Source organism: Sandaracinaceae bacterium, assembly GCA_016706685.1.
Classification (GTDB): domain Bacteria; phylum Myxococcota_A; class Polyangia; order Polyangiales; family Houyiibacteriaceae; genus JADJJE01.
Genome location: JADJJE010000004.1, coordinates 115,011 through 172,681 on the forward strand (window position 1 = coordinate 115,011; position 57,671 = coordinate 172,681).

The window sequence follows — 57,671 nt, forward strand, 5'->3', positions numbered from 1 at the left end:
TGCGGGGGGTGACCGTGATCCTGGTGCTCGCGGTCGTGGCCACCCCGCTCGCCCTGCAGCGCGCCACCCTCGCGCCCAACCTCGCCTTCGTGGTCGCGGACTACACCAGCGTCACCGGCAAGCTGCTGCAGCTCGCGCTGCGCGCACAGTCCGAGGCCCTGCCGGAGGGCCACGCGGCGGGCTCGTCCGACGGCGACGCGGAGCCAGCCACCCAGGGCGGCGTCGAGACCCGCAGCGGCCTGCGGCTCGAGTCGCGCAACGTCCTGCTCATCACGGTGGATGCCCTGCGCGCAGACCGCATCGGCGGTGGCCGCGGGCTGACCCCCAACCTGGACAGGCTGGCCGCGGAGTCGGCCGTGTTCAGCCACGCCTACACGCCCACGCCGCACACCAGCTACGCGCTCTCCAGCATGCTCACGGGCAAGTATCTGCGCCCGGTGCTGGAGCTGCCCAACGCCCCCACCGAGCACGTGGCCCTGCCCGAGCTGTTGCGGCGCTACGGCATGCGCACGGCCGCGTTCTATCCGCCCGCCATCTTCTTCGTGGACGCCCACCGCTTCGAGGCGCTGCGCGCAGGGCGCTTCGGCTTCGAGTACCAGAAGGAGATGTTCGCGTCGGCCCACGCCCGCGTCCCGCAGCTGCGCGAGTACCTCGAGTCCGTCGACGCCGAGCAGGGCCCGCAGCGCGAGGTGTTCGCGTGGGTGCACTTGTTCGAGCCGCACGAGCCCTACGAGCCCAACCCACGCTTCGCCCGCGGGGAGAGCGCCGAGCAGCGGTACGACGGGGAGGTGGCGGCCGTGGACGACGCCATCCAGCAGCTGGTGCGCGTGTTCCGCGAGCATCGGCCCGGCGCCACCGTGGTCATCAGCGCCGACCATGGCGAGGAATTCGGCGACCACGGCGGCCTCTACCACGGCTCCACGCTCTACGAGGAGCAGGTGCGCATCCCGTTGATCTGGTCCACCCCCGGCCTGGTGCCGGCGCGGGCCATCGCCGCCCCGGTGGAGCTGGTGGACATCGCCACCACGCTGCTGGCCGCGTTGGCCATCCCGCGTGATGCCCGCATGCGCGGCGACGACCTGGGGCCGCTGCTGCTGCACGGAGAGGGCGGGCCAGCCTACGCGTTCGCAGAGGTGGGTGACGCGCGCATGGTCACCGACGGCACGCACAAGGCCATCTGCGAGAGCGACACCAACCGTTGCCAGCTCTACGACCTCGGCGCGGACCCGGAAGAGCGTCGCAACCTGGCGGGCGAAGACCCAGTCACGCTCCTGCGCCTGCGCGAGGAGCTGGGGCGCTTCGTGGGCAGCATCCCGCGGGTGGAGGCGCTGGCGCTGGCGGGTCAGCAGGGCTGGCCCGAGGCCCTGGCCCGCGCGGAGCTGGGCGACGCCACGGCTGCCCCCGAGCTGGTGCCCCTGCTGGGTGACCAGCGCTCGGCCGTGCGCGCGGCGGCGGCCCGTCTGCTGGGCCGGCTGCGTCACGCCCCCGCGCTCGGCACGCTCGTGCGCCTGCGTGACCAGGATGCCGACGTGGAGGTCCGGGACGAGGCCGCGCTGGCTTCGCTCGCCCTCGGGGACGCATCCAGCGCAGACGCGGTGCGCGCCATGGCAGCACGCGACGGAGTCACGCTCCCACTCCAACGGCGCGCGGCGCTGGCGCTCGGCGAGCGCGGGGATGCCTCGCTCGCGCGCGTGCTGGACACATGGGCGGCGGACGAAGGCGCTGGGGAAGACGCGCGCAGCCACGTCATCGAGCTGCTGGGCGCGCTGCGCTACACCGGGGCGGTCCCCACGCTGGTCGCGCTGCTCGAGGACGTGCGGCTCGGCCCGGCGGCCGCCCTGGCGCTGGGTGCCATCGGAGACCGCCGTGCCATCGCACCCCTGCGTCAGCGCCTGCGCGGAGAGCGCTACCTGAGCGCTCGCGCGGCGGAGGCTGCTGCGCTGGTACAGCTCGGTGACCGTGCTGTCGCGTCCGAGATCATGCGCTTCCTCGGCATGGAGCAGCCGCTCCCGGGCGGAGTGGAGCTGCTGGTGCGGCTCGGCACACTCGCACGTCCTTCCGGCCGCGGGCTTCGGCTGTCCAGCTCGCCGCAGGCGCTCGAAGGCGCGTGGTCGTGCACGGCCGAGACGTGTGCCGCGCCCAACGGTGGGCGTGTGAACCTGCCCCCCAGCGGTGCACCCCGAGGAGAGGTCCAAGTGGTGTGTGCGGTGGACAGCCCGGCGGGCGGGAGTGTCCAGCTGGGCGGATCGGCGCAGCCCGTGCGCGCAGGGCGAGCGCAGGTGGCCGTGCGGGTCACCGGGCCGCTGCTCGCGTTGGCCATCGAGACCAGCCCGGACGTCACGCTGAGCGCGTGTGTGGTGGTGCCCGCGCGTCCCGAGCTCCCGCCACCGCCTCCCGAGCCCTACGAAGCGGACGAATCTGCTGCGGGGGCCGCTGCCGATGCCGGCGTCGCCCCGACGGCGGAGCGGTAGGCCTCCACCCGCAACAGGGCGCGCGGCACGGCAACGCCCAGCTCGTCCTCCCGGAGCCGCAATGGTGGAGTGCCTCGGCGCGAGATGACCAGCAGCGGGGCACGGCGCGCTCCACGAAGCATGTCCCAGGCCGGCTGCGACTCCGTGCGCACGGCTTGCACCTCGCTCCATGGCGCGCTGCGTGCGCCAACGGCGTCGCGCACGATCAGCTGCGTGGGGGTGAGCAGCAGCGCGACGCCACCCCGGGCGCGGCGCGTGGCCCGGCCCCGCCACCACCAGAGCGCGAGCGGCGCGCAGGCCACGGGCACCAGCAGAAGGGTGAGCGGCGTGCGCAGAAGCGGCACCGCCAGTGCGTGCACCCCCAGCACCAACGCAAAGACCACGCCCGCATAGGGACCGCTCATGAGCCACGCGCGACCAGCGGGCAGCGCGTAGGCGGCGGGGAACGCCGCCGGGTCCGCCAGGTAGAGATCGAAGAGCTCGGCGGGGGAGGACCGCAGCGGGCCATGGGGGTCGCTCTCGGCGGTGGGGCGGGCACCGACGGGCAGCTCGGCTCGCCGAACGCGCCGCCCCGAAGGTTCAGCAGGCGCACCAGCGGAGGCACCAGGCGAAGAGCGGCGAGACCGCCCACCAAGTGGAGCGCCAGCGACACGCCGTCCAGCGGGACCCCTTGGGCCACGCGGCTGGCCGAGAGCCCGAGGGTGCCCAGCAGGGTGAGCAACGGCAGACCGAGCTCACGACCGAGCCCCGGCGCGGCCTCCTCAGGCGTCGGTGCCACAGCGCCCCTCGGTGATCGCCCGCGCCGCATCGCACTGCTGGGCCAGGCGGTTCACGCGCGCGCTCGCGTCCTCATCACGGACGCCTTCGAGGTCTTGCCGCGCGCGCTCCACCTCGGCGTCGCACTCGAGCGCCGCCGAGCGGCGATCCGCACAGGGGCGGGACTCATCGCCAGCCACCTGGGTGAGCTCGCTCACACGTGCCTCGTGCACCTGCAGCACGCGAAAGTCCGGGTGCGCGGCCGGCCGGGACGACGGGCCACAGGCGTGACCGGTGACCGACAGGAGACCCGCGAGGAAGAGGGGACGCAGCGCGCTCATGTTGCGGTCGGTAGTCGACAACGCCGAGGGAATCAAGCGGGGGGTGCGCCCATGGAGCGCGCCAAGGGTTTGCGGCGGGGATCCGCAGCTGCTACCTTCCGCCACCCGCTTACTGGAGCACCCCATGGCACGCGTCACCGTCGAAGATTGCCTCGAGCACGAAGAGAACCGTTTTGCCCTGGTGGTGCTCGCCGCCCGTCGCACGCGTGAGCTCATGAAGGGGGCCCCCGCCCTGGTCGCCAGCAAGAACCGCCCTGCGGTCACCGCCCTGCGCGAGATCGCCAAGCAGAAGGTCCACTTCGCCTCGCCCGTGAAGGACGCCGTGGATCAGTACATCATCGAGACCAAGATCGCCGAAGGGCTCTGAATCGCAGGCGCTTTTGGGCGCCTGTCGTTCGGTTGGGAGCGGCTTCGGGCCGCTCTTTTCGTTGGTGCCCGACGAGGCGCGAGAGGGGGCCGAGAGACGGGGATTGGGTGGCGGCACGAGAATTGGCGGGCGGGTCGCATGCGTCTTTACTTCCGCCCGGTTCGGTCGGTACCATCGCGGCTCTCGCGGATCCCTTTGCGCTTACATGGCCAGAATCACCATCATCGGAGCTGACGGTCAGCAAGACCGGGAACTGCTCCCGCACAACACCCTCGGACGCCACCCGAACAACACCCACCAGGTGTTGGATCGAATCGTGTCGAAGGAGCACTGCCACATCGACGCCGTCGAGGGTGGCTACGTGCTGCACGACCTCGGCTCGCTGAACGGCACCTTCGTCAACGGTGCCCGCGTGGGTGATCACCCCCTGCGCGACGGCGACGAGATCATGATGGGGTCCACCCGCATCATCTTCCGTGCGGATGAAGTGGCCCGCCCCGAGCACAGCTCGTCGCCCCCGCAGCGTTCGGCCACCATCGAGCAGCAGGGCTTCGGGGCCACCAACCCGCAGGGTGTCGCCTCCCCCGAATTCCATCGGCCCGCCACGGCGCCTTCGGGCGGGATCGTGAACGCCGCCGCTGCTGCCGCTGCCCTGGCCGCCGCAGCTGCTGCCCCGCGTCGCCGCCAGGCGTCGGTCACCATGGCGCCCGGCATGGTGGAGAGCCACATCCGCACCAAGCTGGATGCCGTGCTCGAGCAGTCGTTCGTGCCCGCGCACATGGTCACGGACCCGGAGGTGCTGCGCCGTGACTACGAGAAGCTGCGCGTCAGCTACGAGATGATGCGCGCCATCGGCGTGGAGCTCGACGTCGACAAGCTGCTCACCAAGATCCTGGCGGCCGCGTTCCAGATCTTGCCGGCCGACCGCGGCGTCATCCTGCTGTACGACGACAACAAGCAGCTCACCCCACGCTGCGTGCAGACCAAGCGTCAACAGGCCGAAGGCGAGAACGTGGTGCTCTCCACCACCATCATCGACCAGGTGCTGCGCGACAAGGCCGCCGTGCTCTCGAGCGACGCCTCGGTGGACTCGCGCTTCTCGGGAGCCCACTCCATCATCATGCAGGGCATCCGGTCCAGCATGGCCGTGCCCCTGCTGCACGCCAGCGAGGTGTTCGGCATCATGCTGCTGGACTCGCAGATCGCGGCCAACGCCTTCAACGAGAAGGACCTGCAGCTCTTCCAGAACGTGGCCAACCAGGCCGCCATCGCCATCCAGAACAGCCTCTTCGCGCTGCGTCTCGAGGCCGAGGCCGTCACGCGCGAGCGCTTCCAGCGCCTGCTCTCGCCCGCCATCGCCGAGCAGGTGCTGAGCGGCAAGGTGGAGGTCAAGAAGTACGGCGAGGCGCGCCCCACCACGGTGCTCTTCAGCGACATTCGCGGCTTCACGTCCATGAGCGAGTCCATCCCGGCGCGCGAGATGGTGGACATGCTCAACGAGTACTTCGAGCTGATGGTGGACATCATCTTCAAGTACCAGGGCACGCTCGACAAGTTCGTGGGCGACGAGATCATGGCGCTCTACGGCGCGCCCGTGTCCTACGGCGACGACGCCGTGCGCGCGGTGCGGACGGCGCTCGAGATGTACCAGGTGCTGGACCAGCTCAACGAGCGGCGCGCCGTGGAGGGCAAGTCGCCCATCAAGATCGGCATCGGCATCAACACGGGCGAGGTCGTCGCGGGCTACCTCGGCAGCTCCAAGGCGCTCGAGTACACCGTCATCGGCGACTCCGTGAACGTGGGCGCGCGGCTCTGCTCGCACGCCGGCGCGGGTGAGTGCCTGATCAGCGAGTGGACCTACAACGAAGTGAAGGACTACTTCGAGTTCGATCCCCCGCGTGAGATCCAGGCCAAGGGCAAGGCCAAGCCGCTGCAGGTCTACAACGTGCTCCGCGCCAAGCCCCAGCAGGGCTGGGACGACCGCACGGCCAGCAGCTGACCCGTGCTGCTCGTCGCTCCTGACGGGGCGCGGCAGCGTGAGGGAAGGCATGTATTGGGGCTAGCCGTGTGGGCTCATCCGGGCTACCTCTAGGCCGTGGCACACCTCGACTTCGAGAAACCGCTGATGGAGTTGGAGCGTCGCATCGACGAGCTGCGCGCGGCCGCAGGCCCGGGCGATGACGTCGGCGCGGAGGTCAGCGCGCTCCAGGCGCAGGCGGACAGGCTCCAGCGCGAGCTCTACGCGGGCCTCAGCGAGTGGCAGAAGGTGCAGCTCAGCCGCCACCCCGAGCGGCCGTACTTCCTCGACTACCTGACCGCCATCTTCGACGACTTCCTCGAGCTGCACGGCGACCGTGCCTTCGCGGATGATCCGGCCATCGTCAGCGGGTTCGCGCGGCTCGACGGGCGCGCGGTGGCCGTCATCGGTCACCAGAAGGGCCGCACCACCAAGGAGAAGGTGCGGCGCAACTTCGGCATGGCGCACCCCGAGGGGTACCGCAAGGCTGTGCGCATCATGGAGCTGGCGGGCCGCTATGGGCGCCCGGTGCTCACCTTCATCGATACGCCCGGCGCCTATCCAGGCATCGGCGCCGAGGAGCGCGGGCAGGGCGAGGCCATCGGGCAGGCGCTGCTCACCATGTCGCGGCTGCCGGTGCCGGTCATCGCCACCGTCATCGGGGAGGGTGGCTCGGGCGGAGCGCTGGGTCTCGGAGTGGCCAACCGTGTGCTCATGTTCGAGTACGCCACCTACAGCGTCATCACGCCCGAGGGCTGCGCCTCCATCCTCTGGAGGGACGGCAGCGAGGCCCCGAAGGCCGCCGAGCAGCTCAAGCTGCTGGCGTCCCACGCCATGAAGCACGGCATCGTGGACGAGCTCATCGCCGAGCCACCGGGCGGTGCGCACCGCGACGCAGCTGGGTCGGCGCAGGCGCTCGGGCAGGCGCTGCGGCGTCACCTCGGGGAGCTCTCGTCGCTCTCGAAGGCCGAGCTCATCGCCCAGCGCTACGCGCGCTTCCGCAACATCGGCGCCACCACGGGCGGCTGACGCGAGCCGGGAGCAGCGCGTCGCCCTGTTTTTTGACGGGCCTGCGGCGCGCTCCGTACGATGACGAGGTCGCGTGCCGTTCGCGCGCCAGGATTCATCGTGACTCGTCTCCAACTCGCACTCGCGCTCCTCTTGGCGCTCGCATCCGGATGCGCATCGGCCTCGTCCTCGGGGCCCTCCGGTACCACGCCGGCTGCGGCTGAGGTCTCGGACGAGGCGCGCATCGCGGCGCTCGAAGCCGAGCGACTGCGACAGGATGAAGAGATCCGCGCGCTGCGCAACGAGCTCGCCATCGTGCGCGGCGAGGCCGAGACGCTCCGAAACTCGCAGGCGTCGGCGCGCGTGGCCACCATCAGCATTCGCAGCGGCACCCCTGCGGCCACCGACGAGTCGGGGCGCTCCAGCACCGATCTCACGGGCACGAGCCAAGGAGACCCTGGGGCGGGCTGGATCGAGCCGGAAGCCGGTGAAGTGGTCGTGGAAGAGCCGGGCCCCTCCGACTCACGTCCCCGGCCGGTGCTCCGCGTGCGCGGCGTCCCGACGCCTGCAGCGCCGACCATGACCATCCCGAGCGGCGAGTCCCCGCCCAGCTTCGCGAGCGGCTCGGGCCTCCCTCCGCTGCCCACCGCTGGCCCGGTGCCGGTGGCTCCGCTGCCCCTCCCGGCCCAGAGCGCAGCGGGTGCGCCGCCGTCCTTCGCGCCGAGCGCCGGCCCGCTGGCCGCCTCCGTGGCGTCCGGTGGCACCATGATGGTGCCCGTCGCGCCCGAGCCGCTCACGACCGTGGCGCCGGACACCGCCGTCATCGCCTACCGCGCCGCCCTAGGTCACCTGCGTGACCGTCAGTACCCAGAGGCCGTGGACGCGTTCGACTCGTTCCTGGGGACCCACGCGAACCATCCGTATGTGGCCAACGCACACTACTGGCGCGCGGAGGCCATCTACGCACAGCGACGCTACCGCGATGCGCTGCATGCCTTCGAGGTCTTCGTCCAGCGCCACGGCAGCCACACGAAGGTGGCCGATGCCCTCCTAAAGATGGGCCTCTGTCACGCCCGCAGCGGCGACACCGCGCGCGCTCGCGCCATGTTCCGGCGGGTCCAGCAAGAATATCCAGACACCGTCGCGGCGCGCCTCGCGTCGCGGGAGGAAGCGTCATGAAGTCCTATCGACGTATCGCGATCGCGCTCGCCCTGCTGAGCGCTCCGCTCGCGGGCTCCACCCTGCCGTCGCCGTCGCGCGTGCACGCGCAGCGTCAGTCCGTGCGCGTGGTGGGTGGTGGTGGTCCAACGCCCGAGGTCCACGTCGTTCGGACCGGCGACACGCTCTGGGACATCTCGGGGCGGTACTACGGGAACCCGTGGGAGTGGCCGCGCATCTGGTCGTACAACCCGGAGATCACCAACCCGCACTGGATCTATCCCAGCGACCACGTGCGTCTGCGCACGGGTGGGGTGTTGGCCGATGCCTCGTCGCCGACCATCACCCGCCGGCCACGTGCGTCGAGCGGGACTGTCTGGCTGCGCGACCAGGGCTACCTCGCCGAGGAGGAGCGCGAGCGCTCCGGCGTCATCGTGGGCTCGCGCGAGGACCAGATGCTGCTCTCCGAGCACGACGAGGTGTACGTGCGCTTCGGCGAGGACGTGACCCCCACGCCCGGCCGCAGCTACACGGTGTTCCGCAACATCCCGACCAGCGAGCGCTCCGACGAGAACGAGGGCGTGCTGGTGCGGGTGCTGGGGACCGTGCGCCTCATGGACTACGACCAGGAGCGACAGCTCGGTCGCGCCACCATCACGGAGTCGCTCGAGCCCATCGAGCGCGGCTATCTGATCGCCGAGATCGACCGCCAGTTTGCCGTGGTTCCCCCACGCGTGAACGCCGCAAACGTGGACGCGACCATCGTGGCGCTGTTGCAGCCCACCGTGTTCTTGGCCGACCAGCAGATCGGCTTCCTCGACAAGGGCAGCGAAGACGGCGTCCAGCCGGGCAACCGCTTCGTGATCGTGCGGGCGGAAGACGAGTGGCGAGCCAACCAGCCCAGCAACACGTCGGATCTGGGCGAGACCGTGCCCGACACCGAGCGTCCGGACGAATACCCCGACGAGGTCGTCGCCGAGGCCCGCGTGGTGCAGGTGCGTGAGCGCTCGTGCACCGTGATGATGACCACGTCGATTCGTGCGGTCGAGGTGGGCGATCGGGCCCAGATGCGCCAAGGCTTCTGAGCGTCTCGCAGGGGCCTCCCCGAAGCGATTGATTGTGGAGGGCAAGCTGGGCGAGACTGGCTGCGTGTCCGACAAGTCCGACATCGCCGCCCTCGAGGCGTCCGTCAAGCGTGAGCAGCGCAAGCTGAAGGCGCTGCAGGACGTTGGTGCTGCGCTCGGATCCACGCTCGACCTCCAAGAACTGCTCACGCTAGTGGTGGACCGCATCTCGGAGGCCATGGAGGCGGACCGCAGCACGCTCTACGTGCTGGACGAGGAGACCAACGAGCTGTGGTCGAAGGTGGCTCAGGGGGAGCGCTGGCTCGAGATCCGCCTGCGTGTGGGCGACGGCCTCGCGGGGACGGTCGCGCTCACGGGCAAGACCCTCAACATCAAGGACGCCTACCAGGACCCGCGCTTCGACGCCGATTGGGACCGGCGCTCGGGCTACCGCACCACGTCCACGGTGTGCGTCCCCATGAAGAACCACCACGGCCGCATCATCGGTGTGGTGCAGTGCCTCAACAAGAGCGGGGGCACCTACTTCACCGTGGAAGACGAGGCGCTGCTGGGCGCGCTGGCCAGCCAGGCCGCCGTCTCCATCGAGAACTCCAAGCTCTTCCTCTCCATGGTGGGCAAGAACATCGAGCTGCTGGAGGCCCAAGAGAAGCTCCAGCAGAAGGTGCGCGAGCTGGACGTGCTCTTCGAGATCGCCCAGGTGTCGGCCAGCGCCCAGGAGCTGGACGAGCTGCTCGAAGGGGTGCTGGCCCGCACCATGCGCGCGGTGAACGCCGAGGCGGCGTCCATCTTGCTGGCCGACGCCGACACCGGTGACCTGCGCTTCCGTGCCGCGGTGGGTGGCGAGCCGGAGGCCATCAAGCGCCTGCGCATCAAGGCGGGCCAGGGCATCTGTGGCTGGGTGGCGCAGCACCAGCAACACCAAGTGGTCAACGACGTGGACTCCGACCAGCGCCACAGCCGCAACATCTCGGAAGAGGTGGGCTACCACCCGCGCTCCGTGCTGTGCGTGCCGCTGCGCTGGGACGACGGCATCGGCGCGGTGGAGCTGCTCAACAAGGCGGCCGGCAGCGAGTCCTTCACGGACGACGACGTGAAGCTGGCCACGGTCATCGCGGGTCACATCTCCACGGCCATCACCCAGGCGCGCGGGCGTGAGCGGCGGGCGCGCGAGCAGCGGCTCAGCACCATTGGCCAGTTTCTCTCCAGCGTCCTGCACGACTTGAAGACGCCCATGACGGTCATCCAGGGCTACGCCAAGCTCCTCAGCAAGGAGAGCGACCCGGGCCGGCGCGCCGAGTACGCGCAGACCATCCAGCGGCAGGTAGACCTGCTCAACACCATGACCAAGGAGACCCTCGCGTTCGCGCGGGGCGAGCGGACCATCTGGATCCGCAAGGTCTACCTCTACAAGTTCTTCGAGGACGCCGCGGAGCAGCTGCGCCGCGAGCTCGAGCCGCGCGGCATCGAGCTGGTGCTCAACCTCGAGGAGCGCGGCACGGCCTACTTCGACGAGACCAAGGTGCTGCGGGCGCTCCACAACCTGGCCCGCAACGCGGCCGAGGCCATCAGCAGCCGCCCGGGAGACCCCACGGACGGGCGCTGCGAGCTCACCGTCTCGCGCGCGCCCGAGGGAGCGCTGCGCATCGCGTTCTCGGACAACGGGCCCGGCGTGCCGGAGGAGATCCGCTCGCGCCTCTTCGAGTCCTTCACCACGCACGGGAAGCAGGGGGGCACCGGCCTCGGGCTGGCCATCGTGCGGAGCATCGTGAGCGACCACCGCGGGGAGATCACGGTGGAGAGCCGGCCAGGCTGCACCACGTTCCACATCGAGCTGCCGCAAGATGAAGCCCACGAAGCTTCGTCGTCGGGCAGCACGCGCGCGCTGGTTCACTAGAGGCGCCTCGGCACCCGCTGCCTAGGCGGGGACCTGCCCTGGGCGCGGGCCGTGACGGCCTTGCTCCTGCCTCGGCGCGTCGCCAGAAACGAGAAGCCCTCCGCGAGGAGGGCGTCTTCGGTTGGCCTGGCAGGCCTTCAGAGCTAGCTAAGCCGTTGACTCAGGCTCATGGTGTAGGTCGCGCAGGTGGGCGCGGTCCCCAGAGCGGTGGACGCAGATGTAGAGCGTGCGGCTCGGCGACCAGTTGCAGCCCGTTCCGCCCGGGGACCACCTGGTTGCACTGGCCGGTCTGCTCGAGCGGATCGAACGAGTAGCTGGTCAGGTTGCGTGGCTGGCTGGAGGTGCCGGAGCAGAGCGTCCCGGGCCGCCCGCCCGTGTAGGTGGCCAGCGTGGTCCTGGCGGACGCTCGAAGACGACGTCCGAGCCCGAACGCGCAGTGAACGATGAGCCCTGCGGTACCCGGGGCCGCCGCGGTTGTTCAGCGTCACCCGGAACCAGTCACCGTCCATGGTGGTGGCCAGGTTGCCGATCACGGTGTTGCTCTGGCCCTCGGTCAGGGTGTGGATCGACCCCCCGCTACGGCCGTCGCGCACGCGTCCGTGCCGCTGATCTCGGGAAGGCACTCGCAGCCATCGGCGTTCACCAGGTCCGGGTTCACGTAGCTGCCCTTGCAGCTGGCGACCTGGCAGCCGCTCGCCGCCGCCACACGACTCGACCGCGTTGGCCACCATGCAGAGCGCGTTCCCCCCGTTGTCGGTGACCATGTCGCAGTCGTTGTCGAGGCCATCGCAGATCTCTTAGCTCGGGTGGCTCATGGCGCTCGGGCAGGTCTGCGGCACACCCGCCGTGCAGAGCGCGATGGTCTGCTGACAGACGCCGCTGTTGCACGACTGGGTGTTCGGCATGGGGGTGAAGGCGTTGCAGACCGGCGCCACCATGCCGGTGCAGGTGGACAGGTTCTTCACCTGACACGTGTTGTTGCAGTCGAGCGCCACGGCGTTGGCGGGCTGGGCCGGGCAGACCTGGGCCGCCGTCTCACACGAGCCGGCGCCGTTGCAGTCCACGGCAGCCGCTGGCGCGTTCTGCGCGGTGAAGCACTGGTCGCCCGTCCAGCCCGCGTACCAGCCGGCGCAGCTGACCAGGCCGCACTCGCTGGCGGGGTCCGACCCGGCCGGGATGTTGGTGCACGTGCCCACGCTGCCCGCGACGTTGCACGCCTGGCAGAGCGACCCACACGAGCTGTTGCAGCAGACGCCGTCCGTGCAGGCCAGACCGCCGGCGCAGTCGGACGCCGCGGCGCATGTCTGCCCCTGATTGCGGAGCGGCTGGCAGATGCCCGTGCCACAGAATGCGCCGGCATCACTGCAGCTTGGTTCATGGTGCAGTTCTCGGGCAGGTCGGTCTGCGAGACCGGCCGCGCCGCTGCAGGAGAGGTCGTTGTAGAACCCGCAGACGTTGGCGAGAGTGGCTGCCGGTGCACGCGCTGTCATCCGGCGACGTTGGCCGAGGTGCTGCACTGCTTGCTGGCGTTGCAGACCGCGTCGTCGCGGGTGCCCTGACAGCTCGAAGGCGTGTCGCAGGTGGCCGCGTTGCTGTAGCTGGCGGGGCAGTTGGCGGCCACATTGCAGCAGTCGCCGGTGGCGCAGCAGAAGCCGTTCTGGCAGTGGTTGCTGGTGCACTGGTTGTTCGCGCTGCAGGCGTCGCCGTTGGCGCCGTCCGAAACGCACAGGTTGCCCTGGCAGTTGGCGCTGGCGTCACACTGCGCGTTGGTGCTGCACGTGGTGCCACAGGAGGGCGCGCTCTGCGAGACCTGGGTGTTGCAGAAGGCGTCCGAGTAGGTCCCGCACGTGTTGGCGAGGGTGGTCACCGTGCAGGCGCTGTCGTCGTCGATCTCGAGGACGTGCCACAGACGAAGCCAGTTGCACACGGCGTCGTACCGGCGCCCGTCACGAGCCAGGGCTCAGGCACGTGGGTGCCGTGGTGTAGCTGGCGGGGCACTGACTGGCGGCCGAGCAGCAATCGCCGCCGGCGCAGCAGCGCCCGTTCTGGCAGTGGCTGGCCACGCAGTCCGAGTCCTCGTCACACACGTTGCCGTCGGCGAGGTCGGGGGCACACACGCTGGAGTCGCAGTGCGCGTTGCTGTCGCAGTCGCCGTCCGCCGAGCACATGGCTCCGCAGATGGGCGTGGTCTGGTCGAGCGCGCCGTTGCAGGACACGCTCGGGTACGCACCGCAGGTGTTGGCCACGGTGGCAGCGCTGCAGGCGCTGTCGTCGGGCACGTTTGCCTGAGTGCCACAGGAGTTGGACACGCACGTGCGGTCGCTGCGCGTGCCCTGGCAGGTGGCAGCGTTGTTGCACGCCGGAGCCGCCGCAAAGGTGCCGGGGCAGTCGGTGGCCGTGGAGCAGCAGGTGCCGCTGGTGCAGCAGAAGCCGTTGTTGCAGAGGCCGCTCTGACACGCGGCGGCGCCGGTCAGCGCGCAGTTGCCGCCGTTGGGCAAGTCGGGCACGCAGAGCCCGCCGCTGCAGTGGGCGTCGACGTCGCACTGGCCGTTGCTGGAGCAGCTGCCTCCGCATACCGGGGACACCTGAGAGGCGAGGCCGTTGCAGAAGCGGCTGGGGTAGGGGCCGCAGTCGCTGGCCTCGACGCCGGCGTTGCACGCGCTGTCGTCGGCACATTGGCCCGTGGTGGTCCCGCACACGTTGCCGGAGCAGACCGCGTCCGAGCGGGTGCCCTGGCACGTGGCCGGGTCCGCGCAGGTCGCGGGCGAGGCGTAGGACGCCGGGCAGTTGCCGGCCGACGCGCAGCAGTCGCCGCCCGAGCAACAGAAGCCGTTGCCGCAGTGGTTGGAGAGGCAGTCCGAGGCCTCGTCGCACGAGTTGCCGTCCGTCAGGTCCGGAAGGCAGGATCCGCCGTCGCAGTGCGCGTTGCCGTCGCAGTCGGCGTCGCTGAAGCAGCCACGGGAAGAACCCGCAGGTGTTCGCGATCGCCAGCACGCCACAGCCCGTGTCGTCGGGCACGCCGGTCTGAGTGGCGCACTGGAACGAGGCGTTGCACGTGGCATCCGAGCGGGTGCCCTGGCATGTGGCCGCCGTGTTGCAGGTGGACGGGGTGGCGTAGCTGTTGGGACAGTTACCCGCCACCGAGCAGCAGTCACCGCTCGCGCAGCAGAACCCATTCTGGCAGTGGTTGCCAGCGCAGTCGGAGTCCTCGTCGCAGGAGGTTCCGTTGCCCTGGTCTGGCACACAGACGGCGTCGCAGTGGGCGTTGGCCATGCACTGCGAGTCGAGTGTGCAGGCTGCGGCGCACACGGGCGGGGTCTGGGTCTCCTGGCCATCGCAGAAGCGGTCCGGGAAGGCGCCGCAGCTGAGGGCCATCAGGCCAGCCGTACAGCCGCGGTCGTCATTGATGGGGGCGGTGGTCCCGCACTGGTTGCTGGTGCACGTGGCGTCGGTGCGTGACCCCTGGCAGGTGCTGTTGGAGGTGCAGGCCGCCGCCGAGCGGTAGCTCGCTGGGCAGTTGGTGGCCGCAGAGCAGCAGTCGCCGGAGGCGCAGCAGTAGCCGTTCTGACAATGACCTGCGGTGCAGTCCGAGTCCTCGTCACAGACGTCTCCGTTCGGAACGTCCAGGATGCACACGCCGTTGTCGCAGTGAGCGTTGGCGTCGCAGTTGCTGTCCGTCGAGCACGACGACGAACACACCGGTGCCGACTGATCGGCGGTCCCGGCACAGGTGGCGGACGGGTACGCACCGCAGTTGCTCGAGACCGAGCTCACGTTGCAGCCCGAGTCGTCGGGGACACCGGCTTGCGTGCCGCAGATGGACGCGGTGCAGGTGGCGTCCGAGCGAGTGCCCTGGCACGTGGACGTGTCACCGCACGTGCTGTTGGCGCTGTAGCTGGCGGGGCAGTTTGCGGGCGTGGCGCAGCAGTCGCCGCCGGCGCAGCAGCGGCCGTTCTGGCAGTGGTCCGTGAGGCAGTCCGAGTTCTCGTCGCACACGCCACCGTCGGTGATGTCCGGGATACACAGCCCGTCGCAGTGAGAGCCGCTGTCGCACTGGCTGTCCAGCGTGCACGCGGCCTGACACGACGGGCGCGACTGGGTGGACATCCCGTTGCAGAACACGGACGGGAAGGAGGCGCAGGTATCGGCTTCGGTCATGGTGCCGCAGCCGCTGTCGTCCTGGATGGCGGCCTGTGTGCCACAGACGTTGCCGGTGCAGATGGCGTCCGAGCGCGTGCCCTGGCAGGTGGCGGCGTCGGTGCACACCGAGGCCGAGCTGTAGATGGCCGGGCACTGGCTGGCCATGGCGCAGCAGTCACCGCCGGAGCAGCAGAAGTTGTTCTGACAGTGCGAGGAGCCGCAGTCCGAGCCCTCGTCGCAGGCGTTGCCGTCCGGGAGGTCCAGCACACACAAGTTGTTGTCGCAGTGCGCGTTGGCGTCGCACTCGCCGTCCACGTTGCACGAGGTGGCGCAGGTGGGCGCGGACTGGTTGGACGTGCCCGCACAGAAGACCGTAGGATAGGGGCCGCAGTCGTTGGCCTCGACGCTGCTGGTGCAGCCGGCGTCATCGGGCGCGCCGTTGAGCGACTCACACTCGAACGTGGTCAGGTTGCACGTGACCGACCCGATGGTGCCTTGGCACATGGGGGTGTCGGTGCAGAGCAAGCCCGCCCCCGGATAGCCCGGGCAGTCCATGTTGTCGTTGCAGCACTCCACGCCCGAACAGCAGATCCCGCTGTCGCAGTGGTCGTTGGCGCAGTCGCTGTCCGCCGTGCAGACCCCACCGTCGGGGCGGTCCAGCACGCATCCCTGCGCCTCGCAGTGCGCGGACGGGATGCAGAAATTGTCGTTCTCGACGTTCTCGAAGACGCACTCGCCAGCGCACACGTCGCCGTCGGCCATACCGCCCACGCACGAGTAGAGCCCGCACGTGTTGGTGGTCACCTGCTCGCACATGCCGTTCGCGCAGGCCGCCGTGGGCGTCTGCACGTAGTTGGTGCCATTGAACGAGCAGCCCTGCTGCGCGCAATCGATTGGTGCGTTGTCCGCGAGGTTGTCGCAGTTGTCGTCGTCGCCGTTGCAGAGCTCGTCGGCGCCGGGGTAGACCAGCTCGTCGTCGTCATTGCAGTCGGCCCCGTCGCAGAACACGCCTTCGCCGTAGTTGTCATCGTCCTCGTCGATACAGCAGCCCTCGGTGGGCAGACAGTAGAAGCGGTTCGGCTCGGCCGCGAGCGCGGCAGCCTCGAACGTGCGGGGGCAGGTGGCGAACTCGTCGGCCACACGCTGCAGGCAGAGGGTGGCGTCCCCGAATTGCACACACTCAGCGCCATCGGGGCATTGGTCGTCCACCACGCACGCCTGGCACAGACCCGTGTTGGGGCCGGCGTCCCCTGGGCCGGTGTCCGTGCCCACGTCACCGGGGCCAGCGTCGATCACACCCGAGTCGATATCTTCCGGTGCGCCTTGAGCGCAGGCCGACACGAGGCCGCCGAATAGAATGAGGGTGCTGAGTGTTCGGATGAAGTTTAGTGCTGGCCAGCCGCATTGGTGCGCCTCTCGAAGTCGTACGACCCGACCAGTGTACCAGCGTTGCGCGGCTTTGTAACGGGTGCGTTTCACCCACGACTGTCAAATTTCGGTCGGTGCAGCGCCAGGCCAGGCCCGCGCAACTGGCCAAAACTGCGGCAGGGACGGGCGGGAATTACCGCGAAAGGCGGTTGTCGCGGCCCCAGAACGCACGCATCGAGGTGAACCGCCCAGCTGCGTCGAAGCTCATCACGTCGATCACTTCGAGCGCGATCGCGCGGTCCGGCAGCTGCAGTTCCACCCGGAAGGCAATGGCGCCCGGCCCCTCACTGGCCACCACGGGTGGCCCCAGCAAGGTGGTCCCGGTGATGGCGCCAAGGCCGCCTCGATAGAACGCCTCGACGGCCGCCCGGCTCTGGTGGACCGGTGTCCCGACGGGGTCTTCCACGCTGCAGTCGCCTGCGAAGAGCTCGAGGGCGGCCTCGGCGTCTGCACGACCGACGCGCTCCACATAGGCCAACAAGGCTGCGCTGCGGGCCTGAGTCCCTTCCGTGGGACTACCCGTCAGCACGGTGGCCCAGCCACGCACCAGGCCGGCGGCGTCCACATCCACGATGTCGATACGGGCCGCGTCGCCGGTCTCGTTCGAGAACCGGGCGCGCTCGCGGGAAGGCCAGGCGACTTCCGTGCCGCGGGTGACGCGCAGGGGGCCGTCCAGCCGAGGGGCGCTGCCCTTTCGCACGTACTCGCGGAGGCGGTCCGTGATGTCGTCCCGTCCATGGACCGGTGCTTCGCCGGCGATGGTCCATGTGGCGTCCGGCGCCAGCTTCGCTGCGACCGCGGTCCAGTCATCTCGCACCAGCGCGGACGCAAACGACTCTGCGACGCTCCCCGGCGTCGGTGCGCCCGGATCGCTCAAGTGAAGTCCCGCTCCTGGCGCTCCTGGTCTTCCTTGCAGCGGATGCAGAGCTCGGTCTCGGGGCGTGCTTCGAGGCGCTTCACGGAGATCGGCTCCTCGCACTCCACGCACATGCCGTACTCGTCCGTCTCCATCTTCTTGAGCGCCACGTCGATCTTCTGCAGCAGCACACGCTCGCGGCCACGGAGGCGCAGCGTGAACGACTGCATGTACTCGCTGCTGGCGAGATCCATCTCGTCGGGCAGTTCGTTCACGTCGAGCGCCATGTCGTTCTCCATGGTCTCCCGCGCCCGACGGATGACGCTCTCGCGCTTCTCTTCGAGGATCTTTCGCAGGCGGGTGATTTCGCTCTTCTTCATCGTGATCGGGCTCCGAGCAGTGCAGCTTGGGCTGGCCTTGCCCTGGGGCGGGGCCAGCGGGACCAGCGATGGTAACCACACCCCCTACCGAGTCAAGCTCGGTCGTGGGTGTCGCCTTCAGGGTGATCGATCGGAGGGCGAGGGGCATCCTGGTCTGCGGGATCGCTCGCGCTGGCGCTCGCTCTGGTACCCCCCTGGAATCGGCACTCCGCGCTGCGCGCTGCGTTTGATTCCGGGGGCCCCCCAAGTCCCGCTGCCCAGGACGCCCCTCGCCCTCCTCGGTGACGTTTGGAGCCGGCATCCGGGTGAGCTCGACTGGAAGGGGGGCCTGCCGGGGGGGAGGGGGGCGCGACTGGGCGCGACGGAGCGCTAGGCGGTCTGCGCGATCCGCAGATCGTTGACGTGGGCGTTGACGGCGACGGCGACGGCTGTTGTCCGTGTCCGTTTCAGCGGCGCTTGCGGACCGGACGGCGGAAGTCTCGGTCGAAGAGGCGGACGCGGCGGAGGGCCAGGTCTAGGAGGAAGAGGCCTAGGGCCAGGAAGAGGAGCTTGGGCCAGAGCTCTTCGTGGGAGCGGATGGTCTCGTCGCCGGGGTCGAAGAGGGCGCTGATGGCGTCGAGGGCGCCGCCGCCGGTGACGCCAGTGGCGCGCTCGAGGAGGGCGCGGTTGGGCTCGAAGGTGAGGTACTCGCGCGGGTAGGGGTTGGCCAGCTGGGCGGTGCTCTCGGCCACCGGGCGGCCTTGGCGCTCGTGGCTGGCGGTGAGCATGAAGGAGCCGTAGCGCTCGAGTGGGAAGCGCGCTTCGTAGAGGCCCGGCGCGGTCTGGCGCAGGGCGTGGGTCTCGCGCACGCGCGCCTGGGGGTTGTCCACGCCTTCGCGGGCCGCGGGCGCCCCCATGGGGCCTTCCACCGTCAGCGTGGACTCGAGGTCGTTCATGAAGCGGTCCGCGGTGTCGATGGCGTCCACCGTGACGCGCACCTCGCCGTCCAGCACCTCGGCGGTCATGTCCAGCGTCTCGCGGCGGCGCTGGCGCATGTGCTCGCGCACCAGCTGGGTCCAGAAGCGGGAGAACTGCGGCCAGCGCAGCCACTCCACGGCCCAGCGGTTCTTCACGTCGCTGGTCCACGCCATGGACCAGCCGAGGCCCACGCGCCAGCGCGCCAGGATGGGCTCGCCCAGATCGCTCTGCAGGATGACCTGCGCGGGTGTGGGCTTGCGGCGGGTCGCCACGTAACCGTGCAGGAACGGCGCGGACGCGATGTCGATGCCGCGCAGGAAGTCCGCGTTCTGCACCACCATGGGTTGGAAGTACTCTTCCACGGCGGCCGAGCGCGCCACGGTGGTGGTCTCGCGCATGAAGATGCGCGGCACGTTGTGCGGGTCGCTGGTGAAGTAGCTGCGGCCGCCGCCGAGCGACGCCACCTGCTCCAGCAGCACGCGGTTCACGTCAGAGCCCAGGCCCACGCTGGTGACCGTGATGCCCTCGGCGCGCATGACCTGCACCAGCTCGGCGATGCCGCTCTCCGGAGCCTGCCCGTCGGTGAGCACGATGACGTGCTTCACGCGAGCGCGCGTGACCGCGAGGTCTTGGTAGGCCATGTCGAGCGCCGGGAAGATGTTGGTGCCGCCGCGCGCCGTCATGCGGCTGATGTCGCGCACGATGCGCAGTCGGTTGCGGGCGCTCTGCATGCGCACGATGCGCTCGGGCTCGGAGTCGAAGCCCACCACCATGATGTAGTCGTCGGCGCCCAGCATCTCGGCGGTGGCGCGCGCGGCCTCCTTGGCCAGCTCCAGCTTCTGGCCCGCCATGGACCCGCTGCGGTCGATGACCAGGGCCAGCGCGAGCGAGGGCTGGTTGCGGCGCCGCTCGGCGTCCATCCGCACGGGCAGGAGGCGCTCCATGCGCGAGCCCTGCCAGCCGCCGAGGCCGAAGCCGCTCTCGCCGCCGGCCATCATGAAGCCGCCGCCCTGGTCGCGGACGTAGCGCTCGATGGCGTCCATCTGGCTCATGGAGACCTCGTCCGCCGAGACGTCCGAGAGCATGAAGAAGTCGAAGCGCTCGAGCTCGGCGGCGCTCGTCGGGATGGAGCGCGGCGTTCGCACGTCCACGTCGAACTCGCCCGCGGCGAGCGCGCGGCTCAGGTAGTTGGCGCGCCCGGCGGCGCCCTCCACGTACAGCACGCTGGGCTTGCCCGGCACCACCGCGGTGGTCTCGAAGCGGTTGTTCGCCGGGAAGCGGTCCTCGCCGCGCGGCTGCAGCTCGAGGCGATAGGTGACGGGGCCCGCCACGCGCACCACGGACTGGAACTCGATCTCGTTGTCGCCCGGCGTGAGCGTCACGTCGCGCACGGAGTCGAGGCCGTTCAACGTCTCGCCCTGGTAGAGGCGCACGCGGGCCTCGGCGGCGTAGTTGGAGAACACGCGCGCGCGCACCGGGAAGGGGTCGCCGACGCGCAGCTGCTCGGGCACCGTCATGTCGCGCACGGCCACCTCTTCGGGCGCGCCCTGCGTGTAGACGTGGTGGAACAGGCGCACGTCGAACTCGCGCGCGCGGCTGGCCTCGGCCAGGAGGTCGCCCTCGGTCTGGCCACCGTCCGACAGCAGCACCGCGCGGCGCAGGTGCCCCGGCGGGAAGAGGCCATAGGCCAGCTGCAGCGCGGCCGCCATGTTGGACCCCGCGCCGGCGTCCGTGTGCGCCTCGTCGCCGTGCCGCGCCAGCCGCTCCGGCAACTCGGTGGCCTCACGCGCCAGCGGCACCACGCGGGCGTGCCGCGCGAAGGTGATGAGCTGCACGTCGTGCTCGCCACGCGCATCGAGCGCGGCCTGAACCTTGCCGCGTGCCTCCGCGATGGCCTCGTCGGTGACCGAGTCCGACACGTCCACCAGGAACACCGTGCTGATGCGCGCGCTGTCGGTGGTGCGCGAGAGCCGCGCCAGGCCCAGCACCAGCGCCGCCATGAGCACGGCCCGCAGCAGCACGCCGAGCCACTTCTGGAGCGGCGGCAGGTCCGCCAGCGAGAGCGTGGCCACCCAGCCCAAGAGCGGCAAGACCCCCAGCAGCACCAGCGCGCGCGAGGCGAGGAACTCGTAGCGCTCACCGCCGAACTCCCAAGCGAGGTCGTGGTCCCACACCTGCAGCCCGATGGCTACCGCGGCCGCGGCGCCCAGCAGCACCGCCAGCGCGAGCGCGCCCAGGTTCATGGAGCGGGCGCGGCTCATACCGTGTACCTCCGGTGGTACGTGAACCACTCCACGCCCAGGATGAGCAGCACAGCCCCCAGCAGGTACAGCCACAGCTCGCGGCGCACGCCCACGGCGCCGGGGGTGACGCGCCCAGCAGCGGTGGCGCCCACCGCGAGCCGGTCGGTGGGCTTGATCTCGGTCTCGTCTCCGGCACCCAGGTTCACCGCGAAAGAGTCCTCGCTGGAGACGCCGTCGGCGCCCTCGGTGCGGATGGTGTAGATGCCGGCGTGCGTGCCCGCGAAGAGCGCGCGCCCCTCGGCGACGGGGACCACGTACTCACGCTGGTCCGGGCCCATCAAGGTGGCCTGCGTGGCGCCTGCCGGCACGGGGATGTGCCAGGTCTCGCCGGTGTAGTAGCTGGACACGTAGCGGGCGTCTTCCTGGACGAACCAGTCGATGGTGTTGAGCAAGAACAGCGGCCAGGCCACGCGCAGCACCAGGTCGCTGCGGCGCGGGTCGAAGTTGAGGGCCACGAAGCGCTGCCCGTTGCGGCGGCCCTCCACGATGAGCGGCAGGGCGTCGGTGCCGGCCACCACGCGGTCCTCGCGCTCGAGCGTCACCTGCAGCGCCGAGGCAATGTTCACGTCGGCCAGCGCCGTCCAGCGCACCAGCGGGTGCCGCCGCTCCACGCGATCCACCGTGGGGCCCTCCACCTCACCCACGATGGGGAATGGGCCGGTCACGCCTTCGTCCGGGCGCGGATACAGATAGAGCGCCGCGGTGTCCGGCGGCGTGGGCGGCACCCAGGCGTCGAAGAGCACCACGTCGAAGCGCCCCTCGGGCGGATACGCCTCGGGAGTGACCTCGACCACGTCGAGGTACTCGTCCAGCACCAGCGCTGCCTGCAGGTACAGGTTTCCGCGCGAGACCAGCAGCACACGCGCACGGCGCCGCTCGGGCAGGCGCGCGAACGCGTGGTCGTCGGCGTCCAGGTGGTCGAGGCCCTCGCGCGTGACCAGCCGCGCTTCCAGCGTGCGGTCCACGCCCGACACGTTGCGGAAGGTGCGGCGCAGGCGCTCTTCGGGCCCGAGCGAAAGCGTCTGGATGTCCACGGGCTCGCCGTCGCCGATGAGCTGCAGCTCCACCTGGCGCGCCTCGTCGGTGGGGTTCCACAGCTCCACCAGCACCTCGCTCTGGCTCTTGTCGAGCGGGTAGCGGCGCACCGCGAAGGCCGACAACCCCACGTTGGCGTCGGCGCGGCCGATGCGCACCCAGCTGAGCCGGATCTCCGCTTCCGTGAGCTCCGCCGCCATGCTGTCGCTGGCCTCGAGGCCGCCGTCGGTCAGCACCACCACCTCGGCGCGCGGCTGCCCACGCAGCACGTCCAGCGCCAGGTGCAGGCCCGGGCGCAGGTTGGCGCGCAGGTGCGTGGTGCTCAGCGACTCGATGGCGTCGCGCAGCACGCGCGCGTCGCTGGTGAGCGGCGAGAGCGGCGTGGCGGTCTCGTCCAGCTGGGCGATCTGCAGGCGGTCGGCGGGGCCGAGGCCATCGATCAAGCGGCGCAGCTCGGCCTCGGCCGCTTCGAAGCGCGACGGCTCCACATCCGTGGCGGACATGGAGGCGCTCGCGTCCACCAGCACCAGCAGCGAGCGGCCCTGCTCGGTGGCGCCCTGGTAGCGCGGGTCGCCGAGCGCAAACGCCAGGATGGCGATGATGAACAGCGCCAACAGCAACGAGAGCCAGCGCTTGAGCTGCGAGAACAGGCGCGTGGTCTGCTTCTCGGCGAGGATCTCCTCCCACAGCCGAACGAACGGCACCTCCACCTGCCGGCGCCGCAGCTTGAGCAGGTACAGGATGACGGCGCCCACGCCGAAGCCACCCAGCACCATGAGCACCTGGGTGAGCGAGAGCCCTGTGAGCGTGAGTCCGGAGGCGCCCATGGTTCAGCCCAGCAGGCCTCCGCGACGCAGCACCGCGAGCACGGCTTCGTCGAACGGGACGTCGGTCTGCACGGCCTGGTAGGCCACGTGCTTCTTCGTGCAGAAGTCCTCGATGCGCTTGCGGTAGCTGGCGTGCGCCTCGGCGTACTTCTCGAGCAGGCGCGGCGTGATGGTGACCTCGCGGTATTCGCCCGTCTCGTGGTCCACCAGGCGCACGTCGCCGTTGATCTCCGGGCGCACCTCGGCCGGGTCGAACACCTGCAGCACGAAGGGCTCGAACTTGGCGAAGCGCAGCTGGTTGATGCCGGCCTCGAAGCCCGCCGGGTCGTACAGGTCACTGATCAGGATGGCCACGCCGCGGCGCTTGTTCTGTGCGGCGAAGGTGCGCAGCGACTCGCCCATCTGGGTCTCGCCCTCGGGCACCACGTCGCGCAGGAAGTCGAACACCTTGAAGATGCGGTTCTTGCCGCGCGTGGGCGCCAGGCGCGCGTGCATGCCCGAGTCGAACGTGAGCACCGACACGCGGTCCAGGTTGGCGAGCGCCACGTAGGCGAACGCCGCGGCCAGCTGCTTGGCGTAGTCCAGCTTGGGCGGGTCGCCCATGCCCATGGAGCGCGAGGAGTCCACCAGCACGTAGACCGAGAGGTCCTCCTCTTCTTCGAACAAGCGCAGCAGCAGGCGCCCGGTGCGCTGGTAGACGTTCCAGTCCAGGTAGCGGAAGTCGTCGCCCGGCACGTACTCGCGGTGGTCCGCGAACTCGATGCCCGCGCCCGTCTTCTTGGAGCGCCGCTCCGCGCGCATGCGCCCGTTGTAGATGCGCCGCGACACGATGGCGAGGTACTCGAGGCGCCGCTGGAACTCCTCGTCGAAGAGGTCTCCGTTGGCGCTCGGTGCACGTCGCGCACGCGCGGGGGCCGGGCTCGTGCCCGCTCCCGCAGCAGCCTTTCGTCGGAACCAGCTCAGCACGTGCTGGCTACTTCGCCGTCTCGGGCACGGACTTGAGGATGTCGTCCAGCACTTGGTCCGTGCGCACGCCCTCGGCCTCGCCCTCGAAGTTCAGGATCATGCGGTGGCGCAGCGCAGGCTTCGCGGCCCAGCGCACGTCGTCGATGCTGGCGCTGAAGCGGCCGTCGAAGAGGGCCTTGATCTTGGCGGCCAGCAGGGTGGCCTGCACGCCGCGGGGACTGCCGCCGAAGCGCACGAAGCGGGTCACGCTGTCTGGTGCGCCAGGGCGGCCGGGGTGCGTGGCCTCCAGCACGCGGATGGCGTAGTCCTGCACGTGCCGGGCGACGGCCACGTCACGCACCACCTTGCGCATCTGGAGGATGGTCTCCTTGTCCAGCACCGGCTTGACCACGGGGGTGTCGGCGCCCGTGGTGCGGTCCAGGATGGCGTGCAGCTCCTGGCGCGAGGGGAACTCCACCTGCAGCTTGAACAGGAAGCGATCGAGCTGCGCCTCGGGCAGCGGGTAGGTGCCCTCCATCTCGAGCGGGTTCTGCGTGGCGAGCACGAAGTACGGCTGGTCCATCGGGTAGGTCTTGCCGCCGATGGTGACCGAGTGCTCCTGCATGACCTCCAGCAAGGCGCTCTGCGTCTTGGGCGTGGCGCGGTTGACCTCGTCGGCCAGCACGATGTTGGAGAAGATGGGCCCCTTGCGGAACTCGAGCTTCTGCTTGCCGTGCGCGTCCTCGGACAACACCGTGGTGCCCAGGATGTCGGCGGGCATGAGGTCCGGCGTGAACTGGATGCGCGAGAAGTCGAGGCGCATGGACTCGGCCAGCGTGCGCACCAGCATGGTCTTGCCCAGGCCCGGGACGCCCTCGAGCAGTGCTTGGCCGCCCGCCAAGAGACACGTGAGCACGCCGTCCACGATGTCGTCCTGACCGACGATCATCTTGCCGATCTCTTCCTTCACCCGCTTCACGTCGCGGCCGAAGCTCTGCACGACCTCGGCCGGGGTGTCCTTGCTCATGGGTTCGTCTCCTGCGGGGTGCCCGCGGTCTGCGTGTCTGCCGCGTCGCGCGGCCGGATGAGTTGGAAGTAGCGCCGCACGTAGAAGCGGTAGCCGGGCGGGACCTCGTCGCGCTCCAGCACCTCTTCGGCGTGGTTGGAGTAGTCCGTGTGCACGTCGCGGTAGCCACGGCCCACGAAGCCGCGCTCCGCCGCGCCCAGGATGACCTCGCTGCGGGAGGGGCCCTCGCTCTGCTGGCCCTCCACCCGTGAGTCGCGTGTGTTGGCGTTCAGCCGCGTGGGGTCTTCGCCGAGCATCTCGCCGCCGTCGCCGCTGCCCGCGCCGGGGCCCACGCTACCGCTGCCTTCGCCCTGACCCTGACCCTGGCCTTGGCCCTCTCCGGGCATCTCCAGCGTGGCGTTGCCGCCGCCTTGTCCCGAGGGATCGAGCGTGAGCTCCATGTCGCCCTGACCCTGGCCCTGACCCTGACCTTGGCCCTGGCCGCCGGGCTGCCCGCCCTGGCCCTGCTGGCCTTGGCCCTGGCCCTGGCCCTGGCCTTGCTGACCCTGGCCTTGACCCTGTTGCCCCTGGCCCTGGCCCTGCTGGCCTTCGCCCTGACCTTGCTGGCCCTGGCCCTGACCCTGCTGACCTTGTTGGCCCTGCTGGCCCTCGCCCGGCATGCGGATGCGCGCCTGCTGGCCGCCCTCACCCGCGGCACCCAAGCGGAAGCGCTGCATCATGCCCTCGCGGCCCTGACCCTGACCCTGCTGACCTTGTTGGCCCTGCTGACCTTGCTGGCCTTGCTGGCCCTGTTGCCCCTGCTGTTGCTGCTGCTGGGCCCGGCGGATCATCTCGCGCAGCTGCTCCATCTGGCGCTGCATCTCCTGGCGCTGCTCCTCGCTCATCTGCTCGCGCGCCATGCGGTTGAGGTCTTCCGCCATCTGCTCCATGCGCTGCGCGGCTTCCTCGCGCGCGTTCCGGTTGAGGTCTTGCGCGGCCTGGTCCATCTCACGGCGCAGGCGGTCCAGCTGGCGGCGGCGTTCTTCCATGGCGGCCTGGTCGCGCTGCAGCGTCTCGAGTTCGCGCTGCCGGCGACGCAGCAAGCTCTCCTCTTCCTCGTCGAGCCCGCCCTCTTCACGCTGACGTTGGAGCAGGCTCTCCATTTCCTCCCGGTGCTCTTCGAGGCGCCGGTCCAGCTCCTCGCGGTCGCGCTGGCTGTTGTCCTGCGCCGCGCGCTCCATGGCCTCCCGCAGGCGGTCCAGCTCGGCGCGCGAGACGTCTTCGCTGCGCACACGCTCGGCCATTTGCTCCATGGCTTCGGCGGCCGCCTCGGCCTCGGCGTTGCGCATGGCCTCCGACGCGGCCTCGGTCAGACCTTGGCGCGCCAGCTCGTTGCCCATCTCGCGCAGGGCGTCGTTCAGGGCCTCGGCCTCCATGGGCCGGGACTCGGCCAGGCGGGTCTCCAGCTCGCGCAGCTCACGCAGCGCCTCGGTGCGGTCCAGCTCGCGGTCGGCCAGGCGCTCGAGGATGTCATTGAAGTCGCGCGCGGCTTCGCGCGTGGCCTCGTCGGTCTCCGGGTTCTCCAACATGGGGCGGAGGGCGCTCTCGAAGGCGTCGAGGTCGTCGGGGTGCACCAGCATGGGGTTCAGGTCGCTGATGGGCGGCGCGGGCGCGCGACCCAGCACCTCCAGCTGCGTGACCACCAGCACGATGGTGAGCAGCGCGAGCCCAATGGGCCAGTCACGAGGCACCCGCAGCGGCATGGCGCGCGCGGGTTGGAGCCCGGCGCTGCGTTGGGCGGCGTCGGCGATGGCGGCGTCCATGAAGGCGCTGCGCTCGGCGGCCGGCAGGTTGGTGAACTCCACGGCGCTGGCTACCCGGCTGTCGAGCGAGTGCGCGCGGTCCAGCAGCTGGGCGGCGTGAAGTGGCGACACGCGGCGAAGGGCACCCAGCAGCGCGCCGCGAAGGGCAGGGGCCGCACACACGAGCAGCCACGTGGTCCCCAGCTCGGCACTGAGCACGCGGGTCTTCACGCTGGCCACCACGATGGCCGCCGCGGCGAGGGCGACGATGGCGAAGAGCGTGCCGGCCTCGATGGCGCGACGGGTGCGCACGCGGCGCCGGACGGCTGCGACCGCGTGGGCCAGGGGCGTGGGAAGGGTGGTCATTCAGAGTGGACCGTGCCGGGAGAAGAAAGTTCCCACGACGTGAGGCAGGAGCGGACTATAGCGGACTGGAAGGCGCCTGATCCGGTGAACGCGCGGACGCGCGGGATCTTCCCCGAGCGCCCGCTTCAGCCCGCCGTTCCGAACGGCGAAGTGCCGCGCCCCGGCCCATCGAAGAGCGGCAGGCAATCCACGCTGGTGCCTGCGGGGACGTCCCCGGTGCCCGCCGGAATGAGGGCCAGCACGTCTACCCCCGCGAGCGCCGGCAGGGCCCCCGAGCCCCGCCGCGGAACCGGCACGAACGCCACCCCGGGCGCGCAGCTCGCGTCGTGGACCAGGCGGCCGCGCAGCAGCTCGTCGCGCCCGCGCGTCTGCTTCACGGTGGACGCCAGGGTGGCCCGCAACAGGCCGCGATGCGGAGTGGCGTCTCCCAGAAGCGCGCGCAGCAGCGGCCGCACCAGCACCTCGAACGTGACGAACGCGCTGACCGGGTTCCCCGGCAGGCCCAGCACCCGCTTCCCGTCGGGGCGCCGCCCGAAAGCGAAGGGCTTTCCGGGCTTGATGGCCACCTTCCAAAACGCCATCTCGACGCCGGCGGCCTCAAAGGCGGGGCGCATCAGATCGTGGTCACCCACGGACACACCACCGCTGGTGATGACCAGGTCGTTGTCCCGCAGCGCTGCCGTGAGCGCCACGGTCAGCGCCCCCAGGTCGTCGCGCACGATGGGCAACACCTCCGGGATGGCACCCACGTCCCGCAACATGGCCTCCAGCATGTAGGCGTTGGAGTTGATGATGCTGCCCGGGCGCTCGGGGTCGTCGATGCGCCGCAGCTCGTCCCCGCTGGACAGCACCGCGACGCGCGGCCGCCGCACCACGGCCACCTCGGCGATTCCCTGGCTGGCCAGCAGTCCAATCTCCCCGGCGGTCACGCGCCCGCCTCGCCGCAGCAGGGGGTCCCCCACGCGAGCGTCTTCGCCTTGCTGGCGAACGTTCTCGCCGGGCTTGGCAGCCTCCGTGAAGCACGCCAGGTCGCCTTCGCGGGTGACGTCCTCCTGGAGCACCACCGCGTCGGCGCCGTGGGGCAGGGCGGCGCCCGTGAAGATGCGCACGGCCGCCCCGGCCGGGCAGACAGGCCGCTGCGTGCCACCCGCGCTCGACTCGCCCATCACGGGCAGCCTCACGGGCGCTTCCGTAAGTGCTTCCGTAAGGTCCTCCGCGCGGACCGCGTAGCCATCCATGGCGCTGTTGGCGAAGGGCGGGCTGTCCATGCGGGCGGCGACGTCCTCGGCCAGCACCCGGCCGAACGCGACCGGGAGGGGCACCGTCTCGGCTTCCAGTGGGGCGACGTCGCGCAGGACGCCCGCGATGGCCTCGCCGATGGTCAGCATCTCACGGTTCCTGCGGGCCTCTGCCGGCGGCATCGCCCTGGTCGTCTTCGTCGTCCTGGTCGTCCTGCTCGTCTTCGGTGCCTCGCTCGCCGTCGTCGCGGCGCTCGGTCCGCTCCGGTTCGTCGTCGAGTTCGTCCTCCGCGTCCAGCGCGCCCTCGCGGGCTTCGCCGTCGTCGTCACTCGCGTCGTCGTCCGCCAGCGCTTCCTCGTCTTCGCTCGCCCCATCGCGCGCGGCCACGACCACGGCTTCCTGCTCGCGTCGCGCGGCAGCGGTGGCAGCGGCCAGGCGGGTGGGGTCGGCGTAGATCACCAGCTCTTGGCCGGGCACGATGTCGCTGCGCCGCGAGAAGCGGTTGATGCGCGCCAGGTCGGCCACCCGCCTGCCGTAGCGGTCTGCCAGGCTGCGCAGTGTGTCGCCGGGCTGCACCACGTAGCGCAGCCGCACCCGGCCCGCTTGGGTCTCGTGGTACTCGAAGAACTCCTCGGTGCCCACCACCAGCACGCGCACCTCGTCCGGGGTGAGCACGATGGTCTGCGCCAGGTCTCGGCGCGGGTCCACGAAGAGCTGCAGCACCATGTCCGAGACCAGGCGTGCCTGCGGGTCGAGCGCGTTCCAGCCCCGCACCTCGTCCACGCTCACGCCGAAGAAGCGGGCCACGTCGGCCAGCGACTCACCGCCCCGCACCGGGTAGAACACACGCCGCCGGCCGGGCAGCTCCACCACGCTTCCCGTCACGCTGACGATCTCGCGGCGTGTGGCCGAGGCGCGCTGACGAGGCGTGCCTGCCGGCACCACCAACGCCAACCCAGCGCTGACCCGGCTGTCGTCTTCGAGCTCGTTGAGCTCGCGCAACACCTCCACGCTGGTGCGGAACGACCACGCCACCTCGTCGAGGCTCTCGCCGAAGCGCACCACGTGCGTGCCATAGGTGCGGTCGCGTGGACGGACGCGCGCCCAGGCCCGGCCGAACGTCTCGAGGCGCTCGCGCGGGATGCGCACGGCATACTCCCCACCAGGCGGCGTGCGTCCGCGCAGCAGCTCGGGGTTGAGCGCCAAGAGCTCGCGCGGGGGCATCCCCGCGGCGCGCGCCACAGTGGACAGCTGCACGCCCCCGGACACCAGCACCTCTTCGATCTCGATGGGCGTGTCGCGCGTGAGCTCCGCGAACCCGAAGCGCTCGGGGTTCCGCATCACGATGGCACACGCCAGAATCTTGGAGACGTAGACCGTAGTCTCGAAGGGCAGCCCGGACTCGAGCCGCGCCAGGGCCCAGAAGTCGTTGGTGTTGTATTTTCGGATGGACCGCACCATCGCGCCATAGCCCATGTTGTAGGCCGCGAGCGCCAGCTCCCATGCTCCAAGCCGCTGGTGCAGGTCGCGCAGGTAGGCCGCCGCGGCGCGGGTGGACCGAATCGGGTCGTTGCGCTGGTCCACCCAGTGCGTGCGGGTGAGCCCGTACTCCTCGCCCGTGACGGGCACGAACTGCCACATCCCGGCAGCCCCCGCGTGGCTCCGCACCGTGGGGTCGAAGCCGCTCTCGGCCATGGCCACGCAGCGCAGATCGCGCGGCAGGCCGGCGGTGGCCAGCTCCCGGTCGATCATGGCGCCGTAGCGCGTGGAGCGCTGAATCCAGCCCGACATCAGCTGACGCCCGCGTGGGTCACTCCGGAAGTACTCGAGGAAGCGCACCACGCGCTCGTCCCAACGCACCGGAAGGTCGGGCAGGGCGATGCCCCGCAGCCAGCTCAAGTCGGCCTCGCCGCGGGCGGTCTCGGGCCGGCGAGGCGGACCGTCCGACGTCAGCGCGCTCGGGATGCGGTCCAAGACGCGCGGGCTGTCACCCCCCTCGGTCCGCGCCCCCACAGGGCGAAACAGCGCGCGCTCGGCTTCGTGCAGCGCCCGCAACGAAGCGGCTTCGTCGCCCTCCACCGGCTGTCCCAGGGCGAGGGCAGGCGCGAACGTCAGCGCCGCGCCCAGCGTCACCCCATGCACGACGCGGCCCGCCCAGGGGGAGCGAACGAGCGCGCGAGCTGCCGTGAGGAGGGACACCACCCTGCATGCTAGCCGCACCCGTCCACCATGACCAGAAGGCCCTCCTGCGTCGCGCGCTAGCCCACCGAAACGGTCGTTTACGTGGCCGGCGAAGCGCGGTAGACATCCGGGGCGGGTCACCCGCAGCTCACCCCGCGGCGTGCCTGCGGGGCCAACCAGGAGTGCTCGTGCATCGTGGTGTTCGCCAGTTTCTGAAGTGGGTTGGTGCCAACCGCGCCACGCTGACGCTGAACCCTCCGGCGTCCAACGCGGAGCTCCGGGCGCTGGAGCAGACCCTGGGCGGCCCGCTCCCGTCGGACCTGCGGCTCATCCTCACGCGCTTCAACGGCGGCGAGCTGCCCGTGGGCAAGATGCTGCCAGTGGGTCTCGAGCCCGGCACCATCGGCGCAGCGGTGCGTGACTACGCGCAGGCCGTGAAGAAAGACTTCCTGGATCCGGAGCTCTTGCTGCCCTTCTGCCAGACCGCCGAGGGCAGCTTGCTGGCCTTCGACCGCAGCGCGGGGCCCGTGTCGGACACCTGGCCCATCGTGGACTACTACCCGGACACCGGCGAAGAGCGGATGATCCACCGCACCATGGACGGCTGGTGCCAGACGTGCGTGAACGAGTGGGAGAGCGGCGACTTCGGCGCGGAATTCACGTTGGACGTCTACCTGCGCAAGGGTGAGCGGCACGTGAACGTGGAGCCGGACGTGGCCACGGCGTATGCGAGCGTGGCCCATGCCCGCAAGCGCGCCGGCATGCCGGAAGAGTCCATGAAGGCGTACTTGGCTGCCGCCCGCTGCGTGCCGCCGCTGCCCTGGTGCGACTGGGAGGCCCTCAAGATCGCGGTGCTCATCGACAAGCGCGCCGAGGCCTACGAAGCGTCGTCGCGGCTGGCCGCGCGCGCACCTTCGTCCGCGTGGGAGCAGCGCGAGACCACGCCGTTGTGGGTGGCCCAAGTGGTGGCGCCGTTGGCGCGTCGCACGGGGTCGCCCTCGCGCTGGGTGCGCATGCTCTCCCAGCTGGAAGAAGCCGCCGACGACGACGAGCGCCCGGACGTGCACGCCATCCGCATGGCCATCGAGACGGGTGGGCCGTTTCCCCCGCTCGACCCGCTCCGCGAGGAGCCGCTGGTGCCGCCGCAGCCAGACCTGGACGCGTGGTTCACCGCCGTGAAGCGCAGCTATCACGCGGGCGTGGTGCGCGACGAAGACCTGCTGCTGGAGCCCAGCATGGCGCCGCTGCGCGAGCGCTATCCGCTTGGCGATTGCTTGCGGGCCCGCCGCGACTTCTAATCACGTGACCACCAACGACCACGTCCATCGTTGTCGTGGTCTTTGACGGCGACGGCGACGAGACTACCTTCAGCGTCGGACGCTCGGCAGCGTCGACTGCCCGGGAGCTTCAATCAACGCGGAACGCGCCCTGAAACAGGTCGTCGCCGTCGCCGTCGCCGTCAAGGACCACGCTCACGTGGAGGTTCGTGGCGCCTCCGACGTGATTCAGCTGGCGACGCGGTCGCGGCCGGAGTTCTTGGCGAAGTAGAGCCGGTCGTCGGCGGCCTTCACGAAGTGCAGCACGTCCCAGCCCTCGGCCAGCTGGGCCACGCCGCAGCTCAGTGTCACGCGCACGGGCTCGCGCTCGAACTCGAAGCGGTGGGCGGCCACCAGGGCGCGCAGCTCGTCGGCGATCTTGTGGGCGCCTTCGCGGTCGGTCTCGGGCAGGATGACCGCGAACTCTTCGCCGCCGTAGCGCGCCAGGATGTCGTCCGGCCGCAGGCGGGCCTTCACCAGCTGGGCGAACTCCTTGAGCACGAAGTCGCCGGCTAGGTGGCCAAACGTGTCGTTGATGCCTTTGAAGTGGTCCAAGTCCATCATGACCAGCGACAGCGGCCGCTGGTGGCGGCGCGCGCGCGGGATCTCGCGGTCCATGGCGTCCAGGAAGAAGCGCTTGTTGTTCACCCCGGTGAGCCCGTCCACGATGGTCATCTTGTAGATGGTCTCGTGGTACTGCGCCTCCATGTCGGAGCCAGAGAGGAACTTCATGATCGTGTCACCGATCTTGATCTGGTCACCGCGCCGCAGCTGGTAGTCCCGCACCAGGGCGTCGTTCACGTACGTGCCGTTGGTGGACTCGAGGTCCTGCACGTAATAGGCCCGCGAGCGCTTCTCGATGACGGCGTGCTTGCGCGACACGGCGTCGTTCTCGAGCACCACCTCGTTCTCGCTCCCGCGCCCGATGCTGACCGTCTCCGCCGTGAGGAGGTAGCGCTTGCCGAACTGCCGAGCATCCGAAGAGTAGATGATCACGAGGCAATCCTGGCCCTCCTTAACAGGGAGCTTGAGATCCTCGAGCGGAGTCACCCGTGTCTTGATGTCCGAGTCCATGAAGCGCTGCGCGTTCCCTGCGACCGTGAGAAGGCGGTCCCGCTCAGGGTAGAAGAGAGCGGGCGCGGCCGTCAACTGCTGGCGCTCGGGGGTCACCGCTCGCGGGTGGGGGTGGGCCTCCCACCCGTCCGCACGGGCGCTCCCACCAGCGTGGGCGCCTCGGGCGTGATGCGGCGCTCGCGGGCCACGGTGACCGGGTCGTAGGACACCAGGTAGTGCATGTTCTCGTAGTTGATGAGGACGTGCGCCGCGATGGGGCCCAGCAGCGAGCCCGTCAGCGCATAGAGCAGGCCGAAGACAGCCCCCATGATGGCGGCCCACAACGTCCAGGGCAGGAACGCGCGCGTGGGGCCCACGTGCACGGCGCCGAACACCAGCGAGGTGAGCAGCAGGCCGAACGCGGGCTGCATGGCCCCGCGGAAGAAGAGCTCCTCCACCACGCCCGAGGTCATCGCGAAGAAGGCGATCGCTGCGCCGGACAGCGGCCCCACCATGCCGCGCAGCTCGATGTGCAGGCGCTTCGCCCAGGCGGTGCGTTGCACCAGCACGCGCGTCCCGCGCACCGCGATCAGGGCCACGGTCACGCCCAGCAAGAGCGACAGGACGGTGCGGGCCAGCGTGCTCGGGAGCCAGGCGCCCAGCCAGGCGTCCTCGCTCGCCAGCCACAGGGGGCTCCGGCCAGCGAGCAGGGCCCACAGGGTGCCGGACGCGGCCAGCAGTCCGTAAACCAAGACTGCGGTACCCATGCGTCGGCTCAACACGAGCCGGCAAGGTACCAGGGGCCACCATGCCCGGCAACGCGCCGATTCGTGCATCCCCCTCACCGCGCGTGTTGACATGGACCGGCGGGGAGAACTATCAAGATCCCGATGCTCCCCCACGTCACGGCGCCGCGCTCCTCGTGGTCTCACGAAACCCGCTCCGCCATGGCGCGCTGCCGCACATGACGTCCAGCCCCTCGCCCAGCAACGATGCGCCGCGCTTGCTCGTGGTGGACGACGAGAAGGTCATCCGCGAGATCCTGGCCGACTTCCTGTCCATGGAGGGGTTTTGGGTGCGCACCGCCGAAGACGGCGCGGCCGCCCTGGTGGAGCTGTCCCGCACCCACTACGACCTGGTGCTCAGCGACCTGAAGATGCCCAACATGGGCGGGCTCGAGCTGTTGGAGTCCATCGCCAAGCACATGCCCAACGTGGTCACCGTGATCATGACGGGCTTCGGCACGGTCGAGACCGCCATCGACGCCATGAAGCGCGGCGCGTACGACTACATCCTCAAGCCGTTCAAGGTGGAGGAGGTGGTCCACACCATCCGCCGCGGGCTCGAGAAGCAGAAGCTGGCCGCTGAGAACATCCGCCTCAAGGAGGCGCTCTCGCTCTACAAGGTGAGCGAGGCCATCGCCAACAGCCTCTCGCTCGATCAGGTGCTGCGCACGGTCATGGACGCCGCGCTGCACGAGATCGAAGCCGACGTGGTGACCATCATCCTCGACAACGGCGAGGGCTCGTTCTTCGTGCGTGCCGAGGAGCGCAACCCGCGCTTCCGCCGCTTGGCGTCCACGGGCACCTTCGACGTGGAGGCCCTGCGCGAGCGCTTCAAGGACGACCGGCCGCTGCGCGAGCAGGGCACCTCGGCGCTGCAGTTCTACAACGGCGTGCCCGAGGTGGGTGACCCGGTGTCGCTCATCGTCACGCCGCTGCGCATCCGCGGGAAGCTCTCCGGCATGGTGTGCTGCGCCAGCTACACGGCCGGCAAGCGCTATGACGAGGGGCTCCGCAAGCTCCAGCAGATCATCACCAACCGCGCGTCGGCGGCCATCGAGAACGCCCACCTCTACGAGGACCTGCAGGCCACCTTCCGGCAGACCATCCGCGGCCTGGCCAGCGCCATCGACAAGATGGACCGCTACACGGCCGGCCATAGCGAGCGCGTGGCGGCCTACGCCCAGGTGCTGGCGCTCAAGCTGGGGCTGCCCCACGAGCAGGTGGAGATCGTCCGCCAGGCCGCGCTCATGCACGACATCGGCAAGATCGGCTGCGTGATGAACCTCAACAAGCCGGGCAAGCTGTCGCAGGAGGAGTACGAGGTCTTCAAGATGCACCCGGCCCACGGGCGGGACATCCTCGAGCCCATCTCGTTCCTGCACCCGCTCATCCCGGGGGTTCACCTGCACCACGAGCGCTGGGACGGCCTCGGTTATCCGCTGGGCCTCAAGGCGCAAGACATCCCGCTCATCGCGCGCATCATCAGCGTGGCCGACACCTACGACGCCATGACCAGCGACCGCGCATACCGCAAGGCGCTCCCGCACGAGGTGGCCACCAGCGAGATCAACCGCTGCACCGGATCGCAGTTCGACCCGGACGTGGCGCAGCTGTTCCTGAGCACGGTCGAGGACTACCGCTGCGACAGCGGCAACATCCAGATCATCATCCGCGAGATGGCGTAGCCACCCCGGCGGTGCTGCTCAGCGCAGCACCTGGGTGAGGGCGCGCGCGGGCTGGCTGGGCAGGGCCACATCGGCCGACCACACGGTGGCATCCGAGGGCGCGAGCCACTCGATGGTGCGCCGGGTGCCGTCTTGGAACACCACCGTGGTGGCCAGGCGCACGCGCCCACCGGCAGGGCCCGGCGGGTGCTCCACGTCGATGCGCGCGATGTAGCGGGCGTTGGGCAGCCCGCGATCGAGGGCGTGCGCGGGCGGACGCCGCCAGGCCACGGCTTCGCTGGCGTGCGCGTAGGTGACACGGGTGATGGTCTGGTGCGGCGGCTCGGCCGGGAACGGCGTGCGCTGTGTGGCGCGGGTGACCGGGTTGCCCAGCTCGTGGCAGCCGGCGCTGGCCAGCAGGGTGAGCCACAGCGTGAGCAGCACGGCGCGCGTGAGCCCGCCGCGTCTACCACGAAGATGCCGGCGGGGGCTGGTCATGAGGAGCGCAGCGCTGCCTCTTCGCACACGCTGGCCGCGATCTGCTTGAGCAGCTCGTCGGCGTCGCGGTCCATGTGGTCCAGGGCCGGACCCACCCGCACGCGCGCCAGCTCCACACAGGCCGTGGCCAGGTCCAGCTGGTGGCGGTTGCGCTCAGGACCGCGCTGCAGCACCGCCTGGGAGGTGGCGGCCAGCACGGCGGCCACGCCGAACAGGTCGATGGCCACGTCGGCCAGGCGCTGCTGCACGAACTGCCGGCGCCCGAGCGCGTCGCCGTGCTTCCGGGCGATGCGCTCCGTCTCGCTGCCGAAGCGCGCCACCAGCTCTTCGAAGATGACGCCTTCGCGGGCGAGGGCAGGGTGCACGCTGCCGAAGCGCTCGCGGGCGAAGCCGCGCCGGGCACGCTGGGCACGCAGCTCGCGCACCACCCCCAGGCCCTTCACGCGCTCCCGCAGCGACGAGGGCTGGGCGTGCACGCGCTCGTCCGTGCGCTCGAGGCCGGCCAGCGCGATGAAGCTGCGCAGCACGTCGTGGCTGCCGCCGTAGACCATCATGGCGCGAGCGTCGCGCAGGTGGCGCTCGAACGGGTAGTCCGTGAGCGTTCCCATGCCGCCCGCCAGGTCCAGCGCGGAGATGGCCACCTGCTGGTACATCTCGGCGGCCAGCACCTTGCAGATGGCGGCCTCGATGCCGCAGTCCGGCTGGTCGGCCGCGCCGGGGGCCTCCATCCAGCCCGCGGTGAGCTTGGTGGCGCAGCTGGCCGTGTAGAGCGCGCAGGACATGTGCGCGATGCGCGACTGCACCATGCCGAAGTCTTTGATGGGCCGCCCGAAGGCGCGCCGCGACGACACGCGCTCCACGGCCTGCGAGAGGGCACCGCGCGCTGCGCCCACGCACGCGGCGGCCAGCTCCACGCGCGCCGCGTCTTGCGTCTCCATGGCCAGCCGGAAGCCCTCGCCACGGGGTCCGAGGGCGGCCTCGGGACCCAGCGGCACCGACTCGAACGAGATGGCGCCGAGGCCCGCGCCGCGCAGGCCCACGAAGCCACGCGCTGGACCGCGCGCGGTGCCCTCGCCGTTGGGGATGATGTACGCGCTCAGCTCGCCGGGGCGCTCGTCCTCGCGTCGCGCGAAGACCACGAAGACGTCTGCATAGCGGCCGTTGGTCACGTAGTGCTTGGTGCCGTCCAGCACCAGCACGCCGTCTCGCTCGAGCACGCGCGTGCCCAGCGCCGCCGCGTCGCTGCCCGTGAGCGGCTCGGCCAGCGCGAACGCACCCATGGCGTCACCGCGCGCCATCCGCGGAAGCCACTCCGCCCGCTGGGCGGGAGTCCCTCCACGGGCGATGGCGCGGCCCGCCAGCCCGTTGTGCGCCACCAGCGCTGCGGCCACCGTGAGGTCCAGCCCACCCACGGTCTCGTAGTAGGCCACCGAGGCGGGCAGCGCGAGCCCCGCGCCGCCGTGCTCCTTCGGCAGCGTCACGCCAAGCGCGCCGGCGCTGGCCAAGCTGGCCCGCACCTCGGCGGAGATGCCGCCGTCCTGGTCGATGGCTTTGCTCTGCAGCGCACTGCGGCCCACGTCGCGCACGCGGCTCTCGAGGTGCGCCAGCGCCTCGCGCTGCCCCGGCGCGATGTCCGGGAAGGGCACGAGCAAGTCGTCCTGGATGACGCCCTCGAAGAGAGGCCGCATGAAGCTCGAAGGGCGCTCGCTCATGACGGCAACCATGCCTGCTCGACGGGCTGTCTGCCAGCCGCGTGGGTGGACCAAGACCTATGGAGCGGTGGTCGGTGACATTCGCCGTGCCCACCGCCTCAACGGGAGCGCCAACACCAAGCCAGCCCCCACTCCGAGCAGGTCATCGACGACATCGCTGAGCCTGGGAGTCCGCCCGGGCACCCAGTGCTGCACGATCTCGGTGACGATGCTCAGCGCCAACATGCAGAGTGCCGAGCGCCACCAAGGGGCGCGTGGCCAGAGACACGCCAAGCCCCACGTGGTACCCGCGAAGAGGACGACGTGGGTCAGGTCGAGCCCGGCTGTCGAGTTCGAATCGAGCCAGAGCAACGGCCGACCGATCCATGCGTAGTCACTGCGGAGCCAGGCCATCGTGCTGGGCGGAAGCGTGACCGCCACGATGGGAAGAAGCACGGTGAGCCCCAGGAGTAGCCATCGAAGCGTGTGGGTGGGGCGTGTCATCGTCTGCAATTCGTACCCTGCCGGGTGCCCTTCAGCGTCACGAAGTGCGAAAACGTGCCCATGGCCGCGAAGAAGAAAGCCAACACCGCGAAGTCCGCCGCCCCGCAGCCCAAGGGCGCGGTTCGTTTCGAAGCCACCGTGGAAGCGACCAGCGTCGGCCGCGCCATCCTCCGGTTGCCAGCCCCGGCCAGCAAGCAGCTCCCCTCGCGCGGACAGGTCGCCGTGGACGGGCTCGTCGGGGGACACGCGTTCCAGACGGTGGTCGAGCCCGATGGCGACTTCGGCCACTGGATGAGCTTGGACCCCGAGCTGCAGGCGGCCATCGGCCTCGGTCCTGGTGACACGGCCAGCGTCCAGGTGGAGCCGTCTTCCGCATGGCCCGAGCCCGAGGTCCCGAAGGACCTGAAGAAGGCGCTGTCCGCTGCTCCCACCGAGGTTCGCGAGCTGTGGACGACCATCACTCCGATGGCCCGCTGGGAGTGGGTGCGCTGGGTCAACGAGACCAAGGTCGCGGCTACGCGGCAGCGGCGCGTGGAGGTCAGCATCTCGAAGCTGAGCGACGGCAAGCGGCGCCCGTGCTGCTTCAACCTGGCGGCCTGCACCGACCCCGACCTCGCGAAGAGCGGAAAGCTCGCCGTGCGCTGACACGCACCGGTGGTTGCCTCGGCACTTCGCGCATCACGACCGGATGATAGCGGGGTCGCGACGTCACTGGCTCCTGTGGTAGAAGGGTCGAATGCATCGATGGGTACTCGTGGTCTTGCTGTGCCTGGCCGGCTGTGCATCCAGCCGCATGAACGAGTGGTATGCGGGGGCGCTCTCCTCGGATGGTGCCGCTGGGGGGTACATCGAGACACGTCGCGGCGTTCGGATCGCCTACCGGGGATCGCCGGGGGACTTCCTTCCGGGCTGGACCACGGACAACCTCTACTTCGACTCCGAGCAGAGAATCTGGCGCCTGAAGCGCACCGATGACTATGTCGTGTTGAACGTGTTCGACCTCGATGGGGATGACCGTCCGGACAAGCGTCGCTGGGACCTCATCTATGACCTGCGCCTCATCCATGACGCTTCGGGCGGCGTCATCTGGGTTCAGTCGGTGCCGGTCTCGACCTTGTTGGGGCGGAGAGACATCGACGTCGTGCTGTTCGACTATCTGGATGCCGTCGGAGGTGCGGCCTTCCGGGGCTTGGGGTCTGGGCGGTCCTTCGGTTCCACGGGGATTCGGGTCGACGACAACCCCGCGCTCATCAGCGGGATGGCCGCTCATGCGGCGACCCTCGAAATGGGGGATGCCGACCGGGTGCAGATGGATCCCACCGCGCGCGAGGCGCGAGCACGAATCATCCTCGTTCGCACCCCCTACACCGACTCGGGGTCGACCGATGGCCAGCCGGGGCCCCTGCCAGTCCTCATGCTCTTGGGCTATTGGAACCGGCCAGAGCGCTATGAAGCGGGCCTCGCGGACTTCGAAGCGCTCGTGCGAGGCATCACCATCCAAGGCAGCCCGGACACCAGTGCTTTCGAGGGCATCCTGCCGGTTGCTGGCGTGCCGCCCTCCTGACTGCCAGCGGCGCCGTGGCGTGCGCCACACGCCGGGCCCGACTATCGAGTCGACCTAGATGTCCGGCGCACGCCCGCCGACCCTCTCGCAGCGGCGCGTGGCCGAGGCTCCCGACCCAGCCACGCGCGCTCTCCCCACGGGCACGGAAACGCCTCGGGCTTCGTCAGGATCCACAGCAAGGGGACCAATGGCGGCGCCTCGGGCGTGGGGCCATCTCCGTCGGTGAAGTACACGATGCCCTCGATTCGCTGAGCGGCGAGGACGGGGTCGTCGAAGATCGGCCGCAGGTCGGTGCCGCCGCGGCCCATCACGTCCTCGAGCACGCCCGCCCACGGGTAGACGCGCGCGACGCGTGTGTCGCACTCCGCGACGGTCAGTGTCGCGTGCTCGGAGAGCGCCTTCAGCTGACGCGCCACCTCGGCGAGCTCGGGGAGGCTCATGCTCATGGAGGTGTCGATTGCCACGAGGAGCCGGGGCTTGCAGAGCACGCGCGGGGAGTAGGTCCTGCCGGGGATCTCGCCGACACGGCCCGGGAAGCGGCGGTTGGGGCGCGCGTAGGTGTGCACGGGTGCCCGTGCGCGCGCCGCGAACATGCGGAGCGCCGTCTTCCAGTCGAGGAAGCGCTCGGCGCGGCCCAGCACGCCGGTGAGCGCTTCGATCAGGCTGCCGGGATCCTTCCCCGCGCAGAGCAGGCCCTCTACCGGGTCGCTACCGCCGGGGTGTTGCTCGCGAGCCTCCGCCGCCGCGCGTGTGATGAGCTGCCGGGTCTGCTCGAGAGCGCCTGGTTCGGGGTCGCCCCGTCGCAGGTAGCGGTGGTCGTCGGCGAGCTCGCCTGCGCTCTTCGCGGTGCTGCCGTCGACGAGGCGCTCATAGCGTTCGAGGGTGCTCTGTCCCGCGCGCAGGCCGAGCGAGGCGTAGGGCTGCCACGTGATCGGATCGGGGAGCGGCTCCTCGATGTATTCGTTCGCCGACATTTCGATGGCGAGGTCCATGAGGTCGACGTCGCAGACGCCGTGGAAGCGCGGGTGCGTCAGGTGCCCGAGGACCACGTGATGGACCTCGTGCAGGAGGACGCCGAGCAGGTACTGCGGCTCGCTCAGGAAGGCATCCACGTTGACGTGCAGGTAGAAGCGGCCGGCGCTCACCGAGACGGCCATGCGCTTGACCGAGGGATCCGCGACCGGCTGCATCTGCCCCAGGATGGCGGCGTAGAACGGGTAGCGCGCGAGGAACGCTGGCGCCTGCACGAACGCTCCGAGCCACGCGTCGATCTCGCTCCGCTCCTTCATTGCGGGCGAATCGGTGTGATGCCGAGCGTCTTCATCGTGTCTACGAGCGGCAGCGCCCAGCGCTCCTTGAGCTGCGGCAAGAGCTGTCCGAGGCACGTCCGGACGACGTTGCTCTTCCGCAGGTCGGTGCCCTTGGCTTGCTGTGTGAGGTGCGCGCGCAGCGCCGTGACCGCCAGACCGGCTCGGTGCTGCCGGAGCGGATCCGCCTTCCACGCCAGGATCTTCTTCTCGGCAGCGCTCCCCGCGTAGTTCTGGAGCAGCTCGGCGGGCGTCACATCGACGAGTGACGTCGCCGTCGGGTTGTGGCCGAGCGCATCTTGCAGCCGCTCGCGCTGGTCACCGGGGAGGTCTGCGAGCAGCGCCTCGAACGAGGCGAGCGAGAGCTGCTTCTGCGCGACGAGCACGCCGGCCTCGGGCCCCTCGAGCAGGCGCGCGAGCCGCGTCGACAGCTCGTCGAGCCGGTCGGTCTGGCCGCGCTCACGGTAGCCTTTGATCTCGAGCGCGAGCGGCGAGCGCGGCGCGTAGTCGGTCAGCAGCGCGCGCACGTCGAAGGGCAGCTGGCTGGACCACTTGTCTCGGCCGTTGGCGAGCAGCTCCACCCACGTGGCGGGCAGGTAACCGCCGAGCGCGTCGCGCAGGAGCGAGCCATCGGCGGTCTCCTCCGGTGTGAGCGCGTCGAGGATCTGCGACGCGTACGTCCAGGTGCGCGGCGGCACGTCGTCGAGGATGCGCTCGTGCGACTGCGCCAGCGCGATGATGGCGGGGTGCACGGCGCTCACCTGCGCCCAGGCCAGCCACGCGGCCCGGTCGGCGCGCACCGAGAGGTTCATGAAGCGCGCGCGGAGCGCCCGGTCGAGCGGCGTCACCTGGTAGTCGGCGGTCTCCGGGTTCACGGCGGCGAAGCACACCCAGCCCTCGGGCAGCGTGTACTCGTGGAGCCTGCGCGCGGTGAGGAGCTGGAGCGCGGGCTGCTGGATGTAGCGCTCCGCGCGGTTCAGCTCTTCCAGCATGAGGATGCCCGCGCCACCCTCGGGGAGGATGCGGGGCACCGCGTAAGTGGTGCGGCCGCTCGCGATGATGGGCAGCCCGACGAGGTCCGGCGGCTCGAGCAAGCTCAGGTCGAGCACCACCGTCTCGATGCCGAGTCGCTCCGCGACGCGGCGGACGATCTCGCTCTTGCCGATGCCCGTGGGCCCCTCGAGGAGCACGGCGCGGCGCGCGCGATAGGCGACCTCGAGCACCGCCTCGAGGCGAGGGCCGATGGGGATGGCGAGGGGGCGCGTCTCGGGGGGCTCGGCTTTGGGCACGGGACTGCTTTAGCGCAAGCGCCGAGGGACGCAGCTCGAAGGCGGCGCGAAAGGGACTCGTGCCGGTACGGGGATGGCGAGAGCGGGTCTAACCCCTGAGTGAAGCACGTGATAGACTGCGCGCATCCGATTCACCGAGGGGATGCTCCGCCATGCGTTTGACCAAGACTCTTTCTCAGACAGCTCGTCTCGGGCTGGTGCTCGTGATCGGGGGCAGCTGCGCCGTGCCCACGACGGCCGCAGCATGCTCGTTCGAGCAGTACGAAAGCATCTCGACAGTGCCTGCGAGCAACGCGACGGGAGTGCCACTGAACGCGATCATTCGGGTTCGTGACCTGGTGCTGGACCGAAGCACCGTCGTCGCCGAGCTCGTCTCCGTGGGGGGCGCGGGGGTGGAACTGACCCTCCTCCGTGATGAAGAGTCACCCTACTTCGTGGGCACCCTCGGCACACCCCTGGCGGGCGACACGGTGTACGAGCTGCGCCTCACCTGGGAGCTGTACTGCGAGTTCATGCTGGGAGATTTTCGGTGCGACGAGGAGCCGCCCGTCGGCGGCTCGATCGCGATCACTTCGTTTCGCACCGGCACCGCCACGGACGAGGCGTCGCCGGTGATCGGAAGCGGGACGGCGTCACTCACCTTTGGCACCTCGGACGTGTGCGACAACTCCGCGTGCTGCGGACCCTACGATCAGCGCCTCATCCTCGTCGACGACTCTGGGTGGGAGGCGGCAGACGACGCTGGCATTGCGGGGTATCACCTCTACCGTGACGGAGAGCTGGTGGCGGGGTACCTGCCAGCTCCCTTGTCCTTTCCGTATGGCCCGCGCCAGACATGCAGCGGCCGCGTACAAGGCTTGCCAGGCTCCCCACGCACGGTGAGTCTCGATCCCGGCACCTACTATGTGGTAGCGGAGGACTATCTTGGAAACCTCAGCGAGCCTTCTCAGACCGTCGTGCTCGGCGATGGATGCACGGGCCCGGTCGACGCCGGGACACCTGCGAGCGGTCCGCGAAGCGGGTGTGCTGTGCGGGTGGGCGACGCACGCTCGATTCCGGTCATCATGGTGTTGGCTATGGCGGGCGTGATGGTGGGCCGTCGACGCAGGGCGTGACGCGGGGCTCACATGTTCGTCACTGGGCTCCGTGGGCTGCGGTGCGGGGGGCGCGTGACCATGCCTGGAGAGCAATCCGGGCGCAAAGGGCCCAGGACTTCCTCACGTCAGCGAAGATGACGCGGGCCGCGAGGGGCGGTGCTGTGCATGTCCCTGAGGCGTGTACCCTGCGCGTCGATGACCGTGGACGCGACGGCTGGAGCTGAGCGAAGCGCGAAGGACGCCTGGTCGATCCCGCTGTGGCTGCTGCTGACCACGGGCGGCCTGGTGCTGGCTGGCGGCTACGTGGTCGACGACGCGTTCGTGGTGTTCCGCGTGGCCGAACGGCTCGCGCGCGGAGAGGGCTGGTCGTTCCAGGGAAGCGCTTCCGCAGATGGCGTCACCGCGCCGCTCTGGGGGGCCCTCTTGGCGTTGCTGGTGCCTGGCGGGTCGACGCCGCTGGTGGCGCGTCTGCTGGGGTCCCTGTTCACGTTGGCTGGCGGGACGCTGACTCTCGCGGCGCTGCGTGGACAACCGCGAGCGCTCGCGGCGCTCTTCCTCGGCGCGCAGCTGCCCGTGGTCGTGTGGGCGGGCGCGGGCCTCGAGACGGGGTTCGTGCTGCTCGTAGTCGCGCTGTGCACTCGCGGTCTTCTCGCGCACCGCAGCCGGGAAGCCGCACGGCCAGCGCCGGACGCGGCGGTCGAGAGTCACGCCGGACCGTGGGAGAGCCTGTGCCGTGCGCTCACGCTCGGCGCCTTCGCGAGCGTGCCGTGGTTGCGCCCCGAGCTGGTGCCGCTCGCGGCCATGGCGGGTTGGGAGCTGATGCGCATGGAGCGGCGCGAGCGCGGTGCGCGGTTGGCGCCGCTGCTGGTGCTGGGCGTCGGCACGCTCTTGGTCATCGTCTGGCGTGTCGTCGCCTTCGGCCACCCGGCTCCGCTGGCTGCGCTCGCGAAGCCGAGTGACCCCCTGAACGGGCTCCTCTACGTGGGTCAGGGCCTGCTCGCCTCAGGGGCCCTCACGGCGCTGGCCATCGCGGCCATTGCGCGGCTCCGTGCACGAGCGCAGCGCACGGACCAGCCTCTCGAGGCGGCCCCGCTCACGGACGACGACCATCCACATGACCCGCAGCAGGAGCGCGGGGGGAGGGCGCCCATACGTGTGCTGGGGGTCGGCCTGCTGAGCATCGCCCTCGCCGGTGGCGACTGGATGCCTGCCTCACGCCTGCTGGTCCCGCTGCTTCCCCTTCTGGCGGGCTGCGTGGGCCTCGGGCTCGCCGAGCTTCCTCGCTTCCGCTGGGCCGCTGTGCTGGCGGTGCTGCTCCTGCCGCTCGCCACGGGGGCGGCCGCGCTGCCCGAGCTGCTGCGTCAGCCCGCGGCCCGCGAGCGAGGGGCGGCGCAGGTGCTAGCGGCCCTTCACGGCGCGGAGCGCGTGGCGCTGGTGGACATCGGCTACCTCGCGTACGCGGGCGACCTCCAGGTGGTGGACCTCGGCGGCATCACCGACCTCGAGATCGCGCGGCTGCCCGGCGGCCACCTGAGCAAGCGCATCCCGGAGAGCCTGCTGCGCGGTCGTGGCGTGGACGCCATCGTGCTGCACTCCACCACGCCGCCGCGGGTGGAGGCCGGCCGCCTGATGGGCATCTCGGCCTACCCCGTGGAGCTGCACGTGGCGCGCATGCCCTTCGTCCGAGACGAATTCCGCGTCACCGCGAGCGTGACGTACGCCCCCGATTATCACTACGTGGTGCTGCGCCGCAGCCCACCGTGACCGGTCCGGCTCAGGGCGCCGGGCGACGCTCGTTGGGCCCCGGACGGTTCACCGCCTCGGCTTGCTGCGCGGCTTCCTGCACGGCACGGCCGCGCGCTTCGAGCTCCTGCGCGGTGGCCTCCACCGACGGACGCTCCGGGTTGGCGCGCTGGTTGCGGGCCAGATCGCGGAAGGTGACACGCCCGAAGCGGTCCGTGGCGTGGAAGTCCGGCACCAGCACGGGCGACCAGCCGGCCGCGTCCTGGCCGCGCGCCGACTTCTCCATGACGTAGAAGTTCATGCGCCAGGTGCCGCCAGCGACCGGAGGAGTGGCCGGTGGGGTGCCCGCCGCGAAGGCGGTGTACGGGATGCGCAGCTCCACGTGGTAGCCCTCGTCCACCTCTTCGTCATCCAGCGTGCCGCGCAGCACCACGGCGGTCTGCGCCTCGCTCTGCCAGTCCACGTGCCCAAACGGTTGCGGCTGCCGGCGGCTGTCGTAGCGCGTGTCGAACACCACGCCGCGCGGGCTGACCTGAATCTCGAAGTAGTTGCGCCCGTCGCCGTCGGGGTCGACGAAGACCTCCACGCAGTCTTGCTCCCACAGGTGGTCGTCGGCGTTGCGGTGTGGGCTCTGCAAGTCCGTGTCGCTCACCTGGAAGGCCACGTAGAGGTGGGTGTCGTCGTAGACCACGCGCGCGCGCGCTTCGAAACGTGCCGCGGCGCCGTCCATGGTCTGCACGAAGGGTGGGGACCACGGGGCAGCCATCCACCCCGGGTCACGCAGGTTGCCGTCGATGGTGATGGCCTGGAGCGCGCGTGAGGCCACCAGCTCGGGCATGGGCGGCGGGCCCGTGGGCGTGGGCGTCCCGCCGGTCACGGCCATGGTCACGGGGCGGGCGCGGTTGTCGCCGTCTTGCGGGCCGCGGCGGACGGCCAGGCGCTCGTTCCCACGCCAGAAGCCCAGGTAGAAGACCGCCTCGTTCGCGGACCAGCCGGCCGGCAGGTGAACCCGCTGCTCGTCACGGATGTACTCGCCCGCCTGCCAGCGCGAGGGGGGATAGAGGCTGCGCACGGCGCCGTCACTGTCGTGGTTGAGCGTCTCCATTCCGCGCGCCTCCACGTGTGTGAACAGGCGGTAGTCGTCGCCCACCGGGCCCAGCACCTTCCAGTGCCACGTGACCACCAGCTCCGTTCCGCGCGTCCAGGTCTCGTCGCTCACGTCGTAGCCAATGAGCTCCACGTTCTCGCCGAACGCAATGTCCAAGGGATGACTGGGGCTGGTGGGGCTGGTGGAGACCAGCGCGCGCACCCGCTCACGCTGCGCGGCGCTCAGCTCCTCGGAGCGCTCCACACAGGCGGACGAACCGACCGCCCCCCACAGCAACAGCCAAGACACCAGCCCACGAACACGCGATGACTTCCCCATGTCGGCCTACTTTCGAGACTTCTGCCGCGCCTTTTTTTGCTGCTTCCGCTCAGCCTTCTTCTTGTCCTTGTCGACCTTCTTGCGCGGGTTCTGGTTGCGACCCATGCCGGGCAGCGTGTAGCCCGGGGGCATCCCGGGCATGCCACCCATGCCGGGCATGCCGCCCATCATCCCCGCGAGGCCCTCCATGCCAGGCAGGCCGCTCAGCCCAGCCGGCAGCCCGCCCTCGGCCACGGCCGCCTCGAGCAGCTGCTGCGCCAGGTTGGCCATCATGGGGTTGCTCTCCATGCCGCCCGTGCGCACCGCGTTGCGCAGCTGGTTGGCCTGCGCGAGCTGCTTCATGCCCGGGATCTTGGAGAGCATGCCGGCCTGCTGGCCGATGCTGCCCATCATGTTCTGCATGAACGAGAAGCGCTGAATCAGCTCGGCAACGTCCTTGGCTTCGCGGCCCGAGCCCTTGGCCACGCGCACCAGGCGGCCCGGATGCTTCTGGAAGAGCAGCGGGTCGCGGCGCTCGTCGCGGGTCATGGAGTTGACCATGGCCTTGGTGCGCGCCAGCTCCTTCTCGTCGACCTGGAAGCCCTCCGGCATGGAGTCCGCGAAGAAGGGCATCTTCTCGAAGATCTCCTGCAGCGGACCCATGCTCTGGATCATCTCGATCTGCTGGAGGAAGTCGTCGAAGGTGAAGCGCCCCTCGAGCATGCGCCGGGCGTCTTCTTCGGCCTTGTCCTGGTCGACGACGTTCTCGAAGTCCTTCATCAGGCCGACGACGTCGCCCATCCCGAGGATGCGGCTGGCCATGCCGTCGGGGCGGAAGACCTCGAGCCGGTCCAGCTCTTCGCCCATACCCACGAAGCGCACGCTGGCGCCGGTGGCCTCCTTGATGGAGAGGGCCGCGCCGCCGCGCGCGTCACCGTCCAGCTTGGTGAGCAGCACGCCGCTGAGCGAGAGCTGGTCGTGGAAGGACTTGGCGGTCTTGACCGAGTCCTGACCGATCATGGCGTCCACCACCATGAAGATGTTCTGCGGCTCGACGGCGGCCTTGATGTCCGCCAGCTCCTTCATGAGCGCTTCGTCGATGGCCAAGCGACCGGCCGTGTCGAAGATGACGGTGTCGCGCTTGATCTTCTTGGCGTGCTTCCAGCCCTCTTTGCAGATCTCGAGCGGGATGCCGCCCGGGATGGAGAAGACGGGCACGTCAATGCGCTCGCCCAGCACCTTCAGCTGCTCGATGGCACCGGGGCGCGCCACGTCGGCTGCCACCAGCAGCACCTTGCGACCGAACTCGGCCTCGAGCAGGCGGGCCAGCTTGGCGGCGCTGGTGGTCTTACCGGCGCCCTGCAAGCCCACCATCATGATGCCGGTGTTGGCCGGCTTCGGGGCGAAGACCACGGCCTCGCCCTCGAACGCCATCATGGCCTCGAGCTCGTCCTGGCAGATCTTCACGAAGCGCTCGGCGGCGCCCACGCGTAGCTTCTGCTGGCCTTTCTTGACCTCGACCTGCTGGACCTGGCCGATGGCCTCGGCCTTCACGCGGGCCAGGAAGCGCTTCGTGACGTTGAACTCGACGTCGGCCTCGAGCAGCGACAAGCGCACGTCCCGCAGGGCGGGCTCGATGTTCTCTTCGGTCAGCTCGGTGACGCCCGCGAGTCGATTTCGGGCGGCCCGGAAGCCCTTGGTGAGGGTCTCAAACATGGGTTTCGTCGCGTCGTTCTGGGGCCCGAGAGCGCGACGTCCACAGTGGCGGACGGGTCTCGAGATTGGGGGTGCGGAGTAGCACGGGGGGGCGCGCTGGCGCAACGCAAGGGCGCCCCGCCCCGGGCCGCTCACCCGAAGTCGAACTCGCAGGCCACGTCGACCTCGACCTCGGCGGCGGGGTCCAGCTTGATGCGGTCGCACGTGGCGGGGCACAGCTCCACGGTCTCGCCGTCCACGAAGAACGCGCCATCCACGCAGGCGGCCTCGTTGGCTACGCGCGTGAGCGTCTCGTTGGCGCCCACGCCGGGGAGGTACGTGACCACCACCCGCGTGAAGTCCAGCACGGTGTTCATGGCCGCCGTGGGGGAGGGGAACGTGCACTCCACCTGGCTGCCGATGACCACGCCCTCGGCGATGCGCTCGAACACCGCGTCGTAGCTGGCGGTCTGACACACGGGGAAGCGCAGCCCGCCGGAGTCGATGCTCAGCGTTTGGTAACGATTGTCGAGGTCCGCCGCAGTGGAGCACTCGGCGGTCACCAGGGGCTCGTTGGGCGCGTACGCCTCCGTCGGGTCGGCCTTCTCCACGACGCCGATGATGCTGTGGAACACGAAGTTGGGGGCCTCGCTCGTACCGAAGGGCGTGCCCGGGAGCGCGTACAGCCCAGTGCGGAACGCGTTGGCGGTGATGTTGGAGGTGTCGTCCGTGATCTCGAGGAAGACGCGCTGCGCGTCGGGGCGCAGCCACGCGCCCCAGCCGGTGGGCGCCAGGTTGAACTCGTCGGCCACGGCGAAGGTGGCCAGCACGCGGGCCAGCGAGTCCTCGCTGTCGATGGCGGCGCTGTAGTGGCGGAAGCGCTCCGTGTTGCCGGGCTGCGCAGGCGCAGGGTTGCAGTCGGTGGTGCTCAGCGGCGCCGTGATGCAGATCAGGTCGTCCGCCGGGCCGCTCGGGTCCACGTCCGGAGGTCCGTGGGACGAGATCAAGATGATGCGGTAGTCGATGGCGCTGGTGTCGAGGATGTCCGCGAAGCTCTCGCTGATGTTGCTCACCACCCCCGCGATCTCCTGGTCCATGCTGGACGAGTTGTCGATGACGATGATGACGTCCACCGGGCGCCGCACCAGGGTCGACATGCTGGACGCTTCGCCGCAGGCATTGTCCGGCACGTTCGGGTCGGTGCCGAGCTCCACCTCGTCGCCGTCCAGCAGACCGTCGTCGTCGCTGTCCGAGTCGTTCGGGTCGGTGCCCAGGTTGTCCTCGTCGCCGTCGTCCAGGCCGTCGTCGTCACTGTCGGGGTCGTTGGGATCCGTCCCGTCGATGACCTCCTGATCATCCGGCACGCCGTCGTTGTCGGAGTCCAGCCCCGCGTCGACCACGCCCGTGTCCTGCGTCCCTCCGTCGGGCGTGTCTCCGTCGGTGGCACCCGCGTCGCGCGAGGGACCCGCGTTCGAGCCGCAGCCACTCGCGGCCCCGAGCGAAGCGACCAATAAGGCTGTCAGCAACCAACCGTGCCTCAGGCGAAGCGTCGTCATGGACACATGCTGCCATGTCGGAGCGCGAATGTCTGTGGCGTGGCGCGCTCAGCTCCGCCCGTGGACGGGCAGGTACAGGTCGAAGCGCGTGCCGTGCGGCGTGACTGGGTGCGCCTCGAGCCAGCCGCCGAGGTCTTGGGCGATGCTGCGCGCGATGGGCAGGCCGAGGCCCGTGCCCTCGCCGATGGGCTTGGTGGTGAAGAACGGCTCGAACACCAGGTCCTGCTTGCCCTCGGGCAGGCCGGGACCGTGGTCCTCCACGGAGAAGCGCACGAAGGGGCCGGCCGCTGCGAGGGCCGACGCGGGCGGCTCGACGCCGGGCGGGAGGTCCACGCGTAGCACCACCTCGGTGCCGCTCGGCGAGGCGTGAATGGCGTTGACGCACAGGTTGGTCAGCGCCTGCAGGGCCAGCTGCGGGACCGTTCGCACGGTCAGCCCCGGCGTATCGCTCGCGTCGGTCACGAACTTCACCGAGCCGGCGCGGGCCAGCGTGACCAGCAGCTCGCGCGCGCGGCGCAGCAGCTCCTCTGTGGTGACCTCGCTCTGGGCCACGTCGGCACGGTGCGCAAAGTCCAAGAGCGACCGGATGGCGGCCGTGATGCGCTCGGTCTGCTCGTTGGCGATGCGCACGTCGCGCAGCGCGGCGTCCCCCGTGGCCCGGCCTGCCAGCACCCGGTCGAGCCGGCTGCCAATGACGTTGAGGGGCGTCCCCACGTCATGCGCCACGCGCGCCATGAGCATGCCCATCGTGGCTAGCCGGTCGGCGTTGCGCAGCTGCTCCTGGAGCTGGCCCGCGCGCGCGGCTTCCTCCACCTCGCGGCGCCGACTGGCTCCCAGGAGCTCCACCATGCGGTTCATCTCGTTGGCCAGGTCCACCAGCTCGTCGCGCCCTTGCAGCGTCACGCGACCCGGCTCTTGGCCTGCGCCCACCTGCCGCGCCAGCGTCACCAGCGCTCCCACCGGCTGACCCACGATGCGCCAGCCCACCCACGTGGCCAGCCCAAAGGAACACACGCCGATCAACAACAGCACCACCGCCAGGTCTTCGAGCGTGTTGCGCGCGAGCACGCGCTCCTCGTCGAGGCTGACCGTGAGCTTCAACGCCAGCGGTGCGCCGTCCTCGAGCGTGAGCGGCAGGTAGCTCACCAGGCTCTCGGGAGCGTCGCGGCTCGGGAGGTACTCGTACTCACTCAGCTCGCTGGCGGGGTGCGGTTCGGCAGGACGTTCGGCGATGTGGATGCGCACCAAGCGCTCGCTGCGGTTGGCGACGTCCACCACCTGTTGTGCGGCTACGCGGCCGCCACGCGCATAGGCTTGTTCGACCGCCGGGCGGAGGACGCTGCCGACTAGCAGCTCGTCGCGGCGAAGGTCTGCCTCCACCCAGGCGAGCGCATGCTTCATGCGGTGGTAGCCGTAGCCGGACAGCACGAGCAACGTCCAGGCTGTCAGCACGAGCGTGAGTTTCAGCGCCAAGCGCACAGGCGACGCTGCCACGCAGGGTTGCTCCGGGTCAACGTGACTCGCGCTAGGAGAGGTTGGGTCAGAGTGACCCGGACGCGGCACCAGGGCGCCCGCGATGCCATGAATTTGGGCACTCAATAGATTGGCCCGTCACTTGCTTGGGCGTCCCGCAGCACCATGGCCGCCTACCTTCGCAAGACCGCCTCCTCCCGCCCGACCGCGGTCGAGTCAACGACATGAGCCGGTTCGACCTCGACGCTGCGCTGGACCACGCCCGGTACTACCTGCCGCCGCAGAAGCCGTTGGAGCGCTTCGTTCACTTCAACGTGCTCCAGGCGTTCCAATCTCACCGCTTCCATGACGCGCTCGCGCTTGCCGCTGAGCTGTACGGATCTCATTCCTACATGCCCGAGGCTGAGTACCGCGCCTGCTTGAGCACCGGCCGCATCACGCTCGACGACCTGGACCATGTTCTCTCCCATGCGGTGGCCGACGAGCTCGTCGTGCCTGGTGTCTCGCGGCGACGCCTGGCAGAGCTGGCGTTGCGCTTCGGGCCCGACATCGTCGATCAGCCGTCGGTCGAGTTCGAACTCAGCGAGGGTGGCGCGCTCGACCGTCTGCGGGAGGGTCTGCCTCATGAGATTCGCTCACGGTTGCTGGCCGGAAGGCCCGAGCGGGAGCAGGTGCGTGCGTTGTTCACCGCGACGGGCACTGCTTTTCGGACCGCGCGTGCTGCGCTTCAGCTGACCGTCGAGCCCGATCGGCACGGGACACTGCGCCAGCGGCGCTCTGCTGCCGAGGAACTGCGTCGCGCGAAGCTCATCCGTTGGTCCGCCGCGTTCCTCGACTGCGGCATGGCGGACTTGACGCAGCCGCGGCGTGATCGTGGGTTCTTCGACGCCTTCCGCGCAGCGTCTCTTTCCTTTCGTGAGTCCAAGGCCGACCTGTTGAGCGTCGCGGGTCACGTCGCGGCCGAGGCACCGAGTGAAGACGCTCACGCATGCGTCGTCCGGTGCATGGACGTGCTCGGCGTCCCGGAGGAGGAGCGCGCGCACTACACCCGCGCCACCCTCCTGGAGCTGCCCGGTTGGGCCGGAATGTTCGCGCGGGCAGAGGGCCGTCCAGACGAGCTTCCGATGAGCAGCCCACCGCCTGCTCGGCTGCTCGATTTTCTCGCTGTCTCCTTGCTGCTCAAGGTCGCCGCGCGACGCACAGAAGAGCCCCCCGCGCTCCAGTCGAGCCCTGTGATCACGCTCCCCGACGCCGTCGTCGTCTTCCGCCTCTTTCGTCTCTTTCAGCTGCTGGGCGTCGACGCCCAGGGCGTGGCGGCGTTCACGGTCGCCCAGATCGTGGATCTCTGGGACGCGTGGGATGGGATTCCGGAGGTGTCGCGACTGCAATGGTTTCACCTCGCCTATGAGCGGCACTACCAGGAGCAGGTCCTCAACGAGGTAGAGGACCACCTCGCCTCGCTCGAGGGTGGCTCGGGGACAGTGAACCGTACGGATCGCTCACGTGCTCTTGCCCAGGTCGTGTGCTGCATCGACGACCGCGAGGAATCGCTTCGCCGGCACCTCGAGGCGGTCGACGCCGATGTGGAGACCTACGCTGCGGCTGGCTTTTTCGGGGTGGCCATGGCCTACCAAGGGCTCGGACAGCGCGAGGCGTTTCCGCTCTGCCCCCCTGTGGTCACGCCGCGTCACAAGGTCCGTGAGGGACTCGCCGCTGGCGGTCGTGGATCGCGTGGCCTCGCTAGCGTCCGTGTGCCGAGCCTCGGCCGGGCCAAGTCCTCGCACACGCTCGTGCGGGGCGCTCTGGTCGCACTGGCGGGCGCGGCGGCGCTCGCGCCGATGTCCGCTGGGGTCCTGGCGCCCCGCTGGCGTGCGCGTTGGTCGCCCACTCGTGGGCCGCGTGAGGTGACGCGCCTGGCGCTGCTGCGAACCAGCGACGAGCAAGAGGACGGACTCGCTCTGGGCTTCAGCCACGAGGAGATGGCGGACATCGTGCGAGGGCTGTTGGCACCGATGGGCATCGTCCCGAGGCTGGCGAAGCTGGTGCTCATCCTGGGCCACAGCTCGCACTCCGAGAACAATCCCCAGGCAGCAGCCTACAACTGCGGCGCGTGCGCCGGAGGACATGGCGGACCCAACGCGAGGGCGTTCGCCCAGATGGCCAATGCGCCGGAGGTACGTGTACTGCTGCTCGAGCAGCATGGTGTGCGCATCCCCGATGACACTTGGTTCGTGGGAGGAAACCACGACACCGCCGATGAGGAGATCGTGCTCTCCGATCTCGATCTACTGCCAGAGACGCACCGGGAACCGCTCGCCCGGCTGGTGGCTTCGCTCGATCAAGCACGCATTCGTGACGCCGAAGAGCGGTGTCGCACGTTCGCGACTGGCGTTGGGAAGAAGGGGATCGCCGCCCTTCGACACGTGCAGGCTCGGGCAGAGGATCTGGCACAGCCGCGCCCCGAATTGGGGCACGCGCGCAGCGCCGTCTGCGTCGTGGGGCGTCGTAGCTGGACGCGAGGGCTCGACCTCGACCGCCGCGCGTTCCTGGTGTCCTACGATCCGAGTGCGGAGGAAGGTGACCTCCTGCTGCGACTGCTGTCCGCCGTGATCCCGGTGTGCTCGGACATCAGCTTCGACTACTACTTCTCCTTCGTCGATCCACAGCGCTATGGTGCCGGCAGTAAGCTGCCCCACAACTTGACGGGAATGCTGGGGGTGATGGACGGCCACGCGAGCGATCTCCGCACGGGCCTTCCGTGGCAGGCGGTGGAGGCACACGAGCCCATGCGGCTGCTCTTCCTCGTGGAGACCACACCGGCAGCCATGATGGCGACCATGGACCGCAACCCTGCCATCGCACAGGTCGTCCAGAACGAGTGGGTGCATTTGGCCCTCGTGCACCCTACGGAGCGCACGATCCATGTCTTCCGCCATGGTCGCTTCGAGCGTCGCGCGCCTGCTCTGGCCAGGGCGGTGGCATCATGAACTTCACCCCCACCATGGTGTTCGGCGTTGCCGTGCTCGCCATCCCAGCGGCGGCGTTCGTACTTCTCGCGGCGCTCACGGCCCTGCCTGGCCGCCGCGAGGAGCGTACTGTCGTGCGCCTCGCCACCGGCGCGCTGTGGCTCTCGCTCCTCGCGAGCGTCGCCACCGTGGTGAGCGCGTGGGAACCGCTGACCCATGGGGGCCTCAGTGTCCCGCTCGGTGCCTGGTTCTCGGTGCCCGGGTACTCGCTCCAGTCGGTGCTCCTGCTGGACCTGCCGGGCGCTGTGTTCATGATGCTGACCACATCGCTGATCATCCTCGTGTCGGTCTACTCGGGGCGTTACCTCCATCGTGAACCAGGCTTCGCGCGCTTCTTTCTGCTGCTGCTGCTCTTCGCGGTGGGCATGCTCGCCATCGCCGCCGGCGGCAGCCTCGATATCGTGTTCGGGGGCTGGGAGCTGGTGGGCCTCTCCTCGGCATTGCTCATCGCTTTCTTCCATCGCCGAGAGGCGCCTGTGCGGCACGGGCTGCGCGCCTTCGCGGTGTACCGTGCTTGCGACGTCGGGTTCCTTGCCGGGGTCGTGCTCTTCCACGAGTTGGTGCACACCAGCGTCTTTGCCGAGGCGTTCCCGCAGCTCTCGGTCGAGCGGTCACCGCTCGCCGTGAACGGCATCGCGTTGTTGTTCGTGGTGGCCGCCATGGGCAAGTCCGCCATGTTGCCGTTCACGGGTTGGCTCCCACGCGCCATGGAGGGGCCCACACCGTCGAGCGCCATCTTCTACGGTGCGCTCTCGATCCACGCTGGGCCCTTCCTGCTGCTGCGCCTCGCGCCGCTGTTGGAGGCGGCCCCCGTCGCCCGTGCGGTCATCGTAGGGACAGGAGCGATCACGGCGCTGCACGCCACCACGGTGGGCCGCGCCCAGAACGACATCAAGAGCAAGCTCGCCTATGCGAGCGTGGCTCAAGTCAGCCTGATCTGGGTGGAGCTCGGTCTTGGGCTGCACACGCTCGCGCTCGTTCACATCGTGGGCCACGCCACCCTACGGACGTGGGAGCTGCTGCGTGCGCCCTCCTACCTGCGGGACTGGCGCCTACGGCAGGAGGTGCAGCGGCAGCACACGTACGCGGGCGTTGGGCCAGCCCGCAGCAGGTTCCCTCTGGCCGTTCGCGACGCGCTGTATCGCGTCACGCTGGAGCGCTGGTACCTGGACGAGCTGGCGACGGCTGTGGTCAGCCGCGTGGCATCGGCGCTGCGCGCGCTGGATCACCTCGACCGCAAGGCGTCGACGCTGCTGGACGGACCCTCCATCGACCGCGCGTCCGCCGAGCAAGCTCGGGTCGTGGGAGACGAGGAGGTGAACCGTGGCGTTTCTTGAACAGGTGCTGCTCATGGTCGCTCTGGGTCTGCCCATCGCCGCCGCCGTGGGCTTCTGGTGTTGGCCCAGGTTCGCCACCCACCGGCCCTTCGTGCTTGCGTCGCCCATCCTCACAGCGCTGACCTTCACCTGGCTGCTCGTGCAGGGTGACGAGGTCGGACTCGACGCGGCGCACACGGGGCTGGCCCTCGATGCGGTCGCACGCCCCCTGCTACTGGCGACCTCGGGCGCGGTGCTGGCTGTCCTCGCGGCCCTGCCGGAACGCGACCTCACACGGCACCATGTGGGCGCGGTGCTCACCGCGTACGCGGGCGCATGCTGGATGCTGCTCAGTCACGGCGTCTTGTCCTTGATGATTGGCTACGTGCTGGCCGGCTTGCCCTTGCTGCTCTTCTCCGAGTTCCGGACACGGCGCCTCGCGCGCTACTCGCAGCTGCTCAGCGTGCTCTTGGTGGGTGCCGGGCTAGCGGTGCTCTCTGAAGCGGCAGGGACCACGGTGCTCGGGTCCCTCCCGTCGGTGGTCGTCCAGCACCCGTGGGCGCTCGGGATGGTGGTCCTCGGTCTGGCGCTTCGTTTGGGGGTGTTTCCATTCCACACGTGGCTGGTGGGCCTCTTCGAACACGCGCCCTTCGGGCCGCTGATCGTCACCGTTGTGCCCATGCCGGCGCTGATTGTCGTCGAGCGCGTGATCGCCCCGAGCCTGGCCGCCACGTTCGGGGAGGTTCCGGGGCCATCGGCCACCTTGCTCGTCTTCTCGTCCGCGCTTGCGGCCGGGATGGTCCTGGTGCAGACCCGCCTTCGCCGCGCACTCGGTTGGTTCGTCGTGAGTCTGCATTCGTCCATCTTCCTCGCTGTCCTCGATCCCAACCCCGTCGGGCACATGGGTGGGCTCGCGATGTGGGCCGCCAGCACGCTCGCGCTCACCGGCTTCAGCGTGGTGGTGTGGGGGCTGCTGACACGGCGGGGCGACATCGACCTGACCCAGCACTCCGGCCTTCACGACGCCATGCCCACTCTGGGCGCCGGCTTCTTGCTGTTCGGACTCGCTTGCGTCGGCCTGCCCGGCACCATCGACTTCATCAGCGAGGACCTGACGCTCCACGGCTCCATCGCGCACCACCCGCTGCTGCTGCTCGGCTTCCTGGGCGGAGTCTCGTTGTTGGGGTACGCGGTGCTGTTCCTCGCGTTCCGCATCTTCCTCGGGCCGCGGCCTCGCGCGCTGCGGTCCATTCGTGTGCCCGACGCCCTGCCACGGGAGAAGTGGGTGCTGGTGGCCGTTGCGGTGCTGCTCCTCGCTGGCGGCCTCATGCCACAGAGCGTCGCGCATCAACTGCGCGAGCAGGCGGCGTCCCGTGACGGAGGCGAACCGGCCGAGTCTGACCCCATTTCTACCCCAGCGGGTGCCCATCCCACCCGCTGACTTTCGCCGCGGTGAACCTTCATCCGCTGGGAGCCCCATGACCACGTCCGGGATATTTTCTTACGCCAAGACAGACACCATGGCGGGTGTCGTCGTGTTCCTCGTCGCGCTGCCCCTCTGCCTCGGCATCGCCATCGCGTGCGGGGTGCCGCCGGTCTCCGGCCTCATCGCCGGAATCATTGGCGGTGCTGTGGTCCCGCTCATCAGCCGCAGCCATGTCTCGGTCAGCGGCCCCGCCGCAGGCCTCACCTCCATCGTCTTGGTGGAGGTCGGCCGCATCGGCCTCGGCGCCTTTCTCACCGCCACCGCGCTTGCTGGCGTCTTTCAGGTCATCCTCGGAGCGCTGCGCGCCGGGCGGTTCTCCACGCTGGTCCCGTCGGCCGTGGTCAAAGGCATGCTCGCCGCCATCGGTGCGACCATCATCCTGAAGCAGCTGCCGGTCGGGGCAGGCGTCGAGGCGCTCGCTGACATCCCCGCTGGTTTCCACCCTGGCTCGCTGTTGATCACCGTGGTCAGCCTCGTGATCCTCTTCGGTTGGGAGCGGACCCCGCTCGCCCGGGTGAAGTGGCTCCCTTCAGCGCTCATCGTCGTCCTCCTCGGCGCCGTGCTGGGCGTGGCGTTCGAGGGCATCCCTGCGCTGGCCATGACCAGTGCCCAGCTAGTCTCGGTTCCCACCGAGGGAGCGG

At 70.0% G+C, this 57,671-nt stretch carries 43 protein-coding genes (2 of these 43 cut by a window edge); 17 read left to right on the top strand and 26 right to left on the bottom strand.

Features of this window, described 5'->3' with window-relative positions; translation table 11 throughout:
* Window positions 1–2,471 carry the 3' portion of a sulfatase-like hydrolase/transferase gene (locus tag IPI43_08350; GenBank protein MBK7774137.1) on the top strand. It extends 646 nt beyond the left edge of the window, so 2,471 of the gene's 3,117 nt are visible here — the last part of the coding sequence; its start codon lies off the left edge, out of view; it ends in the stop codon at window positions 2,469–2,471.
* On the opposite strand, the gene IPI43_08355 is transcribed toward IPI43_08350, so the two are convergent.
* From IPI43_08355 to IPI43_08365, 3 genes are read right to left on the bottom strand one after another with little or no spacing between them, the layout of a single operon-like run.
* Window positions 2,402–2,875, bottom strand: a complete 474-nt coding sequence (locus IPI43_08355; GenBank protein MBK7774138.1) for a hypothetical protein — start codon at window positions 2,873–2,875, stop codon at window positions 2,402–2,404. The genes IPI43_08350 and IPI43_08355 overlap by 70 nt on opposite strands.
* Complete coding sequence (locus IPI43_08360) at window positions 2,872–3,249, bottom strand: hypothetical protein (GenBank protein ID MBK7774139.1); 378 nt, start codon at window positions 3,247–3,249, stop codon at window positions 2,872–2,874. The genes IPI43_08355 and IPI43_08360 overlap by 4 nt, the downstream gene beginning before the upstream one ends.
* Complete coding sequence (locus tag IPI43_08365; GenBank protein ID MBK7774140.1) at window positions 3,233–3,568, bottom strand: hypothetical protein; 336 nt, start codon at window positions 3,566–3,568, stop codon at window positions 3,233–3,235. Before IPI43_08365 ends, IPI43_08360 begins: the two co-directional genes overlap by 17 nt.
* A 124-nt stretch (window positions 3,569–3,692) precedes the next feature.
* Here IPI43_08365 and IPI43_08370 point away from each other — a divergent pair, with 124 nt between their 5' ends.
* From IPI43_08370 to IPI43_08395, 6 genes are all read left to right on the top strand, one after another.
* On the top strand, window positions 3,693–3,935 hold the full coding sequence (locus IPI43_08370; GenBank protein MBK7774141.1) for a DNA-directed RNA polymerase subunit omega: 243 nt from the start codon (window positions 3,693–3,695) through the stop codon (window positions 3,933–3,935).
* Window positions 3,936–4,140: 205 nt separating this feature from the next.
* Window positions 4,141–5,934, top strand: a complete 1,794-nt coding sequence (locus tag IPI43_08375) for a GAF domain-containing protein (GenBank protein MBK7774142.1) — start codon at window positions 4,141–4,143, stop codon at window positions 5,932–5,934.
* Window positions 5,935–6,060: 126 nt separating this feature from the next.
* The gene (locus tag IPI43_08380) at window positions 6,061–6,981 is read left to right on the top strand and encodes an acetyl-CoA carboxylase carboxyltransferase subunit alpha (GenBank protein MBK7774143.1); all 921 of its coding nucleotides are present in this window, start codon (window positions 6,061–6,063) and stop codon (window positions 6,979–6,981) included.
* 99 nt (window positions 6,982–7,080) lie between these two features.
* Window positions 7,081–8,139: a tol-pal system protein YbgF gene (gene ybgF / locus IPI43_08385; GenBank protein MBK7774144.1), complete on the top strand. Its 1,059-nt coding sequence runs from the start codon at window positions 7,081–7,083 to the stop codon at window positions 8,137–8,139.
* Complete coding sequence (locus IPI43_08390) at window positions 8,136–9,203, top strand: LysM peptidoglycan-binding domain-containing protein (GenBank protein MBK7774145.1); 1,068 nt, start codon at window positions 8,136–8,138, stop codon at window positions 9,201–9,203. The genes ybgF and IPI43_08390 overlap by 4 nt, the downstream gene beginning before the upstream one ends.
* Before the next feature lie 64 nt (window positions 9,204–9,267).
* On the top strand, window positions 9,268–11,097 hold the full coding sequence (locus tag IPI43_08395; protein MBK7774146.1) for a GAF domain-containing protein: 1,830 nt from the start codon (window positions 9,268–9,270) through the stop codon (window positions 11,095–11,097).
* A gap of 797 nt (window positions 11,098–11,894) precedes the next feature.
* On the opposite strand, the gene IPI43_08400 is transcribed toward IPI43_08395, so the two are convergent.
* From IPI43_08400 to IPI43_08455, 12 genes are all read right to left on the bottom strand, one after another.
* Window positions 11,895–12,587, bottom strand: a complete 693-nt coding sequence (locus IPI43_08400; protein MBK7774147.1) for a hypothetical protein — start codon at window positions 12,585–12,587, stop codon at window positions 11,895–11,897.
* Entirely contained in the window at window positions 12,584–13,024 is a 441-nt protein-coding gene (locus IPI43_08405; protein MBK7774148.1) for a hypothetical protein, read from the bottom strand. The genes IPI43_08400 and IPI43_08405 overlap by 4 nt, the downstream gene beginning before the upstream one ends.
* A 152-nt stretch (window positions 13,025–13,176) precedes the next feature.
* Window positions 13,177–16,533 (bottom strand): putative metal-binding motif-containing protein, encoded by a 3,357-nt coding sequence (locus IPI43_08410; GenBank protein ID MBK7774149.1) that lies wholly within the window; start codon window positions 16,531–16,533, stop codon window positions 13,177–13,179.
* Between the two features lie 265 nt (window positions 16,534–16,798).
* A complete protein-coding gene (locus IPI43_08415; protein ID MBK7774150.1) occupies window positions 16,799–17,542 on the bottom strand; it encodes a nuclear transport factor 2 family protein in 744 nt (247 codons plus the stop codon).
* The gene (locus IPI43_08420; protein MBK7774151.1) at window positions 17,539–17,901 is read right to left on the bottom strand and encodes a TraR/DksA C4-type zinc finger protein; all 363 of its coding nucleotides are present in this window, start codon (window positions 17,899–17,901) and stop codon (window positions 17,539–17,541) included. The genes IPI43_08415 and IPI43_08420 overlap by 4 nt, the downstream gene beginning before the upstream one ends.
* A gap of 446 nt (window positions 17,902–18,347) precedes the next feature.
* Entirely contained in the window at window positions 18,348–21,119 is a 2,772-nt protein-coding gene (locus tag IPI43_08425) for a VWA domain-containing protein (GenBank protein MBK7774152.1), read from the bottom strand.
* Window positions 21,116–23,023, bottom strand: a complete 1,908-nt coding sequence (locus IPI43_08430) for a VWA domain-containing protein (protein MBK7774153.1) — start codon at window positions 23,021–23,023, stop codon at window positions 21,116–21,118. The genes IPI43_08425 and IPI43_08430 overlap by 4 nt, the downstream gene beginning before the upstream one ends.
* 3 nt (window positions 23,024–23,026) lie before the next feature.
* Window positions 23,027–23,824, bottom strand: a complete 798-nt coding sequence (locus IPI43_08435) for a DUF58 domain-containing protein (GenBank protein ID MBK7774154.1) — start codon at window positions 23,822–23,824, stop codon at window positions 23,027–23,029.
* 172 nt (window positions 23,825–23,996) lie between these two features.
* Complete coding sequence (locus tag IPI43_08440) at window positions 23,997–24,995, bottom strand: MoxR family ATPase (GenBank protein ID MBK7774155.1); 999 nt, start codon at window positions 24,993–24,995, stop codon at window positions 23,997–23,999.
* Window positions 24,992–27,142 (bottom strand): hypothetical protein, encoded by a 2,151-nt coding sequence (locus IPI43_08445; GenBank protein ID MBK7774156.1) that lies wholly within the window; start codon window positions 27,140–27,142, stop codon window positions 24,992–24,994. The genes IPI43_08440 and IPI43_08445 overlap by 4 nt, the downstream gene beginning before the upstream one ends.
* A 125-nt stretch (window positions 27,143–27,267) precedes the next feature.
* Window positions 27,268–28,530 (bottom strand): molybdopterin molybdotransferase MoeA, encoded by a 1,263-nt coding sequence (locus tag IPI43_08450; GenBank protein ID MBK7774157.1) that lies wholly within the window; start codon window positions 28,528–28,530, stop codon window positions 27,268–27,270.
* Between the two features lies 1 nt (window position 28,531).
* Complete coding sequence (locus IPI43_08455) at window positions 28,532–30,580, bottom strand: transglycosylase SLT domain-containing protein (protein ID MBK7774158.1); 2,049 nt, start codon at window positions 30,578–30,580, stop codon at window positions 28,532–28,534.
* Between the two features lie 170 nt (window positions 30,581–30,750).
* On the opposite strand from IPI43_08455, the gene IPI43_08460 reads away from it, so the two are divergent.
* The gene (locus tag IPI43_08460; GenBank protein ID MBK7774159.1) at window positions 30,751–31,860 is read left to right on the top strand and encodes an SMI1/KNR4 family protein; all 1,110 of its coding nucleotides are present in this window, start codon (window positions 30,751–30,753) and stop codon (window positions 31,858–31,860) included.
* A 207-nt stretch (window positions 31,861–32,067) separates the two neighbouring features.
* Here IPI43_08460 and IPI43_08465 read toward each other — a convergent pair whose 3' ends face one another.
* Window positions 32,068–32,952 (bottom strand): GGDEF domain-containing protein, encoded by an 885-nt coding sequence (locus tag IPI43_08465; protein ID MBK7774160.1) that lies wholly within the window; start codon window positions 32,950–32,952, stop codon window positions 32,068–32,070.
* 92 nt (window positions 32,953–33,044) lie between these two features.
* Window positions 33,045–33,698, bottom strand: a complete 654-nt coding sequence (locus IPI43_08470; GenBank protein MBK7774161.1) for a CPBP family intramembrane metalloprotease — start codon at window positions 33,696–33,698, stop codon at window positions 33,045–33,047.
* Window positions 33,699–33,895: 197 nt separating this feature from the next.
* Between IPI43_08470 and IPI43_08475 the strand changes: the two genes are divergently transcribed.
* Window positions 33,896–35,401, top strand: coding sequence for a response regulator (locus IPI43_08475; GenBank protein ID MBK7774162.1), 1,506 nt, complete (start codon window positions 33,896–33,898; stop codon window positions 35,399–35,401).
* 18 nt (window positions 35,402–35,419) lie between these two features.
* Here the strand turns inward: IPI43_08475 and IPI43_08480 are convergent, their stop codons facing one another.
* From IPI43_08480 to IPI43_08490, 3 genes are read right to left on the bottom strand one after another with little or no spacing between them, the layout of a single operon-like run.
* Complete coding sequence (locus IPI43_08480) at window positions 35,420–35,878, bottom strand: hypothetical protein (GenBank protein MBK7774163.1); 459 nt, start codon at window positions 35,876–35,878, stop codon at window positions 35,420–35,422.
* Window positions 35,875–37,590 carry an acyl-CoA dehydrogenase family protein gene (locus IPI43_08485; GenBank protein MBK7774164.1) on the bottom strand — a complete coding sequence of 572 codons (1,716 nt, stop codon included), beginning with the start codon at window positions 37,588–37,590 and terminating at the stop codon, window positions 35,875–35,877. Before IPI43_08485 ends, IPI43_08480 begins: the two co-directional genes overlap by 4 nt.
* Window positions 37,591–37,647: 57 nt before the next feature.
* Window positions 37,648–38,073 (bottom strand): VanZ family protein, encoded by a 426-nt coding sequence (locus IPI43_08490; protein ID MBK7774165.1) that lies wholly within the window; start codon window positions 38,071–38,073, stop codon window positions 37,648–37,650.
* A 60-nt stretch (window positions 38,074–38,133) separates the two neighbouring features.
* On the opposite strand from IPI43_08490, the gene IPI43_08495 reads away from it, so the two are divergent.
* Complete coding sequence (locus IPI43_08495) at window positions 38,134–38,718, top strand: DUF1905 domain-containing protein (protein MBK7774166.1); 585 nt, start codon at window positions 38,134–38,136, stop codon at window positions 38,716–38,718.
* Between the two features lie 91 nt (window positions 38,719–38,809).
* The gene (locus IPI43_08500; protein MBK7774167.1) at window positions 38,810–39,637 is read left to right on the top strand and encodes a hypothetical protein; all 828 of its coding nucleotides are present in this window, start codon (window positions 38,810–38,812) and stop codon (window positions 39,635–39,637) included.
* A 41-nt stretch (window positions 39,638–39,678) separates the two neighbouring features.
* Here the strand turns inward: IPI43_08500 and IPI43_08505 are convergent, their stop codons facing one another.
* Together IPI43_08505 and IPI43_08510 are read right to left on the bottom strand one after the other, a co-directional pair.
* Entirely contained in the window at window positions 39,679–40,926 is a 1,248-nt protein-coding gene (locus IPI43_08505; protein ID MBK7774168.1) for a hypothetical protein, read from the bottom strand.
* Window positions 40,923–42,233: an AAA family ATPase gene (locus IPI43_08510; protein ID MBK7774169.1), complete on the bottom strand. Its 1,311-nt coding sequence runs from the start codon at window positions 42,231–42,233 to the stop codon at window positions 40,923–40,925. The genes IPI43_08505 and IPI43_08510 overlap by 4 nt, the downstream gene beginning before the upstream one ends.
* Before the next feature lie 302 nt (window positions 42,234–42,535).
* On the opposite strand from IPI43_08510, the gene IPI43_08515 reads away from it, so the two are divergent.
* The gene (locus IPI43_08515) at window positions 42,536–43,348 is read left to right on the top strand and encodes a hypothetical protein (protein MBK7774170.1); all 813 of its coding nucleotides are present in this window, start codon (window positions 42,536–42,538) and stop codon (window positions 43,346–43,348) included.
* Between the two features lie 177 nt (window positions 43,349–43,525).
* Window positions 43,526–45,094, top strand: a complete 1,569-nt coding sequence (locus tag IPI43_08520) for a hypothetical protein (protein MBK7774171.1) — start codon at window positions 43,526–43,528, stop codon at window positions 45,092–45,094.
* Between the two features lie 10 nt (window positions 45,095–45,104).
* Here the strand turns inward: IPI43_08520 and IPI43_08525 are convergent, their stop codons facing one another.
* The 4 genes from IPI43_08525 to IPI43_08540 all read right to left on the bottom strand — a co-directional run bounded on the left by IPI43_08525 (window position 45,105) and on the right by IPI43_08540 (window position 51,223).
* On the bottom strand, window positions 45,105–46,499 hold the full coding sequence (locus IPI43_08525) for a carbohydrate-binding family 9-like protein (protein MBK7774172.1): 1,395 nt from the start codon (window positions 46,497–46,499) through the stop codon (window positions 45,105–45,107).
* Window positions 46,500–46,505: 6 nt separating this feature from the next.
* Window positions 46,506–48,194 carry a signal recognition particle protein gene (gene ffh / locus IPI43_08530; protein ID MBK7774173.1) on the bottom strand — a complete coding sequence of 563 codons (1,689 nt, stop codon included), beginning with the start codon at window positions 48,192–48,194 and terminating at the stop codon, window positions 46,506–46,508.
* 131 nt (window positions 48,195–48,325) lie between these two features.
* Complete coding sequence (locus IPI43_08535; GenBank protein ID MBK7774174.1) at window positions 48,326–49,729, bottom strand: hypothetical protein; 1,404 nt, start codon at window positions 49,727–49,729, stop codon at window positions 48,326–48,328.
* Between the two features lie 48 nt (window positions 49,730–49,777).
* Window positions 49,778–51,223, bottom strand: a complete 1,446-nt coding sequence (locus tag IPI43_08540; protein MBK7774175.1) for a HAMP domain-containing histidine kinase — start codon at window positions 51,221–51,223, stop codon at window positions 49,778–49,780.
* Between the two features lie 203 nt (window positions 51,224–51,426).
* Here IPI43_08540 and IPI43_08545 point away from each other — a divergent pair, with 203 nt between their 5' ends.
* The 4 genes from IPI43_08545 to IPI43_08560 form a co-directional block, all read left to right on the top strand.
* Window positions 51,427–54,189 carry a DUF2309 family protein gene (locus IPI43_08545; protein ID MBK7774176.1) on the top strand — a complete coding sequence of 921 codons (2,763 nt, stop codon included), beginning with the start codon at window positions 51,427–51,429 and terminating at the stop codon, window positions 54,187–54,189.
* The gene (locus IPI43_08550; protein ID MBK7774177.1) at window positions 54,186–55,565 is read left to right on the top strand and encodes a proton-conducting membrane transporter; all 1,380 of its coding nucleotides are present in this window, start codon (window positions 54,186–54,188) and stop codon (window positions 55,563–55,565) included. The genes IPI43_08545 and IPI43_08550 overlap by 4 nt, the downstream gene beginning before the upstream one ends.
* Complete coding sequence (locus IPI43_08555) at window positions 55,552–56,985, top strand: hypothetical protein (GenBank protein ID MBK7774178.1); 1,434 nt, start codon at window positions 55,552–55,554, stop codon at window positions 56,983–56,985. Before IPI43_08550 ends, IPI43_08555 begins: the two co-directional genes overlap by 14 nt.
* 79 nt (window positions 56,986–57,064) lie before the next feature.
* Window positions 57,065–57,671, top strand: partial view of a SulP family inorganic anion transporter gene (locus tag IPI43_08560; protein MBK7774179.1) — the start only. It continues 824 nt past the right edge of the window; the window shows 607 of its 1,431 coding nt (coding positions 1–607); its start codon is at window positions 57,065–57,067; its stop codon lies off the right edge, out of view.

What these genes read in the sequence shown, in the direction of transcription:
- IPI43_08355 (MBK7774138.1), bottom strand. Translation starts at nt 2,875, where the DNA reads ATGAGCGGTCCCTATGCGGGCGTGGTCTTTGCGTTGGTGCTGGGGGTG.
- IPI43_08365 (MBK7774140.1), bottom strand. Translation starts at nt 3,568, where the DNA reads ATGAGCGCGCTGCGTCCCCTCTTCCTCGCGGGTCTCCTGTCGGTCACC.
- IPI43_08370 (MBK7774141.1), top strand. Translation starts at nt 3,693, where the DNA reads ATGGCACGCGTCACCGTCGAAGATTGCCTCGAGCACGAAGAGAACCGT.
- IPI43_08375 (MBK7774142.1), top strand. Translation starts at nt 4,141, where the DNA reads ATGGCCAGAATCACCATCATCGGAGCTGACGGTCAGCAAGACCGGGAA.
- IPI43_08380 (MBK7774143.1), top strand. Translation starts at nt 6,061, where the DNA reads ATGGAGTTGGAGCGTCGCATCGACGAGCTGCGCGCGGCCGCAGGCCCG.
- IPI43_08390 (MBK7774145.1), top strand. Translation starts at nt 8,136, where the DNA reads ATGAAGTCCTATCGACGTATCGCGATCGCGCTCGCCCTGCTGAGCGCT.
- IPI43_08400 (MBK7774147.1), bottom strand. Translation starts at nt 12,587, where the DNA reads ATGACAGCGCGTGCACCGGCAGCCACTCTCGCCAACGTCTGCGGGTTC.
- IPI43_08420 (MBK7774151.1), bottom strand. Translation starts at nt 17,901, where the DNA reads ATGAAGAAGAGCGAAATCACCCGCCTGCGAAAGATCCTCGAAGAGAAG.
- IPI43_08425 (MBK7774152.1), bottom strand. Translation starts at nt 21,119, where the DNA reads ATGAGCCGCGCCCGCTCCATGAACCTGGGCGCGCTCGCGCTGGCGGTG.
- IPI43_08430 (MBK7774153.1), bottom strand. Translation starts at nt 23,023, where the DNA reads ATGGGCGCCTCCGGACTCACGCTCACAGGGCTCTCGCTCACCCAGGTG.
- IPI43_08435 (MBK7774154.1), bottom strand. Translation starts at nt 23,824, where the DNA reads ATGCGCGCGGAGCGGCGCTCCAAGAAGACGGGCGCGGGCATCGAGTTC.
- IPI43_08440 (MBK7774155.1), bottom strand. Translation starts at nt 24,995, where the DNA reads ATGAGCAAGGACACCCCGGCCGAGGTCGTGCAGAGCTTCGGCCGCGAC.
- IPI43_08445 (MBK7774156.1), bottom strand. Translation starts at nt 27,142, where the DNA reads ATGACCACCCTTCCCACGCCCCTGGCCCACGCGGTCGCAGCCGTCCGG.
- IPI43_08450 (MBK7774157.1), bottom strand. Translation starts at nt 28,530, where the DNA reads ATGCTGACCATCGGCGAGGCCATCGCGGGCGTCCTGCGCGACGTCGCC.
- IPI43_08465 (MBK7774160.1), bottom strand. Translation starts at nt 32,952, where the DNA reads ATGGACTCGGACATCAAGACACGGGTGACTCCGCTCGAGGATCTCAAG.
- IPI43_08470 (MBK7774161.1), bottom strand. Translation starts at nt 33,698, where the DNA reads ATGGGTACCGCAGTCTTGGTTTACGGACTGCTGGCCGCGTCCGGCACC.
- IPI43_08475 (MBK7774162.1), top strand. Translation starts at nt 33,896, where the DNA reads ATGACGTCCAGCCCCTCGCCCAGCAACGATGCGCCGCGCTTGCTCGTG.
- IPI43_08480 (MBK7774163.1), bottom strand. Translation starts at nt 35,878, where the DNA reads ATGACCAGCCCCCGCCGGCATCTTCGTGGTAGACGCGGCGGGCTCACG.
- IPI43_08485 (MBK7774164.1), bottom strand. Translation starts at nt 37,590, where the DNA reads ATGAGCGAGCGCCCTTCGAGCTTCATGCGGCCTCTCTTCGAGGGCGTC.
- IPI43_08490 (MBK7774165.1), bottom strand. Translation starts at nt 38,073, where the DNA reads ATGACACGCCCCACCCACACGCTTCGATGGCTACTCCTGGGGCTCACC.
- IPI43_08495 (MBK7774166.1), top strand. Translation starts at nt 38,134, where the DNA reads ATGGCCGCGAAGAAGAAAGCCAACACCGCGAAGTCCGCCGCCCCGCAG.
- IPI43_08500 (MBK7774167.1), top strand. Translation starts at nt 38,810, where the DNA reads ATGCATCGATGGGTACTCGTGGTCTTGCTGTGCCTGGCCGGCTGTGCA.
- IPI43_08505 (MBK7774168.1), bottom strand. Translation starts at nt 40,926, where the DNA reads ATGAAGGAGCGGAGCGAGATCGACGCGTGGCTCGGAGCGTTCGTGCAG.
- IPI43_08520 (MBK7774171.1), top strand. Translation starts at nt 43,526, where the DNA reads ATGACCGTGGACGCGACGGCTGGAGCTGAGCGAAGCGCGAAGGACGCC.
- IPI43_08525 (MBK7774172.1), bottom strand. Translation starts at nt 46,499, where the DNA reads ATGGGGAAGTCATCGCGTGTTCGTGGGCTGGTGTCTTGGCTGTTGCTG.
- ffh (MBK7774173.1), bottom strand. Translation starts at nt 48,194, where the DNA reads ATGTTTGAGACCCTCACCAAGGGCTTCCGGGCCGCCCGAAATCGACTC.
- IPI43_08535 (MBK7774174.1), bottom strand. Translation starts at nt 49,729, where the DNA reads ATGACGACGCTTCGCCTGAGGCACGGTTGGTTGCTGACAGCCTTATTG.
- IPI43_08545 (MBK7774176.1), top strand. Translation starts at nt 51,427, where the DNA reads ATGAGCCGGTTCGACCTCGACGCTGCGCTGGACCACGCCCGGTACTAC.
- IPI43_08550 (MBK7774177.1), top strand. Translation starts at nt 54,186, where the DNA reads ATGAACTTCACCCCCACCATGGTGTTCGGCGTTGCCGTGCTCGCCATC.